Origin of the sequence: Massilia eurypsychrophila, assembly GCF_002760655.1 — a bacterium.
GTDB lineage: Bacteria > Pseudomonadota > Gammaproteobacteria > Burkholderiales > Burkholderiaceae_D > JAFCUW01.
The window spans coordinates 1-54574 of sequence record NZ_PDOC01000010.1; the positions used below are offsets into that span (position 1 = coordinate 1).

59 protein-coding genes, 2 tRNA genes and 1 pseudogene (1 of these 62 cut by a window edge) are annotated in these 54574 nt (G+C 61.6%); 19 read left to right on the forward strand and 43 right to left on the reverse strand.

Going from position 1 to position 54574, the window contains the following annotated elements; translation table 11 throughout:
• Positions 1–97: 97 nt before the first annotated feature.
• The 5 genes from CR105_RS16020 to CR105_RS29245 all read right to left on the reverse strand — a co-directional run bounded on the left by CR105_RS16020 (position 98) and on the right by CR105_RS29245 (position 1821).
• Positions 98–451, reverse strand: a complete 354-nt coding sequence (locus tag CR105_RS16020) for a hypothetical protein (protein WP_099789951.1) — start codon at positions 449–451, stop codon at positions 98–100.
• Between the two features lie 9 nt (positions 452–460).
• Entirely contained in the window at positions 461–649 is a 189-nt protein-coding gene (locus CR105_RS16025) for a hypothetical protein (RefSeq protein ID WP_099789953.1), read from the reverse strand.
• A gap of 402 nt (positions 650–1051) precedes the next feature.
• Positions 1052–1303: a hypothetical protein gene (locus CR105_RS16030; protein ID WP_099789955.1), complete on the reverse strand. Its 252-nt coding sequence runs from the start codon at positions 1301–1303 to the stop codon at positions 1052–1054.
• Positions 1304–1324: 21 nt separating this feature from the next.
• Positions 1325–1404, reverse strand: a tRNA-OTHER gene (locus tag CR105_RS16035).
• A gap of 285 nt (positions 1405–1689) precedes the next feature.
• On the reverse strand, positions 1690–1821 hold the full coding sequence (locus CR105_RS29245; RefSeq protein WP_267873898.1) for a hypothetical protein: 132 nt from the start codon (positions 1819–1821) through the stop codon (positions 1690–1692).
• Between the two features lie 150 nt (positions 1822–1971).
• Between CR105_RS29245 and CR105_RS27830 the strand changes: the two genes are divergently transcribed.
• Positions 1972–2301 (forward strand): hypothetical protein, encoded by a 330-nt coding sequence (locus CR105_RS27830; protein ID WP_131021742.1) that lies wholly within the window; start codon positions 1972–1974, stop codon positions 2299–2301.
• Positions 2302–2427: 126 nt separating this feature from the next.
• Here the strand turns inward: CR105_RS27830 and CR105_RS16040 are convergent, their stop codons facing one another.
• The 15 genes and pseudogenes from CR105_RS16040 to CR105_RS16105 form a co-directional block, all read right to left on the reverse strand.
• Positions 2428–2838, reverse strand: coding sequence for a sigma-70 RNA polymerase sigma factor region 4 domain-containing protein (locus CR105_RS16040; protein WP_099789957.1), 411 nt, complete (start codon positions 2836–2838; stop codon positions 2428–2430).
• A gap of 169 nt (positions 2839–3007) precedes the next feature.
• On the reverse strand, positions 3008–3316 hold the full coding sequence (locus tag CR105_RS16045; protein ID WP_099789959.1) for a hypothetical protein: 309 nt from the start codon (positions 3314–3316) through the stop codon (positions 3008–3010).
• Positions 3313–4263: a PriCT-2 domain-containing protein gene (locus tag CR105_RS16050; RefSeq protein WP_099789961.1), complete on the reverse strand. Its 951-nt coding sequence runs from the start codon at positions 4261–4263 to the stop codon at positions 3313–3315. Before CR105_RS16050 ends, CR105_RS16045 begins: the two co-directional genes overlap by 4 nt.
• The gene (locus CR105_RS16055; protein ID WP_099789963.1) at positions 4260–5792 is read right to left on the reverse strand and encodes a DEAD/DEAH box helicase; all 1533 of its coding nucleotides are present in this window, start codon (positions 5790–5792) and stop codon (positions 4260–4262) included. Before CR105_RS16055 ends, CR105_RS16050 begins: the two co-directional genes overlap by 4 nt.
• A complete protein-coding gene (locus CR105_RS16060; RefSeq protein ID WP_099789965.1) occupies positions 5789–6685 on the reverse strand; it encodes a ParB N-terminal domain-containing protein in 897 nt (298 codons plus the stop codon). The genes CR105_RS16055 and CR105_RS16060 overlap by 4 nt, the downstream gene beginning before the upstream one ends.
• Positions 6678–7106, reverse strand: a complete 429-nt coding sequence (locus tag CR105_RS16065) for a GIY-YIG nuclease family protein (protein WP_099789967.1) — start codon at positions 7104–7106, stop codon at positions 6678–6680. Before CR105_RS16065 ends, CR105_RS16060 begins: the two co-directional genes overlap by 8 nt.
• A gap of 279 nt (positions 7107–7385) precedes the next feature.
• Entirely contained in the window at positions 7386–7760 is a 375-nt protein-coding gene (locus tag CR105_RS16075) for a hypothetical protein (protein WP_099789971.1), read from the reverse strand.
• A gap of 9 nt (positions 7761–7769) precedes the next feature.
• Positions 7770–7964, reverse strand: coding sequence for a helix-turn-helix transcriptional regulator (locus CR105_RS16080; RefSeq protein ID WP_099789973.1), 195 nt, complete (start codon positions 7962–7964; stop codon positions 7770–7772).
• A gap of 517 nt (positions 7965–8481) precedes the next feature.
• Positions 8482–8664: pseudogene (locus tag CR105_RS16085) on the reverse strand (helix-turn-helix domain-containing protein); the annotation flags it as partial.
• Positions 8665–8834: 170 nt separating this feature from the next.
• Entirely contained in the window at positions 8835–9635 is an 801-nt protein-coding gene (locus CR105_RS16090; protein ID WP_099789975.1) for a hypothetical protein, read from the reverse strand.
• Between the two features lie 131 nt (positions 9636–9766).
• A complete protein-coding gene (locus CR105_RS28375) occupies positions 9767–9910 on the reverse strand; it encodes a hypothetical protein (protein WP_180288218.1) in 144 nt (47 codons plus the stop codon).
• A gap of 86 nt (positions 9911–9996) precedes the next feature.
• Positions 9997–10257 (reverse strand): hypothetical protein, encoded by a 261-nt coding sequence (locus CR105_RS27835; protein ID WP_131021741.1) that lies wholly within the window; start codon positions 10255–10257, stop codon positions 9997–9999.
• A complete protein-coding gene (locus CR105_RS16095) occupies positions 10254–10787 on the reverse strand; it encodes a hypothetical protein (RefSeq protein WP_099789977.1) in 534 nt (177 codons plus the stop codon). The genes CR105_RS27835 and CR105_RS16095 overlap by 4 nt, the downstream gene beginning before the upstream one ends.
• Positions 10784–11089, reverse strand: a complete 306-nt coding sequence (locus CR105_RS16100; protein ID WP_099789979.1) for a hypothetical protein — start codon at positions 11087–11089, stop codon at positions 10784–10786. Before CR105_RS16100 ends, CR105_RS16095 begins: the two co-directional genes overlap by 4 nt.
• Complete coding sequence (locus tag CR105_RS16105; RefSeq protein ID WP_131021740.1) at positions 11086–11544, reverse strand: hypothetical protein; 459 nt, start codon at positions 11542–11544, stop codon at positions 11086–11088. Before CR105_RS16105 ends, CR105_RS16100 begins: the two co-directional genes overlap by 4 nt.
• A gap of 478 nt (positions 11545–12022) precedes the next feature.
• On the opposite strand from CR105_RS16105, the gene CR105_RS29495 reads away from it, so the two are divergent.
• Complete coding sequence (locus CR105_RS29495; protein ID WP_099789985.1) at positions 12023–12307, forward strand: Arc family DNA-binding protein; 285 nt, start codon at positions 12023–12025, stop codon at positions 12305–12307.
• 502 nt (positions 12308–12809) lie between these two features.
• Entirely contained in the window at positions 12810–13244 is a 435-nt protein-coding gene (xisR, locus tag CR105_RS28675) for an excisionase family protein (RefSeq protein WP_218968708.1), read from the forward strand.
• A 103-nt stretch (positions 13245–13347) separates the two neighbouring features.
• Here the strand turns inward: xisR and CR105_RS27840 are convergent, their stop codons facing one another.
• The 11 genes from CR105_RS27840 to CR105_RS16180 all read right to left on the reverse strand — a co-directional run bounded on the left by CR105_RS27840 (position 13348) and on the right by CR105_RS16180 (position 23605).
• On the reverse strand, positions 13348–13686 hold the full coding sequence (locus tag CR105_RS27840) for a hypothetical protein (protein WP_131021739.1): 339 nt from the start codon (positions 13684–13686) through the stop codon (positions 13348–13350).
• A 1065-nt stretch (positions 13687–14751) separates the two neighbouring features.
• On the reverse strand, positions 14752–15072 hold the full coding sequence (locus CR105_RS28380; RefSeq protein WP_099789989.1) for a hypothetical protein: 321 nt from the start codon (positions 15070–15072) through the stop codon (positions 14752–14754).
• A 442-nt stretch (positions 15073–15514) separates the two neighbouring features.
• Positions 15515–15904 (reverse strand): HIRAN domain-containing protein, encoded by a 390-nt coding sequence (locus CR105_RS16140; protein WP_099789991.1) that lies wholly within the window; start codon positions 15902–15904, stop codon positions 15515–15517.
• A 37-nt stretch (positions 15905–15941) separates the two neighbouring features.
• Positions 15942–16337 (reverse strand): hypothetical protein, encoded by a 396-nt coding sequence (locus CR105_RS16145; RefSeq protein WP_131021738.1) that lies wholly within the window; start codon positions 16335–16337, stop codon positions 15942–15944.
• 214 nt (positions 16338–16551) lie between these two features.
• A tRNA-Ser gene (locus CR105_RS16150) sits at positions 16552–16641 on the reverse strand.
• Between the two features lie 123 nt (positions 16642–16764).
• Entirely contained in the window at positions 16765–18060 is a 1296-nt protein-coding gene (gene serS / locus CR105_RS16155; RefSeq protein WP_099789995.1) for a serine--tRNA ligase, read from the reverse strand.
• A gap of 140 nt (positions 18061–18200) precedes the next feature.
• A complete protein-coding gene (locus CR105_RS16160) occupies positions 18201–18407 on the reverse strand; it encodes a hypothetical protein (protein WP_099789997.1) in 207 nt (68 codons plus the stop codon).
• Between the two features lie 328 nt (positions 18408–18735).
• Positions 18736–20037 carry a replication-associated recombination protein A gene (locus CR105_RS16165; protein WP_099789999.1) on the reverse strand — a complete coding sequence of 434 codons (1302 nt, stop codon included), beginning with the start codon at positions 20035–20037 and terminating at the stop codon, positions 18736–18738.
• Positions 20038–20211: 174 nt separating this feature from the next.
• Positions 20212–20586: an energy transducer TonB gene (locus tag CR105_RS16170; protein WP_099790001.1), complete on the reverse strand. Its 375-nt coding sequence runs from the start codon at positions 20584–20586 to the stop codon at positions 20212–20214.
• Positions 20587–20595: 9 nt separating this feature from the next.
• The gene (gene lolA, locus CR105_RS16175; RefSeq protein WP_099790003.1) at positions 20596–21231 is read right to left on the reverse strand and encodes an outer membrane lipoprotein chaperone LolA; all 636 of its coding nucleotides are present in this window, start codon (positions 21229–21231) and stop codon (positions 20596–20598) included.
• Positions 21232–21247: 16 nt separating this feature from the next.
• Positions 21248–23605, reverse strand: coding sequence for a DNA translocase FtsK (locus CR105_RS16180; RefSeq protein WP_099790005.1), 2358 nt, complete (start codon positions 23603–23605; stop codon positions 21248–21250).
• 196 nt (positions 23606–23801) lie between these two features.
• Here CR105_RS16180 and trxB point away from each other — a divergent pair, with 196 nt between their 5' ends.
• The 3 genes from trxB to CR105_RS16195 all read left to right on the forward strand — a co-directional run bounded on the left by trxB (position 23802) and on the right by CR105_RS16195 (position 26183).
• On the forward strand, positions 23802–24758 hold the full coding sequence (gene trxB, locus CR105_RS16185) for a thioredoxin-disulfide reductase (RefSeq protein WP_099790007.1): 957 nt from the start codon (positions 23802–23804) through the stop codon (positions 24756–24758).
• Between the two features lie 8 nt (positions 24759–24766).
• Positions 24767–25429: a Smr/MutS family protein gene (locus CR105_RS16190; RefSeq protein WP_099790009.1), complete on the forward strand. Its 663-nt coding sequence runs from the start codon at positions 24767–24769 to the stop codon at positions 25427–25429.
• A gap of 148 nt (positions 25430–25577) precedes the next feature.
• Complete coding sequence (locus CR105_RS16195) at positions 25578–26183, forward strand: trimeric intracellular cation channel family protein (protein ID WP_099790011.1); 606 nt, start codon at positions 25578–25580, stop codon at positions 26181–26183.
• A 107-nt stretch (positions 26184–26290) separates the two neighbouring features.
• On the opposite strand, the gene CR105_RS16200 is transcribed toward CR105_RS16195, so the two are convergent.
• Positions 26291–26629: a P-II family nitrogen regulator gene (locus CR105_RS16200; protein WP_099790013.1), complete on the reverse strand. Its 339-nt coding sequence runs from the start codon at positions 26627–26629 to the stop codon at positions 26291–26293.
• 17 nt (positions 26630–26646) lie between these two features.
• Positions 26647–28260 carry an NAD+ synthase gene (locus tag CR105_RS16205; protein ID WP_099790015.1) on the reverse strand — a complete coding sequence of 538 codons (1614 nt, stop codon included), beginning with the start codon at positions 28258–28260 and terminating at the stop codon, positions 26647–26649.
• A 33-nt stretch (positions 28261–28293) separates the two neighbouring features.
• Here CR105_RS16205 and CR105_RS16210 point away from each other — a divergent pair, with 33 nt between their 5' ends.
• A complete protein-coding gene (locus tag CR105_RS16210; protein WP_099790017.1) occupies positions 28294–29427 on the forward strand; it encodes a GNAT family N-acetyltransferase in 1134 nt (377 codons plus the stop codon).
• 310 nt (positions 29428–29737) lie between these two features.
• A complete protein-coding gene (locus CR105_RS16215) occupies positions 29738–32074 on the forward strand; it encodes a TonB-dependent receptor (protein WP_099790019.1) in 2337 nt (778 codons plus the stop codon).
• Between the two features lie 98 nt (positions 32075–32172).
• On the opposite strand, the gene CR105_RS16220 is transcribed toward CR105_RS16215, so the two are convergent.
• Complete coding sequence (locus CR105_RS16220) at positions 32173–33114, reverse strand: LysR family transcriptional regulator (RefSeq protein ID WP_099790021.1); 942 nt, start codon at positions 33112–33114, stop codon at positions 32173–32175.
• Positions 33115–33323: 209 nt separating this feature from the next.
• On the opposite strand from CR105_RS16220, the gene CR105_RS16225 reads away from it, so the two are divergent.
• From CR105_RS16225 to CR105_RS16255, 7 genes are read left to right on the forward strand one after another with little or no spacing between them, the layout of a single operon-like run.
• Positions 33324–34196 carry an alpha/beta fold hydrolase gene (locus tag CR105_RS16225; RefSeq protein WP_099790023.1) on the forward strand — a complete coding sequence of 291 codons (873 nt, stop codon included), beginning with the start codon at positions 33324–33326 and terminating at the stop codon, positions 34194–34196.
• Positions 34193–34954: a 3-oxoacyl-ACP reductase FabG gene (gene fabG, locus CR105_RS16230; protein WP_307189635.1), complete on the forward strand. Its 762-nt coding sequence runs from the start codon at positions 34193–34195 to the stop codon at positions 34952–34954. Before CR105_RS16225 ends, fabG begins: the two co-directional genes overlap by 4 nt.
• Before the next feature lie 14 nt (positions 34955–34968).
• Positions 34969–36156 carry a substrate-binding domain-containing protein gene (locus CR105_RS16235; RefSeq protein ID WP_099790025.1) on the forward strand — a complete coding sequence of 396 codons (1188 nt, stop codon included), beginning with the start codon at positions 34969–34971 and terminating at the stop codon, positions 36154–36156.
• 1 nt (position 36157) lies between these two features.
• The gene (locus CR105_RS16240; protein WP_099790027.1) at positions 36158–36934 is read left to right on the forward strand and encodes an ABC transporter ATP-binding protein; all 777 of its coding nucleotides are present in this window, start codon (positions 36158–36160) and stop codon (positions 36932–36934) included.
• Entirely contained in the window at positions 36927–37652 is a 726-nt protein-coding gene (locus tag CR105_RS16245; protein ID WP_099790029.1) for an ABC transporter ATP-binding protein, read from the forward strand. The genes CR105_RS16240 and CR105_RS16245 overlap by 8 nt, the downstream gene beginning before the upstream one ends.
• A gap of 10 nt (positions 37653–37662) precedes the next feature.
• Entirely contained in the window at positions 37663–38709 is a 1047-nt protein-coding gene (locus CR105_RS16250; RefSeq protein WP_099790031.1) for a branched-chain amino acid ABC transporter permease, read from the forward strand.
• A gap of 8 nt (positions 38710–38717) precedes the next feature.
• Positions 38718–39791, forward strand: a complete 1074-nt coding sequence (locus tag CR105_RS16255; RefSeq protein ID WP_099790033.1) for a branched-chain amino acid ABC transporter permease — start codon at positions 38718–38720, stop codon at positions 39789–39791.
• Positions 39792–39812: 21 nt separating this feature from the next.
• Here CR105_RS16255 and CR105_RS16260 read toward each other — a convergent pair whose 3' ends face one another.
• The 4 genes from CR105_RS16260 to CR105_RS16275 are packed head-to-tail and all read right to left on the reverse strand — an operon-like array spanning position 39813 to position 46122.
• Positions 39813–41828, reverse strand: coding sequence for a T6SS phospholipase effector Tle1-like catalytic domain-containing protein (locus tag CR105_RS16260; protein WP_180288219.1), 2016 nt, complete (start codon positions 41826–41828; stop codon positions 39813–39815).
• Positions 41806–42396, reverse strand: coding sequence for a DUF3304 domain-containing protein (locus CR105_RS16265; protein WP_099790037.1), 591 nt, complete (start codon positions 42394–42396; stop codon positions 41806–41808). The genes CR105_RS16260 and CR105_RS16265 overlap by 23 nt, the downstream gene beginning before the upstream one ends.
• Positions 42393–43277, reverse strand: coding sequence for a DUF4123 domain-containing protein (locus CR105_RS16270; protein ID WP_099790039.1), 885 nt, complete (start codon positions 43275–43277; stop codon positions 42393–42395). Before CR105_RS16270 ends, CR105_RS16265 begins: the two co-directional genes overlap by 4 nt.
• 1 nt (position 43278) lies before the next feature.
• A complete protein-coding gene (locus CR105_RS16275; RefSeq protein ID WP_099790041.1) occupies positions 43279–46122 on the reverse strand; it encodes a type VI secretion system Vgr family protein in 2844 nt (947 codons plus the stop codon).
• A 258-nt stretch (positions 46123–46380) separates the two neighbouring features.
• Between CR105_RS16275 and CR105_RS16280 the strand changes: the two genes are divergently transcribed.
• Genes CR105_RS16280 through CR105_RS16290 form a run of 3 tightly spaced genes read left to right on the forward strand, consistent with a single transcriptional unit; the run spans position 46381 to position 48897 of the window.
• A complete protein-coding gene (locus CR105_RS16280; protein ID WP_099790043.1) occupies positions 46381–47043 on the forward strand; it encodes a choice-of-anchor J domain-containing protein in 663 nt (220 codons plus the stop codon).
• A 26-nt stretch (positions 47044–47069) separates the two neighbouring features.
• The gene (locus CR105_RS16285) at positions 47070–47465 is read left to right on the forward strand and encodes a post-PEP-CTERM-1 domain-containing protein (protein WP_131021736.1); all 396 of its coding nucleotides are present in this window, start codon (positions 47070–47072) and stop codon (positions 47463–47465) included.
• A complete protein-coding gene (locus tag CR105_RS16290) occupies positions 47452–48897 on the forward strand; it encodes a PA domain-containing protein (RefSeq protein WP_229413971.1) in 1446 nt (481 codons plus the stop codon). Before CR105_RS16285 ends, CR105_RS16290 begins: the two co-directional genes overlap by 14 nt.
• A 74-nt stretch (positions 48898–48971) precedes the next feature.
• Here the strand turns inward: CR105_RS16290 and ppa are convergent, their stop codons facing one another.
• The 5 genes from ppa to hemC form a co-directional block, all read right to left on the reverse strand.
• On the reverse strand, positions 48972–49511 hold the full coding sequence (gene ppa / locus CR105_RS16295; protein WP_099790049.1) for an inorganic diphosphatase: 540 nt from the start codon (positions 49509–49511) through the stop codon (positions 48972–48974).
• Positions 49512–49619: 108 nt separating this feature from the next.
• Complete coding sequence (locus CR105_RS16300) at positions 49620–50816, reverse strand: heme biosynthesis protein HemY (RefSeq protein WP_099790051.1); 1197 nt, start codon at positions 50814–50816, stop codon at positions 49620–49622.
• A gap of 1 nt (position 50817) precedes the next feature.
• Positions 50818–51918: a uroporphyrinogen-III C-methyltransferase gene (locus CR105_RS16305; protein WP_099790053.1), complete on the reverse strand. Its 1101-nt coding sequence runs from the start codon at positions 51916–51918 to the stop codon at positions 50818–50820.
• Positions 51915–52685, reverse strand: coding sequence for a uroporphyrinogen-III synthase (locus CR105_RS16310; protein WP_099790055.1), 771 nt, complete (start codon positions 52683–52685; stop codon positions 51915–51917). The genes CR105_RS16305 and CR105_RS16310 overlap by 4 nt, the downstream gene beginning before the upstream one ends.
• Positions 52678–53631 (reverse strand): hydroxymethylbilane synthase, encoded by a 954-nt coding sequence (gene hemC, locus CR105_RS16315; protein ID WP_267873899.1) that lies wholly within the window; start codon positions 53629–53631, stop codon positions 52678–52680. The genes CR105_RS16310 and hemC overlap by 8 nt, the downstream gene beginning before the upstream one ends.
• A gap of 157 nt (positions 53632–53788) precedes the next feature.
• Here hemC and ppc point away from each other — a divergent pair, with 157 nt between their 5' ends.
• Positions 53789–54574 carry the 5' portion of a phosphoenolpyruvate carboxylase gene (gene ppc / locus CR105_RS16320; protein ID WP_099790057.1) on the forward strand. 2028 nt of this gene lie beyond the right edge of the window, so the window shows 786 of its 2814 coding nt (coding positions 1–786); its start codon is at positions 53789–53791; its stop codon lies off the right edge, out of view.

Below are 54574 nucleotides of genomic sequence, written 5' to 3' on the forward strand. Positions count from 1 at the left end.
TTCGGATCGATGCGCGTGCGGATTGTGTACAGGTCGCTGCCTGCGCTATCGGCACCCATGTAGACGGAGCCGTTATGCTTGATTGCCACTACACAGGTCATCGGATGCCTTCGAGCGGCACGCTGAAGTAGCGTGCCAATTCAACTATCGAGTTCTGCGGGTATGCCTGCCCGCCCCTCTTGTGCCGCGCCATGTAAGCCGCATGCGCCGCATCGGTGCGCTCACGCATCCATGCATCGAAGTGTATGGCAGGCGGCGCAACCTTGACTTCGGGCCTTCGCACCAACTCATACTCGGCGAGCGCGGTCACGAATTCGCCTTCCGGGTAGTATTCGCACTCGACGGTGACGACGTTGCCAGCCTCTACGCGCAATACGAACGAGCGCGTTTGCTTCGGCAACTGGAGCGCGTCACACAGCGCCTTGCCGATCTGATGACTAATGATTGCCATGTTCTCCCCTTACTTACCTTCGAGGAGGTTCCGCACCATGGCGTCAACGCCGTCGCCAAGCTCGCCATACCCGCCGGAGCGCAGCATGGTCTTGGCCGACTCGCAGGCAGCTAGTTGCGCGGCCATGGCTGCCATCTTGTCGCCGTTAGGATCGGCTGCAGCGCGGATGATTTCGAGCTGCCATGCGTGTGCGTTCATGGCTTCAGCCTGGCAATCTGCAATGCAGCGCGCAGCGAGGCAGCAGGCCCAAGGCACGCGCGCCAGCCGCAATAGCTGCGCCACACGCGAACCAGGTACGGCCGGCGTTTCAGCAACATGGGAACCTCAGGTGTAAAAAAGCGCCGTCGCATTGCTGCGGTCGGCGCGAAGCTCAGGGGAAAGCCGAGCGGAGATTGGGTTGTGGTGGCCGGCGCTGAACCCCGGCTTGGCGAGACTTACGCAATCAGGGCTTTCGCCCGACAGCCCGCTCACCTTCGAATACATACGTGCGCCATCAGCACTGCGCATTCACCACAAGGATGCCGACTGCACTACTGACGCTCGCGCCGCTATCGCGCCAGTGCCCAGCAATCGGCATTCTTGTGCGGCCTTGCTAGGCCATTACAAACAGAACTTCGGGTTCGGCTTCTTCGCCAACTCGCGCGCCATCCGCTGCGCCATTGCCTCGACGTGCTCGGCGCGCTGCAATCGTTCGGCAATCGCCTGGTAGGCCGCATCGGTGATCGTTCGGCAACCTTTGACCTTGCACGTTTGCGCATCCTCGTCGCTGAGTGCGAGCGTGCCGGGGATGGCGTCTTGTGCAAGGGCTGGCGTGGCGATCAGCAGCGCGATTAGGGCGAGCTTGGCGAACATTGGGACTCCTTGGGGAATCTGGCACCCGAGCAGGGATCGAACCTGCAGCCTCTAGGGTCTCTTGCGAAACCAAAGCGCTCCGCCAATTGAGCTATCGAGTATTGATCATGCCGGTCACAGCGTCCGGCGACGTAGCAGCGCGGCTTTTGGCGGCGCTCGTCTGTTTAGTGCGTAAATTTGTGCAGCGTCAGAGGTCGGCCTATTCGATGACGGGTCGCATCTATCGGCCTCAGGTTCCCGTACTGCTGTCGCCAGGAAGGTCAAGGGCTAACCTTGGAACGCTCCCCGGAGGCCTCTCACGAGGACTTTCGCTGGCCCGCCGGAACGCCAGCAGGCACTTGCAGCCGAGATCGCCCGACCGCCGCTACATCCCCAACGGGGAATTCTTAGGCACAACCGAACGTGCGCCCGGTGAAATACGCCAGCTCGCACACCACCAGGGCGACGACGGCAAACGCAAGCCAGCGCGCAAGGCGGCATGGCTCAGGCTCGGTGCTGCTGCGGGGCTGGTAGCGCATATGGCGACCCAAATGGAAAAGCCCGCGATCCTTTCGGGGCGGGCTGGTGCAACTATTGGAGAGATTTCATGCAGACAACCTGCGTAAAATCAGCAAGCTCGTTTGATCTCTTAGACCGCGGGCTCACCATCAACCAATGAAAGAGAAAAAATGCCAACTGAAATTGAAGAGTACCAAGAGGCACTTGAACTTCACCAAGCCTCGATACAGAAATGCGCCAAGCATGCCGACTTTATTCATCACGCCAGCAAAATCCTAGACAACTGGAGAACAGCAATGGTATCGAATACTGATGCCGGCTTTCCAGCCGAACTGGCGTTATCTGGACGAACACCGACCATCGACGCTGCGCAATGGCCCACGGCACAGCAGATTGGTGCAGATATGGCCGCGTACCACGCTACAAAGTCAGCCGCTCAGCAGGCGCACAGTCGAATTCCAGATGCTCAACGGGCAGTTATCTTGCCACCCCCGGCCTAATTCATTCAACGTCGATGCTTTGGGCTACGCGAAATGAAAAAGCCCGCGACCGGAAGGTGGCAGGCTTTAAAGTTTTTCGCAACAATCAGGAAGCATAGCACAATATAACCCGAACCCTAAAGGTCGTCAAGCAACTATTTTTGGCCTATTGCGCTCCGCATCCGCGCGGTCCTGCGCGTCTATCTCAAGATCGTGCAATCCGTCCATAACTGCGAGGTGCAGCGCATGCAGGCGGTTGTAGACGGTGACCTCGCTACATGACAATTCTTGGGCGATGCGTTTCACCGTCATCGACCCGGCCAGGTAGAACCAGAACGCGACGTCGTATTGCGCGGGGCTGCGCTTCCGGATCGCGATGATGACGCCCTCGATTTCCAACGCCGCGGCAGCTTCGGTGACCGGGCCTGCCCCTCCAGCGCCATGGATCTGCACCAAGTTGCAGTAATTCGACTTCGACGGATAGCCCATGCCGCCGTCATCCCGGCGCTTGCACCAGATGGCCCACTCGTTCAGACGCTTGTTGATGTACTCGATCATGTTTTCCTTTTTTGGCTGGCTCTTGACCTGGCCCTTGTATTGGCCTTGGATCTTGTTCCTGAATTTGCTTTATGGAACTGGGGTGGATTTTCCTTATCTCTTCTCTTCTAAGCTGCAAGTAAGCTGCTAGCGTTATCTTCTGACGTGCAAGTAAGCTGCTAGCGCCTTGCTAGCGTGCTGCTAGCGCCAGGCCGGGACGTGGCGACTTGATCAGGAAGCCCGCCTCGACAAAAATTTGCAAGTCCAGTCCTTGACAGGAAAGCTTTCGCTCCAAGAACGGCGTGTCGTCGGGCACCTGCCCATCATTCTGGCTGGCGTACACCCACAACAGCATCAGGTGCGCCTTTGACGCATCTGCCAGAGAGCAGAACGCATAATCATCAAGCAAAGCTCGATGCAGCTTTATCCAAGGCGGATTTCGCTTTCCATAGTGTTGAAATTCCGCCCAGTTCTTTACGGCCAAAAAATGAGTCGTCATTGCGATCCCTTCCTGCGAACATCAATAGTCAGTTTGCACAGCGCCACCATGCCGGCGCGCTGATGGAGGTCGTTGGCGTCCTCGCCCACTACGTCGCTCATGCAGTAAGGCAGGCCGGTTTTCTTTGCCGCCTTCTCGCCGGCGAGGGACAGGTCGTTATCTGCGAAGACGAACGCGCGGCCCTTGACCATGGTGGCCACGTGAACGAGGTTCGAGTCACTGAAGCAGACCAAAACAGACGCGTTTAAACGCAGCCGGCGCAGCGCAAGCTCAATGGATAGGCCGGTGGCATACCCTTCGACCAAGAACGTCTCCTGCGCCCTCTGATTGCCCAGCCTGAGCACTGCGCCCTTGGCCCGCATGCCGGATGCCATCTTCTTTTCCCATCGCCGCTCGCCGGGAATCCAATCGATGGTTTGCATTCCCTGCACCTGGTTGGTTTCGAGGTTACGCATTGGGACGATAAGCGTCGACTCGTTGACCAACGCGACGACACTGGGCAAGCCCTTCGAGTTCAGGTAGAAGTGCGTTTTCAGTTCGCACTGCTCGATCACCTTTTGCGATGCGTCGGCGGCGGCCCGATAGGCGCGCTGCTTGCGTGCCTCCTCGGCAATCGTCGCGGCATCACGCGCAGCGCGCGCCCGGCGCTTCTCAGCCTGCTCCTGATCCGTCAGCGGCCCGCGGTGCTCACCGTTGTCGCGCCAGCCGTTTGCAGCGGCCTCGTGAAACAGCGTCCCTAGTCCGACCTTTCCCGCCGCGCTGATGCTGCGCCACACCGACTTCGCTGACCTTGCGTCATACGATTCAGCGCCCTGGCTCCATACGTCCCAAGCGTCGAATCCATCTTCCGCAAATTCCGATTTGATGGCCATGCCCATCCGTATCCATAAATCGCGGTCGTGCGGTGGAACGAAGGAGAGTGCCGACGTCGCTCTATCGAGACTCATGGCGCCGCCCTTCCCCGCGAGAACGCGATGTTCTTCGACCGGATCTTGTTCATGACATTTTTGGTGATCGGCGTGTTCGCGTTCGCATCGAATGTGTAATTTGCGGGCGGCTCGGTACCGGTCATGTCCTTGTAGAGGTGCCAGGCGCGGCCTCGCTGCTTGCCGGGCGAACTGTTGCCGACGGCGTACGTGCAAAGCTGGTCCCACAGATGGCGGGTGTCGTCGGCCAACTTCTTCTTGCCCAACATGACCTCGCGCATTTCGCCCGATTCGACCTGCACCATCGATGCAGATTTCGACTCGAGCCCACACGCGATGCAGCGTTTCGCGAACGGGAAGAAGCCGCACGACGGGCAACCGGTGGCTTCCTTTTCCTTGTCGTCGCGCCGGATCGCCTTATCCAACTTGTCGCCGGCATCGAGCGCCTCCAGACCGTTGTAGTAGATGTCGCTGTAGTCCTCCATGAACCGCAGGATGTTCCCGGAATGGTCCAGCAAAATACAGTCTGTCTTGCCGGTCTCCGGAGAGCTGCGCAAGCCTCTACCCCACATCTGAATTGCGGTAGACAGGGACTTGCGCAGCGGGCGGCAGTCGACTACGCAGCCAACCGTCGGCACGTCGAAGCCTTTGGCCAGAGCTTCCACGCTGATCAGGACCTTAAGTGCTGAATCGTCTTTTCGGTATTCCGCGAGTAGCTGCTCGCGCTCGATCGCGTCTGTCTTCGACGTGAACACTGCGGCCATGATCCCCGCTTCGTTGAACTGGCGGCAGATCTCTTCACAGTGCGCGATCGTCGAGCCGAATACGATGGTCTTGCGGTCTTCTGCATACTTGGCCCACTCGACGACGACGTCGCCGACGATGTCCATGCCGCGCTGCTCGGCTGCAATGTCGGTCCATTCGCCGCCGGCCGTTGCTGCGCCGTCCATGTTCGCCTTGGTGCAGCTGAAAACCTTCATCGGCACCAGCACGCCGGATTGCGTTAAATCGTGCATCGTGGTCGCGTTGATCAGGTTGCTGAACAGCTTGCCCAACCCATCCGAGAACGGCGTTGCAGATAGCCCCACCACTGCCGCGCGGCACGTCTTGATATGGTCAGTCCACACGCTCAGCTGAGTATGTGCCTCGTCGATGATGATGACGTCGGCATCTGGCCACCCGCGGTTCTTCAACGTCTGCGCGCTGGCAATCTGGAACGGCACCTCGGGATTGAAGCGCCAGTGACTCGCCTGGATGATGCCGTGCGCGGACAGCCCATACTTATCGGCGGCCTCACTGGTCTGGTTGATCAGCGTGGTCCGGTCGCACATGAAGATCACGCGACGACCTTTTAGCAGCGCCTCGTGCGCGATACGCAGCCCCAGGTACGACTTGCCCGCACCGGTTGGCGCCATGATCAATTGGTTCTTGTGTCCCGCCTTGAGGCCCTGACGCAGCGCGTCGTGTGCCGTCGACTGGAACGGGCGCGGCACCGGAAATGAAGTGCTGGCGTAGCAGGGAGCGTCTTGCTCGAATAGGGTCGCGCTCATACGGTACCCTCCAGCTTCGCCAGTCTCGAGCGCAGCGACTTGATCATGCGGATCTGGTCGTTGATCGTATTTTGGTGGCCGGCGTTTTGCGACCTCAGTGCCGATATCTCCAAGCCCTTCTGTTTCAAGTCGGCCAGCGCCAGCGCGAGTGGATCATCGTCGGACGCGAGCAGGTTCCTGATGTACTCAAGTTGTTCGGCCTCGGCGCGAACGGCGGCTGCGATTTCTTCCGGCGATGGACCGAAGTTTTCCGGGGCGGCATCGGGCACCACTGTGATCTCGTTGCTTGATGATGGAGCTGGCGTCTGTTCGGCAGCAGGCGCAGCAACTGCTCTCGGCGGCGTGACCGTCTTGGCTGCTGCATTGATTGAAATTTCGCCTGCCCGTACTTGTGCTATGACTTCGGGCGTGGCCTTGCCGATGATTTTTTCGACCTTGCGCACGGTGTCCCGGCCGACGCCGGCCAACTTCGCGATACTGTCGTCGGTTCGGATCAACGCTTCGTCCGAATTCAGACTAAGCGTTCGACCAGGTGCCGTTTGGCCGTGCGCTTGCCGTTCACGCGCGCGCAACTCCAGCAATGGCTTAAGTTTCAAAGCCAGCGCTGTGCGTGCGAAATCAGTAGTGTTCCGCTTGCCCATCTGGTTTTGGATCATCCAGATCTTGACGTCAACCTTCGTGACAAGCCCGACCTTTTCAAAAGTAGAAAACGAGAGGCCATGCTTCTGGCAGATCTCGTAACGATTGTGACCATCCAACAGATAGCCGCCCCAGACCACTAACGGATCTCGGCAGCCGTCCTGGAGAATGCTCGCTTCGAGCAATGCGTATTCCTCGGTCGATAGCGGGTCAATCCACGCTTGCAGCTCTTTGTCGATTTGAAGTTCAAGCATGAGCGCGCTCCAGTTCGGCGCGTTGATTCGCTCGCGCTGCCTCTAGCGCTACATTGATAGCCGCACGGCCTAAGCCGGGAGCGACTTCATTCGCAATGTTGCGTTTTAGTTTGGCAATCTGAAAGCACCCACTCTCTGGGTTGCCCCAGGAGTTCAACTGCGATTCCAACGTGCGTAAGGGGGCGCGGAAGAACTCCCGCCGACCGTTGACACGGCACCAGTCAAGCGACCGATGAATCGCTTGCTCAACACCCTGCGGATCTTCCGTGTCGAAAAATCCGAGCATTTCGAATGGAGTAGGGCACGAGGTTGACGCTGACAGTTCTGCCATTCGGTCACGAGGATGCTTGAGCGTATAGCCGATCTTGACGATGCCGGGCATCGAAGGATTGGAGAGGAAATAGACAAACCCGTAGCTCATACAGACCTCAAATTCAAAGTTTGGAAAATCCAGGTAGCGGCGCTGAGCGGAATCGCTTCCCGCATAACCAGCCACATGATCACGCGCTTGATTGCGGTCTTCATGCGGCCTCCATGATCTCGATAGTCGCTGCAGCCAGGGCAGCCGAAAACATGTGCATCCAGCACCAGGCCGCCGCCGACCCACGTGCGTATGGGCAGATGGCCAGGGCGCCGGATTCAGCTGCCGCGGTGGCGGATCTGACAATCTCTGTCAGAGGAACATTCCTTTCCAGGCCGCTCATTGCACCGACCCCGCTGCACGATCAGCATTCAAGTGCCTCGCCTTCCTGCAAGCCGTTTGCAGCCGCCTTCGGATGTTGTAGGCTTTGCGCTTCTCAGCCTGATGCTTTTCGTACTTGCCCTTCGTAGCGGCGATGATTGGGGCGTGATCCGGATTGCGTGGATCGAGCCTGCCTTCGACCGGACCGTGCTTCCCCTCGTAGGAGTTCAGCGCCTCGATGTACTTCCGATGCGCCTCGTTGACGGCGAGCTGTTGCCGATGGTCATGCAATGCAAGCGCGGCCACCTCAATCAGCAGTGCTATTTGCGAAGCAGAGACGTAAGGGGTCCCATCACCGGCCGGCTGCCCGGCGGCGTTTTTCGGTTTGGTCATGGGAGCCTCTTAGGACTTCGAGGCGCTGATGCAGGACTGCTGCCAGTCAGCGATAGCGTTCGCGTTCCAGGCCACCGATCGGCGGCCAATCGATATTGGTGCGGGGAATCGCTTTGCCCGCACATCTGCGTAGATCGAGCTGCGCGATCGGCCGGTCAGAGAGATGACTTCAGGGAGTCGTAGAAATTGCTGTGTGTTGTACATTTGCTACCCTTAATAAAAAGTAGCAAGAGCCAAAAATACTCACGATACGGCACACTAGGGATCAAATCTAGCCTCGATAAAATGAGGCTCACTAATATTCCGCTATACGTGGACGTATGACATGTGTGATAATCGCGACGTCTCTTCCAAGCGACATCGTTGCTGCTCTTGCTTTATTGCTACGATAAAGCGACCCCCTAGGTCGGCTCCTACACCTTCCTGGGGGTGTCGCGACTACACTTCAAATTGCCTTAATCTTATATTCCTCCTAGACGCTCACAACATTTCGTTAGTCGCTACAGGATGTGTCAATTGTATCGCAGTCGTAACGTGTAACGCAGATGTGATTTTTTGTTGGTCGTCTGCTCATTCCTCCAACACGGTCTATTGCAGACTATCTCAATTCTTTGCCTGGATTTTTGATATATAGAATTCCATATTCATAACAAAACGATCTGATATTTATTGTAAACTGTGCATCTATACAGTAATCTGTTGGTCGATATCATCGGAGGTCTCGCGTCAATTCCTTGGCCAGGTACATCGCAATCTGGCGCGGCCGCGCAATGTTCGCCGGCCGGCGCTTCGAGTACATGTTGGCGACCTTGATGTTGAAAACGGCCGCCACAGTCTTCTCGATGTTCTCCACCTCGATCTGGCGGTTCTGCACCAACAGCAGGTCCTTCAGCGCTTCCTTCAACCACATCGTCCCGGTGAAGCTGGATAAATACAGCCGCTGGCCATGTTGGTATATTTGGCTTGCTACTGGCTGGTATTGGACGATGGTTGTATCTTGCCGGACAACCGGTATGAAATCTACAACGCACGCGCCCACACGATTACTGTGCGGTAGCCCTCGATATGCGGGCGCTACCGAACGCTAGTCTCACCTTCGCGGCCAGCTGCACGAAGCCATTCGTAGATTGTTGTCTGCGCTCGCTGGGAACTCAGAACCGTCTGAAACTCAGGCGCTTTGGCAATGGCGAGTGGAGCTAGAACAAACGACGCCCGATATGGTGACGGCCACGAACCAGCCTGGAATGCGTCTACCACCCACTTCCTCAACTTTGATTTAGGGGCATTTGTTTTTGTAGCGCCTCGCTGACCATCCTCCCTACGCTTTTCATCGGAAATCCGCATTCCCTCCAGCCAGCCGGTAAAGAAAAATGCTGTTGAAAGTGCGCCCGAAACGATACAGAGCAGCTCCATAGCTCGATGGTATTCCTTCGCTTTTTGTGCCAGCAGAGCCTGATCGACATTCCACAGGGCGAACGCAGCCATAGCCTGAATGTTTGAAAGGGACGGGGAAATCTGAGTAAGGCGATGCCAGTCGGGACCATCTTTCTGAGCCAGCCAGTCGTCGAGGACAGTATCCGCACCATTATCATTTATGTAATCGGATTCGTTCTCGTACTTCTTTCTCGGAGGTGACCCCTCGAGGCGATCCGCCGCTATCAGCACATCGGTGCAATCGATCGCATGCCTCGCGCCTTTCGAAAGTTCATCGACCGAAAACTGCGCCAACTCTTTGATCTGGCCCCAAGTTAAAACGCACTCACCGGAATCGCACCGAAGCAAAGCCTGCCTCGCTAGGCGGCGAACATCAGCGCCAGCGTCCACGCTAAATTCCAACTCGCCGCTTTCGCCTGTCATACATTCGAATTTAAGCATATCGCATCCCCTTGATGCCCCTGATCTAAAAGGTGCCAGCCCAGCCCGCCAGGGAAGCGAGTCTTCGGGGATCAGTGCCTAGGGCTGGCGTAAAACTTCGCTACATGTTGCCGATAGTCTACGATAAATTGCTAGCCCTTGGCATGGCCGCTTTCCACCAGGCGCAGCAACGGCGCCACGCGATGCGGGCACCGGACAGCCTGGGCATCCGCCAACCGCACGATGAAGGCCTGGCTGCGACCGTTCATGGCGCGGAATGCTGCGAGCAATTCCATTTCTGACGGTGTCAAGACTGGCGGTGACGCATCCAAGACGACAGACTTCACGCGCGCTGGCCGCAGCGCTGGCTTCTTTGGGCGAATCATCGCGTCACCACCTTTCCGAACTCTGCGGCAAGGCGGATGTCATGCACCAGAAATGGAGTATCCGGCTTGCCGCTCATTGGGTGACACTGCGCATCTGCCTCTGCCAAGTCTAAATTTTCTTCACGGCGGCGATGGTCCATTTTTTGGTACGCCCTGACCCATCGAATTTCTGCCGGCGTCAATTCAGACAAGGCAATGCTCACCGCTGCGAGTGTGCTTGCTTGTGACGCGCCACCGCAGGGTTTCGTAGGGGTCATTCGCCACCTCCTACTTTCGGAAGCGGCACCTCGAACGTATAGCGCGGCCAATCTTCGGCCTGGCTTTGCGCGTCGCTCCGGATCGATTCGCGGCCCCTGCCGTCCGACAGTCGATACGCCTTCAGCAATTTCATTTCTTTCGTCGTCAACCCCAGCGGCTGAACCGAATCGAAGCCCAATTCCCAAGCGGTGACGAGACCAGCGAAGTCCGGGTGTTCCTTGTGCTCGTCGACCAGTTCGGCGAGACAATGCGCGCGCCATCCCTCAAATGCTGTCGCGGGGTCGACGCAGCCCTCCAAGTTGGCGAGGGAGTCTCTCCCGGCCTGTTCACCAACGGTGCGCATACTGCTGCGCGTGACGCGGGTATAAGTGTCGATGTCGTCGGCCGCATCGATATCCCGGCCTCGGCTGACGAGCGTTGCACCTGGAGCGGCAAGCGCACTAGTAATCTCCGAACGCCATGGGTGGTCCGTGCCAAATCCGGAAGCGGCCATGTAGCCGTCCAACCTGGTGAGTACGGCGGCGCTCATGATGCAGCCCTCAGCGCAGCGACGACCTCATGCGCCTGGTCGCGATAGAAGCTAAAAGTCTCCATCCGTTCGTCAGCGAAGTGCACCGCGAGTCGTGCGAATCGTTCGACTGTGCGAAGCCGCGCAAGCATCTCATCCCGACTGACGTCGCCCACTTGTGCCGAGGCTTCGATGGTCTTGAAGATCGTGTGCAGCTCGTCGAGAATGCTCATGCCAAGATCGGAGGCATTCATGGCATCAAGAGCGATGTCCAGCGCGGAGCCCTTCTCGTTTCCGGCCGGTGCCGTTGTGCGGGCGCTCATGCTTGCCCCCTATCGTTAAAGGTAGCTGCTGAGCTGTCGATTTCGTCGCTAATAAATTCACACATCGCGGCGGACATGTTCACTAGCCTGCTGATCGCCGTGTTGCTCAGTGGTGGCTCCGAAGACGAATCTTCCGGATCGAACGCGTCCTCCAATACCGGGTTGCCAGCTACAATTCGTAGTACCACCCCAAGTCCGGAGCACATGGTATAGATTCGATTCATCTGCTCAATGAGAGGGGCTGCCGAGCCGCTAGCGGCTATCGTAGCTTCGTGGAACTGGCCATACTTCTCTTCCAAACTGGAACGGCGGACACTCGCGATCTCAGCCTGAATGCGTTTCCCGGTGTCGGGCTTTTCCAAAGCTGGCGCCCTCTCGCTTGTTGCTGATTTGGTACCATCGTTAATGTCTGCTTGATTCTTTTTGATATCTTTGATAATCTCAATTTTGTTCATGTGTTTCTCCAAGATGCACTGATCCATGCGACCCCGGATACTCGTAATATCCCTGGTCACAGCTGCTCCGGTTCCGCCGGTCCGGCTGGTAAGACGAGAGGGGCAGCTGGCAGGCTGCCCCTCATCACGTCTGGTCTTTAGTTTGAAATTTCAGGTGCACGTCTCCCTGGCCAGTTTGTCGGCCAATCAGTTAAAAATCCAGTTTTTGATTACTTCGCGCTTGTCTCGTCAGTGGCTCGCTGCCGCTGCAGCATTGCAATCACCAGCCCGTTCAAGCTCAGCCCTTGAGCCCTCGCCTGCTGCTTAGCCCACTCCTTTAATTCGGTCGGCAGACGTAGCGGCGTTGTGCACTGCTGGCTCTTGCTTGGCATATGCCACTCCGCTCATCAATGTTCAAGATTCATTTTGACATCTACCTTGGGTAGATGTCAAATTGATTCTTTGCGCGATATCAGAAAGAATCAGATACTCCCGTGTTATGAGCGCCACAAAACAACAGAACAGCTTCCCTCTCCGGATGCCAGAGGAACTACGTGCCCGCATAGAGGGTCGTGCCGCCACGACTGGTAGAAGCGCAAACTCAGAAATTGTGTGGATGCTGACGGCGATGTTGGAACGAGGATCAGACCTGGCGACGGTCCCCGTGGAGACCCTGTTAGATGAACTCGTCAACCGCCTTGACGCAAAGCTGCAGATAGTGGTCCAGGACACTTCAACGCACGTCGGCGTCGAGCCGGCCAAGAGGGGAAAGAAAGGCGGGTAAGCAATGGGGAGCGATGTCGAGAACAACACCGGGGCAATCGCGCAGCACATCCAGACAGCCGTAACACTTATGGTCGAGAAAGCGGGAAGCAGCACAGCGCCATTAGTAGCAAACTCCGAAATACTTGCGCGGCTCGAACTAATCATCACAAAGCTCGCGAGCCTCGAAAGCGCGGTTACGGCGTTGGGTGACCTACGGACGCCGCGGCTCCCTGCTTTGCCGGCGTCAGTCGACCTATGGGATACAAGGCACGTTGCCGCCTACCTCAAGCGATCGATCGACAACGTCCGCAAGGAGATTGTGACCCTCCCCGGCTTCCCCGCGCCTATTCGGCTTCCGGTTCATGGCAAAGCCCAGGCCCTTTATAAGGCGCGCGAGGTCATACGGTGGGCGGAGAGCTACCAGGGGAAAACAGGGCAGTAGCCGGGCATGCCAAGGCAGCAAGCGGAGTAATCCATTCGGCCATGGTCGGAGGGACCGCTCCAGATGAGAACCGTCCCGCATGTTCACTTCCGACAGCGCCATCCATACCGAAAGCGACTCAATGAGCAACCGACCTGCACCTGATCCGGTGGCCACCGCTATCGCACAACACCTTAAAATCGTTGGCGAACTGATGGCAAACCAGCGGGGCGCTGGGCACGCGCAGACTGCAAACAATCCCGAAATCATCGCGCGCCTGGACAAAATTCTCGCCAGGCTCGGCGCACCGACCGAGTACCCAGTCTCCTGGGTCAAGCTAGAAAAATACGTGGAACTCTCCGGCGATTCCGCCGACTCAGTGCAGGCGCGGCGCAAGATTGGGAAATGGCTCGACGGTCAGCAATGCAAGATTGTGGATGGGCGGTTGTGGATTGATTTGCGAGCGGCGCAGCGCTGGGTGGAAGAATGGGATGGGGTTGCACCCTCGCGTGCATCTAAAGCGCAGAAGAAGTGAGCAAGTGCGTAGAATGACGCTGTCCATGGCTGCGCGCCGAAGCCGCCACAGGCGAAAGATAGCCCTTCGACGTGGCGGTGGTAGGTTCTAACATCAAGAAAAATTATTTCCTTGCTTTCAGGTCGGCCATTGCTGACTTCTCTTTCGCCTCAGCATCTTTTTTGCATGACGACTTCTCAGCGCCTTTCATTTTGCCGCAAGCGGCCTTGGCCATCTTCTCGTCGGCCTCGATTTGCTTCTTTGCAGCCTTCATCTCGGCAGACGTCATTTTCATCGGCGCAGCGGTTGTTGCCGCCGGCATGGTGGTTGCCGCGGGAGTAGCCATAGTATTGCTAGGGGTGGCTGTCGTCTTTGCAGGTGCCGTTGACGAACTTTGAGCAGCGAACGCCGCGCCAGATACCGCAAACAAAACAATACTTGCATATTGGAAAATCGATTTCATTCTAGTCTCCAGTGATTTTAAGTTTTTGAGCGAATGCTCTGCTGTGTAACGACATGCAGATCGACTTGGTTGACATGAATTTTCGCTTAGCGTTTGAGCTTCAACGATCAAATCGGATCGTTCAATTGCCGTCCTCTTAGCGTGCTCACTGCGCGAGCGAAATCGGATAGAGTGTCCAAGTTATTCACCGCGCCGAGCACTGTGGCAATGATACTGAAACGCGAGAAGCTGTATGGCGAAGTTTGGCTAACGCCCATTGGTCAACTCGCTTTGCGGCTTGGAATGAGTTCAGCGCGGCTAAGGAGTGCATGCAAGACGCTCGCGATTCCATTGCCGCCGTTGGGGTATTGGACCGCGCAAAGGGCCGGGAAGGCCACTCTCGTGACGCCGCTGCTCCCGCATGACGGCCCTCACGAAGTCCGTGTCGGTCCAGCGGAGCGCCCAAGCGCCGCGAGGCTACCCGAACCTAAGCCAACTTTAAATAAAACCACTCAGCCTCGCCTGGTGCCGATTGCTGTTTGGGCAGAACTGATGTTCGGTGAGCACGCGCCGCACTCCAACACACTGCTGCGGTGGGTCCAGGATGGGCAAATTCAGCCGCGTGCGCGCAAGATTGCCAGGATCTGGTGGGTCGCGCCGAACGCGGAATACGTGGGAGATTGAGTGAGTATTTCGACGGGGATGCCGACTGATGTGCCCGCATGCGGCCGCATAACATTTTGCCAGTAGGCCGTCCGCAATGAATGCCCGGCGCGGATTGCTGGCTGCGGCTAGGGAGTGTTTGGAGGGCTAGGCGCTGTCGGCCTGCCGTGGAATGCGCGAGGCCCATTTCGGGCGAAAAAGCCCCACTGGCCGGGGGGGGGGCTTCTCCAAAAGCAAAGGGCCTACCGAAGTAGGCCCCATTTGTCGTTGCACAGGATTGCAATCTCCGGGTGCAAAGGCCTCTTGCGAGGACTTCAGCCTGATGCTTTTGCAGCGCAGGGTAGATGTGGATAGTATGCGGAGAAAGGCGGCCGGTCAAGCGCGTAAAAAACCTGCTCGGGGCGGGCTGAAATTTCGACCAACTTAGACGCCGGTAACTTTTCTCCAGTTATTGACGACCTCCCTGAGGGATAAAACGAGCGTTGCAAGTCCCCCGACTATCAATGCCGGCTTATCGTCAGCCAACGCCCCTAGTTGATCTAGGGGCAGGAACATGGTTAGCATCGTTATCTTGAAGCCGGACGCGACACCTGCGGACGTTAGCAATAACATCACAACGGGACCAACATCTAGCCAGCGCCGTTTGTATAAACAAAACGGGGTCGTTGACAAAAAAATGGCGACCGCGAAATAAGTGGCCGCCGTTCCAAACTCTTTTTGTAGGCTAGTAGCAAACTCAAGCATGCTTGTCGCGCATCATTGCTCCTATTCCCCCTCCAATTGCGGCTCCAACAAGCAATCCCGGCACGCCAAATACACTTCCAATAGTGCCCCCGCCGACAGCCGACGCGAATACTGACGAGAAGGTCGGCGTGGATCGTTTAACAAGTTTATTTTTGTGCAAGGTAGGCTTCGCTCCGAGCTTTTTCTTTGCGGCACTCATACGCCCCCCCATTCCAAGTTAATTCTAATCTGTCTAGCATACACCTCTGTAAGCACTAGTCTACCTCAAATTTGACTAATTTGCATGTTGCTGAACGTGGATGGACTCCACTGTGCCACGCCTCATGACCCGCCTACACTACCATTGCGGCAGGCCGGCACCATGACGGACCGCAAGCCGTAGTCGGCATCCAGGCGTGCCGCTGCGCCTAAGTGGAGGTCAGCGCCGCATCGCAACGGACCTTCACTCGTCGTCCTCGTCGTCAGGTAGATCCAACCAGATTCCAAAGTACCCCGCATTCCCGTCGCCCTTATCCCATCCGCCGCGCACATGGCCTGCGCACTCGAACATGGTAAAAGCTGAAAGTCCGCCGGCCTTGACTGCGCGGCGAAACTCCCGCGCAAGGTCCTTGGGTAGGTGCCCAACCTTGCCGCCGCCGAGGAGCACCGCAACCGCCTGCCTGTCGAACTTGTTGTCGCTTTCCAGTTGCAGGTGTGCGCGCACTTCCAGATCGAAGCCGGCTACCGTCTTCGGGCCGCAGACCTTTAGGAATTGATCTTGGTAGAAGGCCTCGCCGACAACCTCGATATCGAAGTTGCCTGGGCCGGTGATTTGGGGGATTTCATTTGACATTGCATCTCCTTCCGGGCTCCGGGCGTGCCGTTGCGCCTTACTTTTTGAGTTGCGACTCGCAGCGCGCACAGACTGTGGCGTTGCCATCGCCCATATGCCGGCATTTCGGGCAAATCGATACATGGGTTGGAATGGCCGGCACTCGGCGTCCAAGTGTCGGCAGTGGCGTATCTGCCTGCAGTACCGGCGGCGAGACCTTTGGCGCCATCGCCCCGAACCCCAGCAGGATCGCGCCGACGACCGACAGAATGCCGGAGAAGATCATCGCGTTCTGGCGCTGCGTTATTCGGTCGATATTGGCGACCTGCATGGCTGGCGTTTTGACGCCGTAGCCGAAGTCTTGCGCTGGCACGTCGACAGCCACGCTCATCGTCATGGAGTAGGCACCTAACGCCAAGCCGATCGCCAGAATAATTGATCCAAATGCTTTCATGTCCCGCCCCTAGTGTCGGCAAAGTGCCGCATGCGTAGCGATGATACGTTGGATCAGATGGCAAAAGACTATCGAATTGTAACGTCCAGCGTTCTTCGCGTGCCGATGCGCTGGAGGGCGCGGTGCCGGCCGGAACGTGAGAAATAGCGGCGTGGGTAGAAATGTGGGTACGAAAATGGAAAAAGCCCCGTCTATAGGGGCTTTTTCGTCTTACTGGCGGAAAGGGTGAGATTCGAACTCACGGTACGCCTAAACGTACGCCAGATTTCGAGTCTGGTGCATTCGGCCACTCTGCCACCTTTCCTGATCCGGGCCCTGCTGTTCTCGCTTGCTGCTGCGAGGACAGAATTATAGCAAACCTGTCGAAAAACGGAAGAGCTTTTTTTGGGCAACTTTACACGCCCCTGGCCCAGCCGTTCTTCCGTGTTCAGCCAGCCGGCGTCAGCCGTTCCAGCCCGCCCATGTACGGCTGCAGCACTGCCGGGATCAGCACGCTGCCATCGGCCTGCTGGTAGTTCTCCAGCACCGCCACCAGCGTGCGCCCCACCGCCAAGCCGGAGCCGTTGAGCGTATGCAGCAGTTCCGGCTTGCCCAGCACGTTGCGGAAGCGCGCCTGCATGCGACGTGACTGGAAAGCTTCGCAGTTCGACAGCGACGAAATTTCGCGGTAGGTGTTCTGCGCCGGCAGCCACACTTCCAGGTCGTACGTCTTGGCGGCGCCAAAGCCCATGTCGCCAGTGCACAGCGACATCACGCGGTACGGCAGGCCGAGACCCTTGAGGATCGTTTCGGCGTGACCGACCATTTCTTCCAGCACGTCGTACGAGGTGTCGGGATGCACGACCTGCACCATTTCCACTTTGTCGAACTGGTGCTGGCGGATCATGCCGCGGGTGTCGCGGCCGTAGCTGCCCGCTTCCGAACGGAAGCACGGCGTGTGCGCGGTCAGCTTGATCGGCAAGGCGCCCTGCGCGATGATTTCGTCGCGCACCATGTTCGTCAGCGTTACCTCCGACGTCGGGATCAAGTAGAACGTTTCGCCCTCGCCCTCGGCGCCGCCTTTTTTCACCGAGAACAGGTCGGCTTCAAATTTTGGCAGCTGGCCGGTGCCGCGCAGCGAATCGGCGTTGACCATGTAGGGCGTATAGCATTCGGTGTAGCCGTGCTCGCCGGTGTGGGTGTTGAGCATGTACTGGGCCAGAGCACGGTGCATGCGGGCGATGCCGCCCTTCATCACCGAGAAGCGCGAACCGGTCAGCTTGGTGGCAACTTCAAAATCGAGTCCCAGTCGGGCGCCGACGTCGACGTGGTCCTTGACCTCGAAATCGAATACCGGCGGCGTGCCGACCTTGCGTACCTCGACGTTACCGGTCTCATCGACTCCGGCCGGCACTGATTCGTGCGGCAGGTTCGGCACCGATTCCATGAAGGCGGCCAGCCTGGCCTGCACTTCCGACAGCGACGCTTCATTTGCCTTGAGCTCGTCGCCGAGTCCGGCGACGTCGGCCATCACGCCGGCGGTGTCTTCGCCTTTGCCCTTGAGCATGCCGATCTGCTTGGACAGCGCATTGCGCTTGGCCTGCAAGTCTTCGGTGCGGGTCTGGATCGCCTTGCGTTCGGCTTCGAGGGCGTTGAATGCTGCCACGTCGAGGACGAATTTGCGGCTTGCCAGGCGAGCGGCGACATTGTCAATGTCTTTGCGGAGAAGTTGAATGTCTATCATTATGGATTGCCGGTTTGTCGAGACCGCAATTGTACCAAGTTGACAGCCATTCCCAGCGAACTTTGGCGGGGAGCTCCCCAGCCGCGATCGCGGTGTTGCGCTTGCGCGAATCTTTGCGCGACTACTCGATCAATCTTTCGTTATGCGCCGAGCTGGGCTTTCTGTGCTGCTGTCAGGCGCTTGCCTTTGATGACAACCACTTGCATCGGCGCGTCGGCGGCGACGGTGTAGGCGGCAACTGGCGCGCTGGCGATGCGGGCCGATTCGTTGGCGGTGGCGTAGCTGGCGAACGTGGCGAGAACTGCTGCTGCGACGAAGGCTGCTTCGAAATTTTTCATGATCTTCATGGTGTGCTCCTGGTGGTGAAGTGGTTTGGTATGGTTGAACTTTAACCACTCGCCCTCCTCTTCTCCAGCGACTTGCGACGAAGCGTACAAAACGCGGGACAGTCCGCTGAAAATGCGGCATGGAAGCGTTTTGGGGGATGTTCGCGGGGCGTTACGCGCAGAAGCCCCGGGGCAGAGCCCACCGTCAGCGCTAGATGCCGCCCGCGCAGGCAGGTTTGCTGCCATCTCGGCTTAGAAGTTATAGGGGCTCCTGCGCCGGGAAGTCGGGCTCGCCAATGGCGAGCCCGACGTTCATACGTTACATCTTAGGCTTAAGGTCGAGGCGGAATCAACCGGCGGCGGAGCGGTCAAGGCTGCGCAGCCATGCCAGCTTTTCGGCAATCTTCGCTTCGATCCCGCGCGGCACCGGCTCGTACCAGCTCGGTTCGGCCATGCCCTCGGGCAGGTAAGTCTCGCCGGCCGCGTATGCATTCGGCTCGTCGTGCGCGTAGCGGTACTCGTGGCCGTAGCCGAGTTCCTTCATCAACTTGGTCGGCGCATTGCGCAGGTGCACCGGCACTTCGCGGGACTTGTCCTTCTTGACGAATGCCACGGCGCGGTTGTAGGCGTTGTAACCGGCGTTGCTCTTGGCCGCGATCGCCAGGTAGATCACCGCCTGCCCCAGCGCCAGCTCGCCTTCGGGCGAACCGAGCCGCTCGTACGTGGCGGCGGCATCGTTGGCAATCTGGATCGCGCGTGGATCGGCGATGCCGATGTCTTCCCACGCCATGCGCACGATGCGGCGCAGCAGGTATTGCGGGTCGGCGCCGCCATCCAACATGCGGCACAGCCAGTACAGCGCCGCGTCCGGGTGCGAGCCGCGCACCGACTTGTGCAGCGCCGATATCTGGTCGTAGAAATTGTCGCCGCCCTTGTCGAACCGGCGCGAATTGAGCGTCAGCGCGTTGTCGACGAATTCGCCGGTGATGTGGGTGATGCCGGACGTCTCGGCCGACGTCTTGGTCTGCTCGAGCAGATTGAGGAAGCGGCGCGCGTCGCCGTCGGCATAACCGATCAGGGTGGCGATGGCGACGTCGTCGAACGTCAGGTGCTGGAGCACGCGTTCCTGCGCCCGCGCCAGCAGTTGCAGCAGCTCGGCATCGGTGAGCGCCTTCAGCACGTACACCTGCGAGCGCGACAGCAGCGCCGAGTTCACCTCGAACGATGGATTCTCGGTGGTCGCGCCAATCAGCGTCACCAGGCCCGATTCGACGAACGGCAGCAGCGCGTCCTGCTGCGACTTGTTGAAGCGGTGGATCTCGTCGATGAACAGGATGGTGTGCTTGCCGCCGGCCAGGTAGTGCTCGGCCTGCTCGATCGAGGCGCGGATGTCCTTGACGCCCGACAGCACCGCCGACAGCGCGATGAACTCGCAGTCGAACGCATACGCGGTCAGGCGCGCCAGCGTCGTCTTGCCCACGCCTGGCGGGCCCCACAGAATCATCGAATGGGGCCGGCCCGACTTGAACACCAGGTTCAGCGGCTTGCCGGGGCCGAGCAGGTGGCTCTGGCCGATGACTTCCTCGATGGTGCGCGGGCGCAGCGCTTCGGCCAGCGGCGGCGACGGCTCGTTCTTGAACAGATCATCCATGCGAGCTTCTCCGCGGCGAACAGGGGCGCACTGGCGCAGGGCTGGACAAACGTAGTGGCATCATTGGAGGTGGCGGTTAAACAAGTGCTGATAGTTTAACGGATGAGCGCCGGCCCCGTGGAGGTAAGACCGGCAATCGGGCGCGGCGTTCCCCGGACAGATGGGTACGAGCGATTATGCCGGCGGCAATGTGGCGCCGACCTGCACCTGCGGTCCGAACTTGAACTCCATCGTGCCCGGTTGCGGCGTGGCGCCGGCTGCGGGAACCGGCAGCTTGCAGCGCGACAGTGCCATGATTGCGGCCTTGTCGAGCGCGCTCGCGCCGCTGCTCTTGAGGACGCGGATGTCGGCGAAGCGCCCGTTGGCGTTGCCGACATATTGCAGCGTGACGTCGCCGGACAGGTTACCCTTCACCGCCGCGATCGGCAGCACCGGCGCCGGGCAATCGTAGGGCTTGGCCGCGTGGCTGGCGTCGGCCGCATGCAAGGCGCCGGCCGACAGCACCATCATCACCAGATTCATCGCTAAAAACACGCTCTTGGTGTTCATATCGTCCGATCAGTTGTTGAATATGTCGGCGCCTTTCGGCGTCACGAACTTGAACTGCTGCGCCGTCAGCGGCGGATTCTTTTCGAATTTTTTAAACAACAATACCGACGTCTGGCCGAATGCGTCGTGCAATTCCATCGCTTCCGGCGTGCCGTTGCGCAGGCCAATGCTGATTTTCTCGAACGTGCTGTCCTTCGCCTTCGGTACGGCATTAAGCCACTCCAGGCCATTGCGCGTGCCAGCTTCCGACAAGGTGAAGTTCTTTTCCAGGTCGTTGCTGCCGAACAGGATGGCGGCCGGCGACGAACCGAGCGCGTTGCCCAGCTTCTTCACCGTGACCTGGTTCAGGTCCTTGTCATAGATGTACAGGTTGTCGCCATCGGCCTGCAGCAGCTGCTCGTAGGGCTTCGTGTAAGTCCAGATGAACTTGCCGGGACGGGCGAATACGAAGGTGCCCGACGACAGCGGCGACGTCTTGCTGTTCTCGGCCTTCTTCATTTGCTGCTGGGTAAATTCGCCGCGCGCGGCCTTGGTGCCGGCCACAAACGTCTTGAACTGGTCGAGCGCGCTCGCCTGCGCGGCGCCACTGACGGCCAGCACGCCGGCAAACAGCGCCGCGACCAGATTGATTTTCTTGAAGCTCATTGATTTCCTTGTATCGTTACTCGGCGCTGGCGGCCGGCACCAGGATTTCCCGGTTGCCGTTCGACTGCATGGACGACACCACGCCGCTGTTTTCCATTTGCTCAAGCAGGCGTGCGGCGCGGTTGTAGCCAATCCGCAAGTGTCGCTGCACCAGCGAGATCGAGGCGCGCCGGTTCTTCAGCACCACCTGGACCGCCTGGTCGTACAGCGCATCGGCCTCGCCGCCGCCCTCGCCTGCCGGCGCGCCATCGGCGCCGCCTTCACCCTCGAGCGTACCGCCTTCGAGAATGCCATCAATGTAGTTCGGTTCGCCCGTTTGCAGTAAATGTTTTACAACTCGATGCACTTCTTCGTCGGAAACGAAGGCGCCGTGCACCCGCACCGGCAATCCTGTGCCCGGCGGCATGTACAGCATGTCGCCCATGCCGAGCAGCGCTTCGGCGCCCATCTGGTCGAGAATGGTGCGCGAGTCGATCTTCGAGGACACCTGGAACGCGATGCGGGTCGGAATGTTCGCCTTGATCAGGCCGGTGATGACGTCGACCGACGGCCGCTGCGTCGCCAGGATCAGGTGCAGGCCGGCGGCGCGCGCCTTTTGCGCGATGCGGGCGATCAGCTCCTCGACCTTTTTGCCGACGACCATCATCAGGTCGGCCAGCTCGTCGATGATGATGACGATGGTCGGCAGCTTCTCGAGCGGCTCCGGCGAATCCGGCGTCAAGGAGAACGGATTCGGGATGTGCTCCTCGCGCTTGGCGGCGTCGGCGATCTTGGCGTTGTAGCCGGCCAGGTTACGCACGCCGAGCTTGCTCATCAGCTTGTAGCGGCGCTCCATCTCGTTGACCGCCCAGTTCAGCGCGTGGCCGGCCTGGCGCATGTCGGTCACCACCGGCGCCAGCAGGTGCGGAATGCCTTCGTAGACCGACATTTCCAGCATCTTCGGGTCGATCAGGATCAGCCGCACATCGGCCGGGTCCGACTTGTACAGCAGCGACAAGATGGTCGCGTTGATGCCGACCGACTTGCCCGAACCGGTCGTGCCGGCCACCAGCAGGTGCGGCATCTTGGCCAGGTCGGCGATGACCGGCTTGCCGGCGATGTCCTTGCCGAGCGCGATTGTCAGGCTCGACGGGCTGTCGTTGTAGATCTTCGAGCCGACGATTTCGGTCAGGCGCACGATCTGGCGCTTCGGGTTCGGCAGCTCGAGCGCCATGTAATTCTTGCCGGGGATGGTCTCGACTACCCGCAAGGACGTGAGTGACAGCGAACGGGCCAGGTCGCGCGCGAGGCCGACGATCTGGCTGCCCTTGACGCCGGTGGCCGGCTCGATCTCGTAGCGGGTCACGACCGGACCCGGGAAGGCGGCCACGACCTTGGCATCGACGCCGAAGTCCGACAGCTTCTTCTCGATCAGGCGGCTGGTAAATTCGAGCGTCTCGACCGACACCGTTTCCTGGTATTCGGCGGCCTCATCGAGTAACGACAGCGGCGGCAGCGGCGAGTCGCCCGGCAGGTCGCGGAACAGCGGCGCCTGCTTTTCTTTCTCGACGCGTTCGGACTTGACGATGACGGGCGCCGCGTGCGGCTCGATCTTCACCGGCGGCGAATCGATATGCTTCTCGACATGCTTGGCGCGTTCGATGACGACTACCTCGTCGCGCTTGACGGCGGCCACTTCACCCTGCTTGCGGTCTTCGCGGTCCTGGTAGCGCAGCCGGAACCAGTCGATCGTCATCTCGATATATTCGCCGATGCGCTCGGCCACGGCCAGCCACGAAATATGGAAGAACAGCGACAGGCCGATGCCGAACAGCAGCAACAGCAGCAAGGTGGCGCCGGTGAAGCCGAACGATAGCGCCCCCTGGCCGATCAGCTGGCCGAGCACGCCGCCCGGCGCGCGCGGCAATTGCACCTGCAGCGAGTACATGCGCAGGTATTCCAGGCCCAGGCTGCCGATGACCAGCAGCACAAAGCCGGTCCAGCGGATCACCGCCTCGTGCTGGTGCTCGGGATCGAACTGCGCTTCCATGACGAACTTCTGGGTCAGCGCGCGGTAATCCTTCCACACCAGGCGCAGGACGCACACCACCCACCACCAGGCCGAGAAGCCGAAAATGAACAGCATCAGGTCGGCCAGCCAGGCGCCGGCCCGCCCGCCCAGGTTCGACACCTTATTGACGACGACGTCGTGCGACCAGCCTGGATCGCCCTTGTTATAGGACAGCAAGATGATGACCAGGTACAGGCACAGCACCGCCAGCGCGATCCAGCGCGCCTCGGACAACAGGCGCACGAGGCGGTTCGGCAGCGGCTGCCGAACCGTGGGATTGCGGGTGTAGCTGGAATTTGTCGGTTGTTGGCTGGTCTTTGTCATACTTGATACGGGCGTTTTCGCTGCTGAAAATACGATGCGCTCATTCTAAGCCATATATTGTTCGGCAGGCCCATCATTCATGCCTGCCCGCATCATCGTTGCCGGCTTCGTCTATAATCGCGGAGTCGGCGCCGGCCTTGATGTTCCAGAGAACGGCCCCAATTTCCCTACATACACACACGACCAGAAGCTCTCCATGACCACTACCAAACACGCCAAAGTCCTGATTCTCGGTTCCGGGCCTGCCGGCTACAGCGCCGCCGTCTACGCCGCGCGCGCCAACCTGAACCCGATGATGGTGACCGGCGTCGAGCAAGGCGGCCAGCTGATGACCACCACCGACGTCGAAAACTGGCCAGGCGACCCGATGGGCGTGCAGGGTCCGGACCTGATGCAGCGCTTGCTGCAGCATGCCGAGCGCTTCAAGACCGACATCGTGTTCGACCACATCCACACCGCGTTCCTGAACGAAACGCCGATTCGCCTGCTGGGCGACATGCACGAGTTCACCTGCGATTCGCTGATCATCTCGACCGGCGCCTCGGCCCAGTACCTCGGCCTGCCGTCGGAAGAAGCGTTCATGGGCAAGGGCGTGTCCGCCTGCGCCACCTGCGACGGCTTTTTCTATCGCGGCCAGGAAGTGGCGGTCATCGGCGGCGGTAACACCGCTGTCGAGGAAGCGCTGTATCTGTCGAACATCGCCACCAAGGTCACGATCATCCACCGCCGCGACAAGTTCCGCGCCGAGGCAATCCTGATCGACCGCCTCAACGCCAAGGCAGCCGAAGGCAAGATCGTCATCAAGTACAACCACACGCTGGACGAAGTGACCGGCGACGCCAGCGGCGTTACCGGCATCAACATCAAGTCGACCGAGACCGGCGAAGTCACGCCAATGGCGGTGCACGGCGTGTTCGTGGCGATCGGCCACAAGCCCAACACCGGCATTTTCGAAGGCCAGCTCGACATGCACAACGGCTACATCAAGACCCGCACCGGTCTCGAAGGCATGGCCACGGCGACCAACATCCCGGGCGTGTTTGCCGCCGGCGACGTGCAAGATCACATCTATCGCCAGGCGATCACCAGCGCCGGCACCGGCTGCATGGCCGCGCTCGACGCCCAGCGCTACCTGGAAGCACTGGAAGACTGATCGTTGCCATGGCTGGACTGAAAGACTTCGCCGACCTGAAAGCCTTGCGCGAGACGCTCAAGGAGCAGGAACACGCGCGCGCGCTTGAAAAGGCCGAGCGCGCGAAACGCGAACGCCAGGCCAAGGAAGAGGCTAACGTGTTCCATGGCGCCATCAAGGACGTCAAGCCGATTCCCAAGTCGGACCGTTATGTGGCGCCGATGGCGGCCATTCCGGTGCGCGGCGCCGCCGGCAAGCCGCGCACGGCGGAAGAAGACAACGCCGCCGTGATGCGCGAATCGCTGTCGGACCAGTTCGATGTCGACGGCTTGCTCGACGACGATCCGACCTTGAGCTATTCGGCGCCTGGCGTGGGGGCCGACGTGGTGCGCAAGTTGCGCAAGCGGCATTGGCCGGTGCAGGACGAACTCGATTTGCACGGCATGAACCGCGAGATTGCGCGCGACCAGGTGGGCGACTTCCTGGGGCGCGCGATGAAGCGTGGGCTGCGCTGCGTGCGCGTCATCCACGGCAAGGGCTACGGCTCGGCCGGCGGCGAGCCGGTGCTGCGTTCAATGGTGCACAGCTGGCTGGTGCAAAAGGACGTCGTCGTCGCCTTCTGCGTGGCCAACAAAAAGGACGGCGGCCACGGCGCCCTGATCGTGCTGCTCAAGCCCGCGCTGGACCGCTGAGCGCCGCGTCAGCCAGGTCTGAGGCCTGACCTCACGGGGTCGGGCCCCGGTATAGCCGCCACGACTCTCACGGTGACCACCTCATCCGTTTTGCATGTTTACGTGCCTGCATGATAGGCTGTCAACATTCTCCACAAGCACGCACCGCATGACCCTCATTAAGTTCATCGAAATCATGGCGATCCTGGTCGGCGCGTTCTCCGGCTTCATCGAAGCGCGGCGCAAGCGGATGGACCTGGTGGGCGTGTTCACGGTTGCCTTCATCACCGCGTTCGGCGGCGGTACGCTGCGCGACATCCTGCTCGATCGCCGGCCGCTGTTCTGGGTCATCCACCAGGAATACGCGATCCTGATCTTCGTGCTGGCCCTGGTCGCCTCGCCGCTGATCCGCACCTTGCGCCAGATCGTCTCCGAGCGCCTGATCGTCATCGCCGACGCCATCGGCCTTGGCCTGTTCTCGATCGCCGGCGTGGCCGCCGCGCTGGACGCGCAGATGCCGATCTTCATCGCCTCGATGATGGGAGTAATCACGGGAATTTTTGGGGGCGTGCTGCGCGACATCGTCTGCAACGAAGTGCCGATGGTGTTCCGGGACGGCAAACCCTACGCGATCTGCGCCTTCCTCGGCAGCTGGATGTTCCTGCTGATGCGCATGTCCGAACTGCCGCACGACTTCGCGCTCTGGTCGAGCGCGACGTTCATCGTCGTGCTGCGCCTGGTCAGCTGGAAATTCGACATGCGCCTGGGCCGCTGAAGTACCGGTGTCAGGTCTGACATTCGGACACGGCCCCAGCGCTACCGATATTGAGACAGTCGAGCCCGTGTTCGAATGTCAGACCTGACACCAGCGTTTGACGTGACTTACACCGCTTCCGGGCCGGTCTCGCCGGTGCGGATCCGGATCACCTGCTGCACGTCCTGCACGAAAATCTTGCCGTCACCGATCTTGCCGGTGCGCGCTGCCTTGATGATGGCGTCCACCACCTGGTCGGTCATACTGTCGTCGACCACCACTTCGATCTTCACCTTCGGCAGGAAATCGACGACGTACTCGGCGCCGCGGTACAGCTCGGTGTGGCCCTTCTGGCGGCCAAACCCTTTCACTTCCGTCACCGTCAGGCCCGTCACGTTGACGTCGGCCAGCGCCTCGCGCACCTCGTCCAGCTTGAACGGCTTGATCACACAGGTAATCTGTTTCATCGCTAACTCCCCTTTAATTACTCATAAAACTTGGACGTGATCGGGTAGCGCCAGTCGCGCCCAAAGCCGCGGTGCGTGACGCGGATGCCGACCGGCGACTGGCGCCGCTTGTATTCGTTGATCTTGATGAGCCGCGTCACGCGCGCCACGTCGGCCGCCGGATAGCCGGCCGCGACGATCTCGGCGATCGAATGGTTCTCTTCCATGTACATCCGCATGATGCCGTCGAGGATCTCGTACGGCGGCAGCGAATCCTGGTCGAGCTGGTTCTCGCGCAGCTCGGCCGACGGCCCGCGCGTGAGGATGCGCTGCGGAATGACGTCCGACTGCGCATTGCGCCAGTCGCACAGCCGGTACACCAGCGTCTTGGCGATATCCTTGATGACGGCGAAGCCGCCGGCCATGTCGCCATACAGCGTGCAGTAGCCGACCGCCATCTCGCTCTTGTTGCCGGTCGTGAGGACGATGCTGCCGTGCTTGTTCGACAGCGCCATCAGCAAGGTGCCGCGGATGCGCGCCTGGATGTTTTCTTCCGTCGCGTCTTCCTTCAGGCCGGCAAATTCGCTCGCCAGCGTGGCGCGGAAAGCGTCGAACGTGGCCTGGATCGGGATCTCGTCGTAGCGCACGCCGAGGCGCCCGACCATCTCGCGCGAATCGATCCACGAGATGTCGGCGGTGTATTGCGACGGCATCATGATGGCGCGCACCTTGTCGGCGCCCAGCGCGTCGACGGCGATCGCCAGCGTCAGCGCCGAATCGACGCCGCCCGACATGCCGATCAGCACGCCCGGAAAGCCGTTCTTGCCGATGTAGTCGTGCACGCCCAGCACCAGCGCCTTGTAGACCTGCCCTTCGAGCGGCAACACCGCCGGCAGCGGCTGCGGCACCGGCCGCGCGCCGTCGAATTCGACGATGCACAGGTCTTCCTCGAAATGCTTGAGCTGCACGCGCAGCTCGCCTTCCTGGTCCATCACGAACGAGTGGCCGTCGAAGATCAGCTCGTCCTGGCCGCCGACCAGGTTGGCGTACACCAGCGACATGCCCAGCACGCTGACGTTCTGGCGCATCGTCTCGTAGCGCAGGTCCTGCTTGTTCATGTGGTACGGCGAGCCGTTCGGCACCAGCAGCACTTCGGCGCCGGCCGCCTTGGCGCGCTGCGGCGCGTGCGGGAACCAGGTGTCTTCGCAGATGTTCAGGCCAAAGCGCACGCCCTTGACGGCAAACACCAGCGGCTCGTCGCGCGAGGTGAAGTAGCGTTTCTCGTCGAACACGGTGGTATTCGGCAGGTCGTGCTTGCGGTAGGTGGCGAACACGGCGCCGTTGAGCAGTACCGACGCGGCGTTGTAGCGCGCCTTGCCGTCGGTAGTCGGATGGCCGACGATGACGTGCAGTCCGGGGAAGGCGGCCAGGTCGGCGGCCAGCCCCACCAACGTTTCCTGGGTTTTTGCGTAGAATGCATTGCGCAGCAGCAGATCTTCAGGCGGGTAACCGACCAGCGACATCTCGGGCGTGAGCACGATGTCGGCGCCGCCGGCGGCCGCGCGGCGTGCATGGTCGAGGATGCGCTCGCGGTTGCCGGCGAGGTCGCCGACGGTGCTGTTCATCTGAACGATAGCTACTTTGACTGTCATAACGGTAAAACCTGATCACACCGAATTTGGATAATGAATTATCGCACGCATATCGTTTCTTCCCTATCCGACATCGGCCAGGGCGCATGGGATCAGCTGGCCATGGCGCAGCCGCGCGGCAACCCTTTCCTGTCGTACGCCTTCCTGCACGCGCTGCACGAGTCCGGCAGCGCCAGCGCCGAGTCGGGCTGGCAGCCGCAGTTCATCGCGCTGTACGACGGCGACACGCTGGCCGCCGCCATGCCGCTGTACGTCAAGGCGCACTCGTACGGCGAGTACGTGTTCGACTGGGCCTGGGCCGACGCCTATCACCGCAACGGCCTCGACTACTACCCGAAGCTGCTGTCGGCCATCCCCTTCACCCCGGTGACCGGCCCGCGCCTGATGGCGGTCGACGCCACCGCGCGCGCCGCCTTGCTGAAGGTGCTGCGCGCCACCCAGAAAGCATCCGGCGTGTCGTCCACCCACATCCTGTATCCGCCCGAGGACCAGACCCAGCAGCTGGCCGACGCCGGCTTCATGCTGCGCAGCGGCGTGCAGTTCCACTGGCTTAACGCCGGCTACGCCGATTTCGACGCCTTCCTCGCCACGCTGGAACAGAAAAAGCGCAAGAACATCCGCGCCGAACGACGCAAGGTGCGCGAGGCCGGCGTCACCCTGCGGCGGGTGCGCGGGCGCGACGCCCTCGATGCCGACTGGCGATTGTTCAATCGCTGCTACCAGCACACCTACGCGGCGCACCGCTCGACGCCCTACCTGAACCTGGATTTTTTCCGCCGCATCGGCCGCGACATGCCCGACAACATCCTGCTGGTGATCGCCGAGCGCGCGGGCGAGCCGATCGCCGCCTCGCTGGTGATCCACTCGGCCGACACATTGTTTGGCCGCTACTGGGGCGAGCTCGAACGCGTGCCCTGCCTGCATTTCGAGACGGCCTATTATCAGCCGCTGGAATTTTGCATCGAGCAAGGCATCGCCGTCTTCGAAGGTGGCGCCCAGGGCGAACACAAGATGGCGCGCGGCTTCCTGCCGACCAAGACCTGGTCGGCGCACTGGCTGGCCCATCCCGCCTTTGCCGACGCCATCGAGCGCTTCCTCGAGCAGGAAGCCGGCGGCATCGACGACTACATCGACGAACTGACCGACCGCAACCCCTTCCGTGGTTGAATTAAACCGTCGTGCCGACATCCGTCGGAAGTCGGTTTCGCCAATGGCCACGCGACGACGGTTTTAGCGAGCAATCGAGCAAACCGTTGCGGCTTCGCTACGCTCGCGCCCACCCTGTCAGAACTACGAACACCCTCCGCTTCCCCACTGCTTCCCTGCGAAAAAGCCCTTTCCGGCCCCATGTTGTGCAATTTTGCACACAGGCCTTGCAAGCCGCTGGCTATTAATGAACTGCCAAACCGGGCACACTCTGTTGCATTGTGAATAAGCCGCAATAACAAAACATAAAATAACCCTGAAGGAGACTGTAATGCGTATGACGAATAAACAGAAGACGGTGCTGCGTCGCTCGGTCGCGCTGATCATGGCGATCCCGGCCGTGTCATGGAGCACGGCATACGCGCAGACTACCGGCGGCCAGAGCGCCAGCGGCGAGATCGAAAAAGTCGTCGTCACCGCGCGCCGCCGCGCCGAGCTGATTCAGGACGTGCCTGGCGCGGTCACCGCCATCTCCGGCGCCCAGCTCGAAAAGCAGGCCATCCCCGACATCGCCGCGCTGGCCGACATGGTTCCCGGCACCACGCTGAAAAGCTCGCGCGGCACCAACACCACGCTGACGGCGTTTATCCGCGGCGTCGGCCAGCAGGACCCGGTCGCCGGCTACGAGCAAGGCGTCGGCATCTACCTCGACGACATCTACCTGGTCCGCCCGCAAGGCGCGCTGACCGACATCTACGACCTCGAACGCATCGAAGTGCTGCGCGGCCCGCAAGGCACGCTGTACGGCCGCAACACCATCGGCGGCGCCATCAAGTACGTCACCCGCAAACTGGCGCCGAAGACCACGCTCGACGCCAAGGCTACCATCGGCAGCTACGGCCAGAAGGACCTGGTCCTGAAGGCGAGCACCCCGGTCAGCGAGATGCTGCGCGTCGGCGGCACCATCGCCACCTTCAACCGCGACGGCTTCGGCAAGAACGTCATCACCGGCGCCGAGAACTACAACAAGGAAGTCGTCGCCGGCCGCCTGAGCGTGGAACTGACGCCCAACAGCGACCTGTTCATCCGCCTGGCGACCGACCGCACGGTCGACGACTCGAATCCAAAACAAGGCTACCGCCTCACCGCCGGCCCCGCACCGACCAACCTGCCGCCGCTCGCCGGCGACTATGACACCCGTTCGAACCTGAACGCTGTCAACGGCCACGCGCAGCAAGTCATCGTCCAGGGCACGTCGCTGATGGGCGAGTACCAGATCAACCCGACCTTGTCGTTCAAGTCCGTCACCGCCTACCGCAAGTCGAAGACCTACGCGCCGATCGATTTCGATTCGCTGCCAACGCCGCTGTTTGAAGCGCCGACCATCTACTCGGACGACCAGACCAGCCAGGAATTCCAGTTCACCTACACCGGCTCGAAGTTCCAGGGCGTGGCCGGCGTGTTCTGGATGAAGTCGAACGCCTTTAACGAATTCGACGTGCTGTACAACGCCGCCGGCGGCCTGTCGCTGTACACCCTCGACGACATCGACTCGAAGACCTGGGCCGCATTCGCCGACGTCAGCTACAACGTCACCGACACCTTCAACGTCAACATCGGCGGCCGCTACACCGACGACGAGCGCAACGCGCGCATCTTCAAGAAGAACTACGTCGGCCTGACCGGCTCGCCAACGCTGGGCAACCCGGCAGCCGTCGGCGGCGTCGCCAACACCGACATGGGCAAGAGTGATCTGCACCGCACCGACACCAAGTTCACGCCAAAGCTGGGCTTCGGCTGGAAATTCGCGCCGGAGCACAACCTCTACGGCACCGCCTCGCAAGGCTTCAAGGGCGGCATGTTCGACCCGCGCATGGACCTGGCCGGCAACCCGAACACGCCCGGCTCGCTGGCCAAGCGCAAAGGCGTCAATCCGGAAGAAGTCACCGCGTTCGAGCTGGGCATCAAGTCGAGCATGAATGGTGGCCGCCTGCAGACCAACGCCGCGGTGTTCTACACGGACTACAAGAACGTGCAGATCCCGGGCTCGGTGCCGACGTACGACGCGGCCGGCAACGTCAACGGCTTCGCCGGTTCGCTGAGCAATGCCGGCAAGGCCAAGATCAAGGGCTTCGAGCTCGAGGCAGTGTCGCATGTGACCAGCCAGCTCAATATCAGCGGCATGTACAGCTACATCGATGCCAAGTACAGCGAGTGGATCGTCCCGAACGCCGCCGGCACCGCGCTGATCAACGTCGCCGCGCAGGCCGAGTTCCAGAACACGCCGAAGCACGCCGCCAACATCACCGCCACGTACGACTGGGGCATGCCTCTGATGGGCCGCTCCGGCACCCTGTCGTTGATCAACAGCGTCTCGTACAAGAGCATGGTCTACCAGACCGAGTTCGCGCGCACCGGCTCCACCCCGGCGCTCGACGCCACCGTGCCGTCGAACCTGATGCTGGCGCAGGCCGGCTACTCGCTGTGGGATGCGGGCCTGGTGTGGACCAGCAGCGACCGCAAGCTGCAAGTGGGCCTGCATGGCCGCAACCTGCTCGACAAGCGCTACAAGGTCGCCGGCTACAACTTCTCCGGCTTCTTCAACACCGTCACCACGTTCTACGGCGACCCGCGCACCGTGCGCCTGACGCTCGGCTACAAGTTCTAAGCTAGCCGCATCAAACCAAAGGGCGCCGCATGTGAATGCGGCGCCCTTTTTCGATTACTGGTCTGACCTATGGTCAGACCGCAGATATCGGCCGAAGTTCAGGCTTTGCGCAGTCGCGGCGACGTCAGCGCCGTGCCGCCGGCATGGACGAACAGCTCCGGCTGCGCGTCGGCATATTCGCGCAGCAGGTTCCACACGGCGCGCACGCGCGGCAGGCGATACAGGTCGACCGGCGCCACCATCCAGTAGGCGCGCTCGGCGAACACCACGTCCTGCAGGATCGGCACCAGCCGGCCGTCATCCGGAACCACGTACGGCGGCGCCATCATCAGCCCGAGCCCGGCGGCGGCGGCTTCGGCCTGCGCCATCATGCCGGTGCAGCACAGGCGGCGGCGCGGCGTGAAGCCGAGCGCGTCGAGGAAATTGAGTTCGTTGCTGGCCAGCCGGTCCTGCACGTAGTCGACGAAATCGTGTTCGGCCAGGTCCGACTGCCGCTCGATCGGCCGATGGCGCGCCAGGTAATCGGGCGAGCCGTATAAATACAGCCGGAACGACGCCAGGCGCGTGACCATGTAGCGGCCCGTGTTGGGCGCATCGAGCGTGACGCCGAGGTCGGCCTCGCGGTTGGCCAGGTTGGCGAAGCGCGGCTGCACCAGCAGGTCGATCGACAGGTCCGGATGCTCGGTCAGGAAGCGCGCCAGCAGCGGCGTGATGACGCGTACGCCAAGCACCTCCGGCACGCCGAGGCGCACCACGCCGCGCACTTCGACCTGGTTGCCGCTTAGCTGGTCTTGCGCGGCCAGCGCCGCGCTCTCCATCACTTCGGCGTGCGGCAGCAGCGCCTGGCCCATTTCGGTCAGCTCGTAGCCTTCGCGCGAGCGATCGAACAGCGTCGTGCCGAGCTGCGTCTCGAGGCGGTCGATGCGGCGCGCCACGGTGGTGTGCTCGACCTCGAGCCCGCGCGAGGCGCCGGACAAGGTGCCGGCGCGCGCCAGCTCGAGAAAGAAACGCAGATCTGTCCACTCAGGCAAGGTTTTCATGCGAGACATTGTGCATCAGTGCGCATTGAAATGGCAATTCATTCATCAAACCGCGCGCAAATGCACCGCAAGACGGGCCGCTTTGGCGCTGCCAGGCCGGCGTTGTGCATAAATGCACAAAGGGTGTTCACCGTCTTATCTTACGAACAAGAGGCTTTTGGCGCACACTGCACGGCAATCAGGATTCCAAAAAAATATACGGGACGGACGTGGCCACTTTCAGCGAAACCAGCTTTACCAGCGACGACGGCCTGCGCCTGTACGCACGCGACTACGCGCCGGCCAGCGGGCCGGCACGCCTGCCGGTCATCTGCATCCACGGGCTGACGCGTAATTCGGCCGACTTCGACGAGCTGGCGCCATGGATCGCCGCGCAGGGTCGGCGCGTGCTGGCCGTCGACGTGCGCGGCCGCGGCAACTCGGCCTACGATCCGAATCCGGCCAACTACAACCTGGCGGTCTACGCCGGCGACATCATCAAGCTGGCGCACGACCTGGGCATCGAGCGCGCGGTCTTCATCGGCACCTCGATGGGCGGCCTGATCACGATGACGCTGGCGCTGCGCCGTCTGCGCCTGATCGCCGCCGCGGTGCTCAACGACGTCGGTCCCGCGCTGTCGGGCCGTGGCCTGCAGCGCATCGCCGGCTACGCCGGCAATGCCGAACCGGTCGCCAGCTGGGACGACGCCGCCGCCTACATGCGCGGCATAAACGAAGTGGCCTTCCCCGCCAACACGGAGCACGACTGGGACAAGTGGGCGCGCCGCGCGTTCGCCGAGACCGCGTCCGGCCAGCTCGGCATGCGCTACGACCCGGGCATCGCCATCGGCATCCGCACCGGCAAACTCAAACCGTCGTCGATGACGGCGCGCTTCGCCTTTCGCCGGCTGGCGCACAAGCGCCCTACCCTGCTCATTCGCGGCGCCCTGTCCGACCTGGTCGAGCAGGAACAGGTGTCGATGATGCGGGCGGCGGCGCCGATGATGGCGTACGCCGAAGTGGCCGACGTCGGCCACGCGCCGATGCTCAACGAGCCGCAGGCGCTGGCGGCGCTGCGCGAGTTTCTCGGGAGCGTAGATTGAACAACGCCGGCGCCATGAACCTGTGCGGCAAGGTGATCATCGTCACCGGCGCCGCGCAAGGCATTGGCCTGGCGATCGCCGAGCGCTGCGCCGACGCCGGCGCCGCCGTGGCGGTGTGGGACAACCAGGCCGACGCGATTGCCGGCGCGCTCGAACGGATTGGCGACCGTAATCCGCGCGCGCAGATCGCCGGCTTCATCGTCGACGTCGCCGACCTGGCGGCGGTGCACGACGCGGTGAAGGCGACGCTGGCGCGCTTTGGCCGCATCGATGGGCTGGTCAACAACGCCGGCGTCGTCGCCGATGCGCAGATATCGAAGATGAGCGAAGCGCAGTGGGACCGCGTCATCGACATCAACCTCAAAGGTGTGTTTAACTGCACCCGCGCCAGCGTCGAGGCGCTGCTCGCCAGTGCCGGCTCGATCGTCAACATCTCGTCGATCGTCGGCATGTCGGGCAACTATGGCCAGACCAATTACGCCGCCGCCAAGGCCGGCGTGCTGGGCATGAGCAAGACGTGGGCGCGCGAGCTCGGTCGCAAGGGCGTGCGCAGCAATGCGATCTGCCCCGGCTTCATCGAAACGCCGATACTGGCGAAGATGCCGGCGCGGGTCATCGAGGAGATGGTGGCGCAGATCCCGCAAAAGCGGATGGGACAACCGCGCGAGATCGCGGCGGCAGCCGTTTTCCTGCTGTCGGCCGAAGCAAGCTACATTAATGGTGCCACGCTCGAAGTTACGGGCGGGCTGACACTTTGACGGAGACAAACGCTATGAAAAAACTGATTCCCCTGCTGCTTCCCGTGCTCGTTGCCGCCGCCTTCGCGCCGGCCGCCGCATCCGCCCAGGACCTGAAGGTCGCCCTCATCGCCGGCAAGACCGGCGTGCTGGAAGCTTACGCCAAGGAGACCGAGACCGGCTTCATGATGGGCCTTGAGTACCTGACCGGCGGGAAGATGGAGATCAATGGCCGCAAGCTGAAGGTCATCGTCAAGGACGACCAGAGCAAGCCTGACCTGGGCCGCACCCTGCTGGCCGAAGCGTACGGCGACGACAAGGTCGACATCGCGGTCGGCACCAGCTCGTCCGGCTCGGCCATCGCGATGCTGCCGGTGGCGCTCGAATACAAGAAGGTGCTGATCGTCGAGCCGGCGGTGGCCGATGCCATCACCGGCGACAAATGGAACCGCTACATTTTCCGCACCGCGCGCAATTCGACGCAGGATGCAGCCGCCGCAGCCGCTGTCTCGCCGGCCGGCAGCTACGCATTCCTGGCGCAGGACTACGCATTTGGCCGCGACGGCGTGAAGGCGGCGAAGGTAGCGCTGGCGGCGGCCGGCCGCAAGACCAACGTGGTCCATGAAGAATACGCGCCGCAGACCGCGACCGACTTCACCGCGTCGGCGCAGCGATTGTTCGACGCGCTCAAGGACAAGCCGCAGCCGCGCGTGCTGTCGATCGTCTGGGCCGGCCCGCACCCGATGAACAAGATCGCCGACATGAAGCCCGAGCGCTACGGCATCACGCTGGCGCCGAACGGGAACATCCTGCCGGTGCTGAAGACGTGGAAAAACTTCGGCGGCACCGAAGGGACGATCTATTACTACTACGCCTTCCCGAAGAACAAGATGAACGACTGGCTGGTGGCCGAGCACACCAAGCGCTACAAGGCGCCGCCAGACATGTTCACCGCCGGCGGCTTCGCCGCGGCCAGCGCGGTCGTCACCGCGTTGACCCGTGCCGGTTCCGGCGACAGCGAAAAGCTGGTGGCGGCAATGGAAGGCATGGAGTTCGAGACGCCAAAAGGCAAGATGAGCTTCCGCAAGGAAGACCACCAGGCGATCCAGTCGATGTACCACTTCCGCATCAAGAAGCAGCAAAAGAGCGAGTGGGACCTGCTCGAACTGGTGCGCGAGATCCCGGCCAGCGAAATGCCGGTGCCGGTGCGGAACAAGCGCTGACATGGGCGCCAGCAGCACGCTCGTGCCATCCTTGTCGACGCGCGACCTGACCATCCGCTTCGGCGGCCACGTCGCGGTCAACCAGGTTACGGCCGATTTCTACCCCGGCACGCTGACGGTGATCGTCGGCCCGAACGGCGCCGGCAAGACCACCTACTTCAACCTGATGTCGGGGCAACTGCCGGCGACGTCGGGCAGCGTGCACCTGCACGGCAAGGACATCACCGGCTCGGGCGCGGCGCATCGCACCCGGCTCGGCATCGGCCGCGCCTTCCAGCTGACCAACCTGTTCCCCAACCTGTCGGTACTGGAAAACGTGCGGCTGGCCGTGCAGAGCCATGCCGGCATCGGCATGAACATGTTCTCGATGTGGTTCGGCCACAAGGAACTGATCGAGCGCGCCGGCCATTACCTCGAGCGCGTGGCGCTCGGCGCTCGGCGCGACACCAAGGTGGCGGCGCTGTCGCATGGCGACAAGCGCAAGCTGGAGGTGGCGATTTTGCTGGCGCTCGAACCGGACGTGATGATGTTCGACGAGCCGACCGCCGGCATGAGCGTCGACGAGGTGCCGGTGGTGCTCGACCTGATCCACCAGGTCAAGGCCGAGCGCAACAAGACCATCCTGCTCGTCGAGCACAAGATGGACGTCGTGCGCAAGCTGGCCGACCGCATCATCGTGCTGCACAACGGCACCCTGGTCGCCGACGGCAATCCGGTCGAAGTCATGGCCTCGCAGATCGTACAGGAAGCCTATCTTGGAACACCCGAACATGCATGAACCTCTCCTGACGCTGTCCGGCGTGCACACGCACATCGGCCAGTACCACATCCTGCAAGGCGTCGACCTGGTGGTGCCGCGCGGCGGCCTGTCGGTGCTGCTGGGCCGTAACGGCGCCGGCAAGACGACGACGCTGCGCACCATCATGGGGCTGTGGCAGGCCAGCGCCGGCAGCGTGCGTTTTGACGGCCGCGAGATCGGCAAGATGGCCACGCCCGACATCGCGCAACTGGGCATCGCCTACGTGCCCGAATCGATGGCGGTGTTTTCCGAATTGACGGTGCGCGAGAACATGCTGCTGGCCGCGCGCAATGGCCCGCTCGACGACGCCCGGGTCGAATGGATCTTCGGCTTTTTTCCGGCGCTGAAGAAATTCTGGAATTACCCGGCCGGTAACCTGTCGGGCGGCCAGAAGCAGATGGTGGCGATCGCGCGCGCCATCGTCGAGCCGCGCAAGCTGCTGCTGGTCGACGAGCCGACCAAGGGCCTGGCGCCGGCCATCATCCAGAGCCTGATCGCCGCCTTCCGCGAACTGAAGGACACCGACACCACCATCCTGCTGGTCGAACAGAACTTCAGCTTCGTCAAGTCGCTGGGCGATTCGGTCGCCGTGATGGACGACGGCCGTGTCGTGCACGCCGGCGCCATGCGCGACCTGGTCGACGACCTGGACCTGCAACAGCGCCTGCTCGGGCTCTCGCTCGACTCCCACCAATAGGACCGTCAACATGACCACCCTCGTTCCTCCCGCCGTGACCGAAGTGCGGCTGCCCGCCGCACCTGACGCCGTGCTGCCGGCGGCCAAGCGCGACATCGCGCCGCTGCTGCTGGTGCCGGCGCTGATGCTGGCCATGCTGCCGCTGGTCGGCAGCTTCCCGACCTGGATCACGCTCACCGTCGCCGGTCTCGCGATGGGCATGATGATCTTTATCATGGCCAGCGGCTTGACCCTGGTGTTCGGCCTGATGGACGTGCTCAATTTCGGCCACGGCGCTTTCGTCGCCGTCGGCGCCTACGCCGCCACGATGGTGCTGCTGCCGATGCGGGGCATGCTCGAAGTCGATTCGCTGCCGCTCAACCTTGGCGTGCTTGGACTGGCGATCCTGGTGGCGATGCTGGTCACCGGCGTGCTGGGTTGGGCGTTCGAGCGCATCATCATCAAGCCGGTGTACGGCCAGCACCTCAAGCAGATCCTGATCACGATGGGCGGCATGATCGTCGCCGAACAGCTGATCAACGTGATCTGGGGCGCCGAGCAGATTCCGCTGCCGCTGCCGGAAAGCCTGCGCGGCGCGATCGTGCTGGGCGACGCCGCGGTCGAAAAATACCGGCTGGTGGCGGTGGTGGTCGGCCTGATCGTATTTGCCGCCATGTTCCTGGTACTGAACCGCACCAAGATCGGCCTGCTGATTCGCGCCGGCGTCGAGAACCGCGAGATGGTCGAGGCGCTCGGCTACCGCGTGCGGCGCCTGTTCGTGATGGTGTTCGCCGCCGGCTCCGCGCTGGCGGGCCTCGGCGGCGTGATGTGGGGGCTGTACAAGGAGACGCTGACGGCGTCGATGGGCAGCGAGATCATGGTGTCCGTTTTCATCGTCATCATCATCGGCGGGCTCGGATCGGTGGGCGGCTGCTTCATCGGCGCGCTCTTGATGGCGCTGGCCGCCAACTACGCCGGCTTCCTGGCGCCGAAGGTGGCGCTGGTATCGAACATCGTGCTGATGATCGCCGTGCTGATGTGGCGCCCGGCCGGCCTGTTTTCCAACGCAAGGCGCTAGGATCCACAATGACTTTACTGACTCGTATTTTCTCCGGCGACCTGCCGCGCAGCCGCGTGCTCGGCGCGCTGCTGCTGGCCGTGTTCCTCGGCCTGGCGCTGGCCCCGTTCCTGACCTCCGGCGCCCGTCCGCTCAACACTGCCGCCACGATCTGCATCTACATCGTGCTGGTCGCTTCGTACGATCTGCTGCTCGGGTACACTGGCATCGTCTCGTTCGCGCACACGATGTTCTTCGGGATCGGCGCCTACGGCGTCGGCATTGGGCTGGCCAGCGCCGGCCCGACGTGGACCGGCGCGTTGGTGGGCCTTGTGCTGGCGCTGCTGCTGACGATCGCGCTCGCGCTGGTGGTGGGCCTGTTTGCGCTGCGCGTGCGGGCTATCTTCTACGCCATGATCACCTTGGCCGTGGCGTCGTCGTTTGCCGTGCTGGCGTCGCAACTGTCGGACTTTACCGGCGGCGAAGACGGCAAGACCTTCAGCGCGCCGGAGCTGCTCTCGCCCGGCTTCAAGCTGATCGAAAACGAGATCTTCGGTCGCGCGATCGACGGCAAAGTGATCACCTATTACATCGTCTTCATCGGTTGCCTGCTGCTGTTCCTGTTCATGCTGCGGCTGGTGAATTCGCCGTTTGGCCGCGTGCTGCAGGCGATTCGCGAAAACGAATTCCGCGCCGAGGCGCTGGGCTATCGCACGGTGCTGTACCGGATCTGGGCCAACGTGCTGGCGGCGCTGGTGGCGGCAATGGCCGGCGCGTTGATGGCGCTGTGGCTGCGCTATGTCGGCCCCAAGACCATGCTCGGGTTCGAGGTGATGACCGACATTTTGCTGATCGTCGTCATCGGCGGCATGGGCACGATGTACGGCGCGGTGGTTGGCGCCACGCTGTTCATCATCGCGCAGAACTACCTGAAGACGCTGATGGCCGACGGCGCCTCATCGCTGGCTGGCATCCCGCTGCTGGCCGAGGCGCTGCATCCGGACCGCTGGATGCTGTGGCTGGGTGTGCTGTTTGTGCTGTCGATTTATTTCTTCCCGGCCGGGATCGTGGGTAAGCTGCGCGGGCAGACGGCGCAGCATTGACGCGGGTGCACTATGTGCCGGTCACGCGGTCGCGGAATCCCTTTCAGGTTGGGTAAGCGACGCATATTGCAACTTTGAGTCACCGCCAACATATACGACGCGTGGATCGGAAGGAAGTGTCGCGTCCTTGGCGAATCCCGACAGCGAGTCGTGCACGTAGTTATCGAAAAAAGCGATCAGCTTCGGGTCGGTCAATCCCTTTTTGTGAACGTATTCATTTTCATACGCAGCGACAAGGGCACGATAGTGCGGTCTTAACGTTGCGCGCGTTCTTTCTGGACCAAATATCGGGCTTGAGTTCTCAGATATGGATTTCAGAATTGCCGCCACGTCTGACAGTAACTGCTTGTCGTACATCGTTAGCATGGCATTGAAATTGCTCATGCCGGGTATGGTATCGAGCTTCGCCTTAGCCTTCAAGTATGCATCCTGAGCTTGCGTTTGCAAGAGTTCTGCATCGACCAGCGAATAATCTAGCTCCTTGATCGCTTCCGCATTCGTCACGCTTCGATTAGCCATGGTAACGAGCCTGCTCCTCCGGGCGCGCAGTTCGTTACATTTTTTCGTAGCTTCGGCACTTTTCGTCTCCAATTTTGCCACTTCCAATGTCTGGAGCCGTTTATCATTATCGAACGTAATATGACTTCGATAAACACGAATAGTTTCTGAATTGTCGCCTTCCGCCTTACGACGGATAGCGCGGAAGCGCCATGCAAAGTACAGTCCCATGCTTGCAATAAGCACCGCGCCCAGCGACGACTTTGTGCCAATCACTTTTATGTAATGGTTGTAGGATTCTCGGACCGACGATTGGATTTCAAAATCTTTCGTCTGACCACCGGGCCACGCACATCTCGGCAAAAGAGGAACCCCTTTCTCCAGCGCATGCTGGAACATGTGCGCTAACGGAATCAATCCGAGCTTTTCCGAAGGAGCGAATGCGCGCCCGCCTTCTCCTGGCCGATAACTCCCGCCAACATCGGAATGAGCACCTGGGTATACCGTTTCGATGAAATGTTTCGGACAGATAATCTTCCCCCGTTCGAGGACGGCGATGCTATCAACCGGAAATGAATTTCGCATTTCATGAGCCGCGATGAAGTGCCTTACTTCTTCGACAGCTGGCGAAATGCGCATCCGGCCGCCCCAACTATTATGACCGTCGGCGCTACCAATCGCAGGGTCTGCACCCGGACGAGCATCTTTCGCAAACGCGAGTCGGTCGGGAGTGACATCAGCAAGACCTATATCATTTAACCGATGATTGATGCACAAGGCGACACTGCCCACAGCAGCTCCTGCGACACTCGTATTATTCATGCTCATTGGAGTTCCAACGGACGCTACTGTGTCAAATAGACCCATGAATCTTATTCGAACCGGATAACTGCCGGTTTTTAGGCGCAAGACACTTTTCCCGTGCGGATCAGAACAACGTTGCTCGAGAAACATGGCGATGAAGGCTCGCGCAAGCGCAGCGCCACGACTAAATCCAAACGCTGAAATGTTCACCTCTACGATATCATTGGTCGGGTTCGCTGCTCGGCGAACGTGAGGAGTTAGCAATTTATCGAATCGTTTGAGCGCCCACTCCAGTCTTTCTTCGCCAAACGCCCCCGTCCCTAGCCCCAGATCCGTCCCCCCGGGATCGCCGACTTCCTTGAAGTACGTGCCGACTCCCGGGATATATAGACGATATATGCCCCTCGTCTTATCGTTCTCGACGTGAGCGCGGTAAAGTTTCGCAACGTTGCTGTGTTTGTGGGTTTCTTCATCCGCATCGAGATTGTTCCCCGTGCCGTCGAAAAAAAAGCTAAACCACAATGTTTGCTTGCAGGTCAGGGCTTGGGCGGTATCGGGTTGTTCCAGTTTGCACGCAATTGCAAGGTCAGCTAGATGAACACTCTTCGACGAACTGGGCGCCGACGTTGCACGTAAGACAGTGTCCACGTCGTCCGCGCCCAACGCTTTCGCGTGCGGCTTTAATGCAGGCGACAGCCTGTCGCCAACTTGATCATTTTTTTGGTTCTTTTTCATTTGGGCACCTTGGAAATTCGGACCTGTCTTCGCGGCCTTTGCTGTAGACCAGACGCGGCGATGAGGATCCGTCTGTGATAGCCGCTTCAACGTGGCCGTCCGGGTAGAAGTGGACTTCAAATTCTTGCGGGTCATCAGGTAAGCGCGGATCTACTTTCACACGAATTTCGCGAAAGAAGCTGTGTGCTAGGTGCGTGCGTCCATCGGCCATAGGTCCAGGCGCACGAAACGTGCATCCTCCCGACTGCCAACGGATGGTTACCTCGCCCATCGGCCTGCCCTGCACGTAGCTTACGCAGCAGACGGCTCCGCCCCCGCCACTAGTCGGGCTGCTCACATACAGATTGCCACCGCCTTGGCCATTAACGCTAAACGTGTCAATGTAACGAGACGTGTAGTTGTATCCGACAAGTGCAAGGCTTAATCGTGTTCCTGCTGGAACTGTGCGTTTCGCCTCAAGCGCTGTAGAAGCCAATGGAATCGACGAACCCAAGACGATGACCAGCGCTATCACGAGTTGCGAGAATGGTCGCCGTAAACGGATGGATGGATGTTGATGAGGTTTCATTGATTTCCTTTATAAATTGACGACTCGTTTAGTGAGGCAACCACATCACTTAATTCATTTTTGCCCTCGCGAATCAGGTCGAGCTTTGGCGCCCACTCCGGGCGAGTCGAAAAATCCGGGCCGTACACTAACGCTAGAGCACAATACAAAATCAACTCGCGGGTTGATGTGATGCGAAATTCGCGTGCAGCGTCAATGTGACGAACCAAAAAGCGATGACGTTCCGCTCCTACCAGCCGTGCAAACTCGTCCGGCACCGATCGGCGTAATTGTTCCTCAATCTGGTCAATTTCACTGGCCTCGACAAGTTCGTGCTCCTGCCGCGCACTAAGCATGAGAGGCGAACCGAAAGCGTCTATCTCGGAAAATTGCGCTTCAACAGCTTGTAGTTCGCCGATCCTGTTCACGTACCACCAGGCACTTGCAACACTAAAGAAACTGGCAAGCTGTTCAACCGAGAGAACACGCACCATCTGTTCAAAGACGCGGGGATCGAAATAGCGCAGAAGGACGTCCATATCTTCGGAGATTTTTGCATCTAGACGCGCGGTAAGTCGTTCAGCAAGTACGCGCATCGACAGCCGGGAGGCGATCAACATCAAGCTCGAGCTATAGGCGCCGGTCTCGCAGATCCAACGCAATAACCAGTCGTCCCGTAGCGTTGGCGACCTGGTCTGAATGCATACCAATAACGGGGCAACGGATAGCGCATTCACTTGCGTCGTGCCTTCAAACAAGCTCACCCATTCGATCTTGCTCCTCTGGAGCTCGCGATGTAATCCAGGCATTCCTGCGTGATCGACTAATAGATAAAAAAAGTCGTTGGGATGCTTATTTGCATGCGTGGCATGGACATCGCGAAGAGATTGGCTCGTCAGCATATTATTTGATAGCGAAAGGTGAACCGGAGGAACGTGCCTTAAGCAGACACTCCACACAAACAGACTTAGGCATCAACGGCCTGGGGTAATCCAGATCGGCTGGTTCATTGAATTTCTTCACCCCAGCCCGAACCGTGATTCTCCCGGGACATTGAACGGTAATGTTGCCACCATCGATCGTGATGTTGGCGCCGCCGACGGTGGATAGGCTGATGCTTTTTGCGGCTGCCCAGTCGATGTGCGCATTGGCGCTGATGACGTTGATCTCGTCGCGAGCTTGCACCTTGAGTTCGTCCGCCTGCGCCTGGTAGTCAATCGCGCCTTTGCCGGCGATGAGTTGCAGACCGACGTTGCCTTCGCCAGCTTCTACCGCTCCGGCAAGCACGCCGATGGCTTGGCCGCTGTGGACGCGCATCTGGCCGCCGGCGGTGAACTGAGTGTCGGCGCCGCTCCCAACCGTCACGGTTTCGCCGGTGGATAGCTGGACATCCTGGCCGGCCACCACGCCGAGACCCGCCTGAGCGGCAATGCCGATCATCGGCGCACCGGCGTGCGGCAACTTGCCCGCACCGGCGTCGACACTTCTCGATGCTGCGTCGGAGCGCGCCTCGTCAATGCTATTTTTGCTGAGCATGCCGGAGGATGCTGTCCACAACGCCTTCAGCGGCGCTGCTTCGTCGTCGATCGCGCTGGTTGCGGCCTTGGTCGCGCCGAGGTGGCCTGCGAGGCCGACCGTCTCGTGGGTTTTGGCGGCGTCGCTAAAACATTCGGCAAGTTTCATCGCCTGCTTCAGCAGCGCGTTGCCCGCTGCATTCTCGCCGGCAGCTTCGCGAACCGCGGAAGAATGACTGATCTTGTAGCTCGATATCAGCAAGCCGGCGCCAGCACGTACGGCGCCATATGCATCCGTCCGCAGTTCCGCGCCGCTGCCGCGGAAGCTGCCGCGATAATTGTCGGCTGTGTGGATCAGGTGGCCTAAATTAAGCTCGGTCGCGGCATGCGTGGTCTTGAGCTGGACGCGGCCTTGGCCGTCAGTATCATCAAACAGCAACTGGTTGTAGCCACGACCGCCAAACTCCTTGCTGCGCACGCCCCACTGCGCCGAGTTATTGCGATGCCCTGCGCTGCTCGCCGATGCGCCATGCCACACCGGACTATTGCCGCCAGCGAGGTTGACCTGTCCCGAGGGCATGCGATCGTGTGCACGCTCGAAGGCGGCGCTGCTGCTTTCACGGTCCGATACGCCGCCGGGGGTCGGCATCACGCCACCCTCGCCTCGCCCGTTGTACAGTGCGCCGACGATCACTGGACGGTCGATGTCGCCTTCGATGAACTTGACTAGCACTTCCTGGCCGATCCGAGGCAGAAATTGGCTGCCCATGCCGGCGCCGGCGGAACGTTGGCCGACGCGCACCCAGCAGGCCGCATCGCTTTCCTGCCAGTGGAAACGGATCCGCACGCGGCCGAGCCAGTCGCAGTAGATTTCATCGGCGCCATTCGGCTCGTCCGACCCATCCGGGCCAATGACGATCGCGGTCTGGCTGCCGTTTGCAGTCGGAGCTATCTTCAGCTCCATTTTCGGGCGCCATGGCCTTTCGAGGGGAATCGCCTCGAAGCAGTTGGCATAACCGCTCTTCTGCGCCTGCTCTACTTCCCGGTCAAATTCCGCGAGGGGAATTCCCTTGGTAGACTCTTCAAGCAGCTCCGGCAGCGCCCCAAACAATTCGGTCAATCCATTTTTGGCAGTGACCGGCAGATTGTTCACACCAACGCTTGCTACCCGCGTCAGCACAAACTCAGGCGCGTCATAGCGATATTTTTTCATCGGGATGTCCGTGATGCATATGCGCGTGCCTGGCCGCAAGGTACGCACGGTCGACCTTCCCTGCCAAATGAAGCCACGCGCCTCATACGCTTCCATTTTCAGCCCGGCATAGCGGCGCGCCTGGCGCGCGTCGGCGTAGGCGTACTGTCCGGGCGAATCAAAACTTTCGACCGCTTGAGCATTTTTCCCGCCGATCGGATACTTGGTCGGCACGCTGACCGACACAGTCTGTTTGGTCTTGTAGTCGTAGCTGAGCACCGTCACCATAGCAACGCCGAGTTTGCGAAACGCCTGCAGGTACTGAATGCTGTCGCTTTTTTCGACCGCGCTGGCGGCGTGGTAGCGGATGCCGCCGCCCGCTTCACTGCTGGCGTCGTCCGGCGCCGCACTCAGCTGGCTGCTGTCGGCAAACAGCACCATCCGGCTGCCGATCTCGTGCTCTTCGAAGCGCCAGCCGAGTCCCTCCTCAGTCAGCAGACGTGTGACGAAGTCGAGGTCGGATTCGCGATACTGGCAGCAATAGCTGCGGGCGACAGCGTCGCTCACGAAGAGGCTTACATCGCCGCTCCACACCCACTGTGCATATGGCTGGTACTGTTCGAACACCGAATCGATGATCTCGATGACGGTCTTGTCTTGCCAGGCGCGGCTGTTGCGCGCCTGGCTCAGCAACCAGATCCACGGCGACAGGCGCAGCCGGTAGCGCGCCAGACCGCCGTCGCTGCCGAGCGAAGCAATCTTGCTAACGAAGCCGCTAAAGCTGGCGCGCGTGCCGTTGGCCAAGCTGATCTCGAGGCACGCTTCCTGCCCCAGCAGCGAAGCGTGCGCCATCTTTGATCGGGTCGACAGCGCGATGACGTCGATGCCGCCGACGCCCAGCAGCTGTTCGTCGGCGGCAAACGCTTCAACCAACAGACGCGCCTTGACCGGCTCGTCCTTGAACGACAGTTCATACAGCCGCGACTGACTGGAAAACTCCGCCAGCGCGGACAAAACCTGGGCTGCGAGCGTGGAACTCATGAGCGATCGGCGCTTTCGTAAAGAGGATGGCTAAGAAATGCCCGTCGGAAAATACTAAGCCGCGATCAATCGCGCTGCTTGTTCCACATCAAACTAACCCTCTAGCGAGCCCAGCAAAAGCACCTCAGCTTTTCGCTTTTTCATTAAACGAATATCAATGTTCGTTATCTTTCAAATCATATTATGAAATGGAAGCCGCCTCGACGCGACAGCGCGAGACGCTCCCTATTTCTCCGGCAACCGCACGAAAGCACAACCATGAAAACATCCAAGACCTGTATCGCCGCGGCCGCGCTTGCGCTTGCCGTCTTCGCCGCGCCGCTCGGCCACGCGGCCGGCACCATCGTGCTCGACGAGAACTTCAACAATGTCGCCAACCTGCCGAATTGGCTGATGAGCAACAACAGCTCGCCGCAAGGGCTGAGCTGGTTTCAGGGCAACGACGGCGTCTTCCCCGCGCAAGCCGGCATGCCCGGTTCGTACATCGCCGCCAACTACCTCAGCGCCGCGCAGGAGCCGGGCAGCATCGACAACTGGCTGATCACGCCGGAACTGACGCTCGGCGGCGCCACCTACCTGTCGTTCTACACCCGCAGCGACGCCGTGCCAGGCCTGAACGACATGCTCGAGGTGCGCTTTAGCAGCGGCGCCGGCACCGACACCGCCGGCTTCACGACGCTGCTGACCACCATCGGCGGGCCGTCCGCCTATCCCGACACGTGGCAGCTGATCACCGCGAGCCTGACTTCGCCGGGCGACAGCGGCCGCTTCGCCTTCCGCTACGTCGGCGATGCGGCGATGGCGAACTATATCGGCATCGATAGCGTCACAGTCACGGCGGTGCCCGAACCGGCAGCCTGGATCATGCTCGGCCTGGGGCTGGCCGTTCTGGTGCCGCTGCGCCGCACCACCCGCTCCTGAACCCAACCACTGAAAGGGATCGAACCATGACGACGAAAACAGCGATGGCGCTCGCGGCGCTGATGGCCACGGCGCTCGGCGCGCCGGCCGCCGCCAGCGAACAGGAAGGGGTGGTCGTCGTGCGCGACCCGCAAACCGGCAAGTTCCGCAACGCGACGCCGGCCGAAACGAAGCAGCTGCACGCGCAGCCGACGGCGCCCGGCATCGCCCCGCGCGATCCGGCCAAGCCGGACGTCACCATGCGCAAGGACGGCACGCTGCAAAAACACCTGGGCGAACGCGGCCTGGTGTATTCGGTCGTCAAGCGCGACGCCGACGGCAAGCTGGCCGCCGAATGCGTGCACGGCGAAGAGGCCGCCAACGCCGCGCTGCAGCGCCAGGCCCCCGCCACGGCAAAGGAGCACGACCATGACTCCCACTAAGCGTTCCGCGCGTTGCAGCCTGGCCCGCATGGCGGCCATCCTGACACTCGCCTGCGGCATGCTGGCCGACGCGCAGGCCGCCGCCACCATCGTCATCGTCAACCTCAACGCGCCGGGAGAAGGCTTCAACGATCCGACGCCGGCGCAACCGGTGGGCGGCAACAACGGCGCCACCTTGGGCCAGCAGCGCCTGATCGCGTTCCAGCACGCAGCCAATATCTGGGGCGCCACGCTCACCAGTACAGTCACGATCCGCGTCGGCGCCAGTTTCATGCCGCTGTCGTGCACCGCCGACAGCGCGGTGCTCGGCTCGGCCGGCGCCAATGATATCTTCTCCGACTTCCCCAACGCGCCACGCACCGGCACCTGGTATCCAAGCGCACTGGCGAGCAAGTTGGCCGGCACCGACCAGTCGGCGCCCACCGACCCGCACATCGTGGCGCGCTTTAACTCGCGCATCGGCCTGTTCCCCGACTGCCTGCCCGGCGCCGGCTTCTACCTGGGCCTGGACAACCAGGCCGGCCCGCAGATCGACCTGATCGCGGTGCTGCTGCACGAACTGGCGCACGGCCTGGGCTTCCAGACGTTCACCGACAGCGAGAGCGGCGAGCAGACGCTCGACATCCCGTCGATCTGGGACTACTTCCTGGTCGACAACCAGAACAACCGCAGCTGGGTGCAGATGACCAACGCTGAGCGCGCGGCGTCGTCCGTCAGCGGCAACGCGCTGTCGTGGAACGGCCCGAACGTCATGGCGGCGGTACCGACCGTGCTGGCGCCTGTGTCGGTGCTGAGGATCAGCGGCCCGGCCGCGCGCAACGCCGCCGGCAATTACGACGTCGGCGACGCCTCCTTCGGCCCGCCGCTCGGCAGCACGCCGGTGGTCGGGCAGCTGATGCAGGTCATCGATCCGGGTAACACGACGGGCCAGGCGTGCACCCCGCTCAGCGCCAACAACGCGCTGGCCGTCAAGAACAACATCGCGCTGGTCGACCGCGGCACCTGCACCTTCTCGATCAAGGCGAAAAACGTGCAGGACGCCGGCGCGATCGGGATGGTGGTGGCCGACAATGCGCCGGGCGACGTGACCGGCATGGGCGGCGACGACCCGACCGTGGTGATCCCGTCGGTGCGCATCACGCAGCAGGCCGGCATCACGTTGAAGCAGGTGCTGACGCGCCGCTCGCGCACCAAGTCGGGCGTGATCGCCAGCCTTGGCATCAATACGGCGCGGCTGGCCGGCACCGACCAGCAGGGCCGCATCCGCATGTATACGCCGACCGAATATTCGCCGGGATCGACCGTGTCGCATTACACCACCGACGCCAAGCCGAATCAGTTGATGGAGCCGTCGATCAACGGCGACCTGTCGCATGAGGTGACGCCGCCGCGCGACCTGACGTATCCGCTGTTGCGGGATATTGGCTGGTAAGCGACGCACGTATACGGAAAAGGGCCGGAAGCGTCAGCGTCCGGCCCTTTTTTCCTGGCGTCAGCGCGCGGCTGTTACTGCGCCGGCAGCGCCTTGTACGCGGCGATACCGTTCATGATTTCGGCTTTCGCATCTTCCGGACCGAACCAGCCTTCGACCTTGACCCACTTGCCCGGCTCGAGATCCTTGTAATGCTCGAAAAAGTGCTGGATCTGCTGCAGGCGCAGGTCCTGCAGGTCTTCCGGCTTTTGCCAGTGGCTGTAGATCGGCAGGATCTTGTCGACCGGGACGGCGAGGATCTTGGCGTCGCCGCCGGCTTCGTCGGTCATCTTCAGCACGCCAATGGCGCGGCAGCGCACCACCACGCCAGGGATCAGCGCGAACGGCGTGATCACCAGCACGTCGCACGGGTCGCCGTCGTCGGCGATCGTGTTCGGCACGTAGCCGTAGTTGCACGGATAGTGCATCGCGGTGCCCATGAAGCGGTCGACGAAGATCGCGCCCGATTCCTTGTCCACTTCGTACTTGATCGGATCGGCATTCATCGGGATCTCGATGATGACGTTGAAATCGTTCGGCACGTCGCGGCCGGAAGAGACTTTATTCAAACTCATGGGTTTTCCTCGTTGTGCTGGTTATCTGATGACGGAATTATAGCGGAAGATAGTTGTTTCTTGTGCAGCGCAGCAGGCCGGCGCGCGGCCCGCCTGCTGCGTGAAACATCAGAGGATGCTGGCCAGCGCACACTGGCGGAAGTGCGCCGCCGCCTGCTCGGTCTGGCCCAGCGCTTCGTGCATCTGCGCCAGCTTCAGGTGCGACTCGCGCACCATGCGCGACTCGGTGGCGTCCGACAGCGCCTGCTCCAGGTAGCGCTGGGCCTTGCCCCACAGCTTCTGTTTCAGGCACAGCGAGCCGAGCGTGAGCGCCAGCTCGGCGTCGTTCGGGCGCTGCTTGATCCACTGCTCGCAGTGTTCGATCTGCGCCAGCAACGCCGGCGTGCCCGATGACGCCGCGGCGTCGCGGTAGGCGCGCACGACGCGGTCGTCCCACTCGGCCGCCAGCGCTTCTTCGGCGGTGGCGCGCGCTTCCTCGTGCAGTCCGCGCGAATTGAGCGCGGTGGCGGCGTGGGCGGCGATATACGGCTTGATACGGTCGGCCTGCGGCACCGTCGCCCACACCCGCTGGATCGATTCGGCGTCATGCGAGCTATCCGACAGCAGCGCGTCGTACGCCAGCTCGCGCAGGCGCGCCGACAAGGCCGGATGCAGCGCCTTGTGCTTGTCGAGCGAGCGCACCAGGCGCAGCACCTCGGGCCAGTTCTTGGCCTGCTGGTGCGCCTTCATCGACCATTGCAGCGCGTGGATGTGGCGCGTGCCGCTGGCGTTCAGTTCGGCCACCGCTTCGAGCGCCGCTTCCGGCTGGTGGTCGTCGACCAGCAGCTCGGTCACGGTCATCAGGCGCGCCGTCTTCAGGCTGCTGTCGTGCACCGTGCCAGCCAGCCAGGTATCGCGCCGCGCCGGCTCGCGCATGCGGTGCGCCGCGCGCGCGCCGATCAGCGCGGCAAGACCGGCATTCTCGGGCAGGTCGGCCGCTTTGGCGGCAGCTTTTTCGGCGTGGCCGAAGCGGCCCTCGAACAGGGCCTTGAGCGCGTCGCGCAAGCCCTTGTTGCCGTCGCGTTCGCGCTTGCGGCGACGGTAGGCGGCCACCCGCGCCGGCATGCTGGTGGTGGCAAAAAACGCGCGCACCAGCGCATACAGCAGGATGAACAGCAGCACTTCGAGGACGACGAAGAAATTGAGCGACATGTCGATCCGGTGCGGCGGATAAAAGATCACCACGTTGCCCGGGTTGAAACGCGCCGTGACGGCGATGCCGATGGCCGCCGCCATCAGCGCAACTAGCCAGAGAAGGAGGCGCATGTTATGGCTTCGCCTTGTAGGTGCGCACCGCGTTCAGGCTGTCGGCCAGCGTCGGCATGTCGATCGCCAAGTTGTTCGCCTGCACCTGGCGCAACGTGGCCTGGGCGGACTGGGTGGTGCGCGCGCGCGTGTCGAAATACTTGACCAGCATGTCCTGCGCCGTGATCAGGTCGCTGCGGAAGGCGGCCTCGTTGCGCGACAGCAGCGCCAGGCGCGCGTTGAGCAGGCGCAGCTTCAGGTTCTCGCGCAGGAAATACGCTTCGCTCGGCGACAGCATCAGCGCCTCGGGCGTGTCGACGCTGCGCACGCGGATCAGCTGGCGGATCTCGTTCCACATTTCGCCGGTCCAGCCGGTCCACACCTGCTGCACGCGCGCGGTAAACGCATTCGGCTCCGGCGCCGGCTTGCCGGCGACGACGCGGGTTTTCCTGGCCAGCTCGGACGGCGCCACCGGCGTGTGGTCCGACAGCATCGGCAGCTTGTCGACTTCGGCGATGACGTTGTCGATGCGCAGCGCCACGCCCGCCAGGTCGATGCCCGGCAAGGCCTTCAGCTTTTCGATGTCCTTGGCGATGGCGCGGCGGATGGTGATGAACTGCGGCTTGTCGGCGCGCGACAGCGATTTGTCGGCATTGGCCAGCGCGATCAGGGCGCCCTGCACGTTGCCGGCCAGCTGCAGCTGCTGGCTGGCGGTCGACAGCACCTGCTCGATTTCGGCCAGCGCCCATTCGTCGCGGTTCTTCGACAGGTCCTGGTACAGCTGCTCGAGCGCCAGTTGCTGGCTCTGCGCCTCGCTCTGGCGGCTTTCCAGCACGCCTACCTTGGCCTGCAACTCCTTGGTCTGCTCCTGCACCTGGCGCGCCAGCGCGAACGTCTCGTTGCTGGTGGCGTTGCTCTTTTGCAGGCTGCGCGCCACGTCCTGGCGCAGGTTGTTCAGCCGGCTATGGGTCGACCAGGCCAGCGCGGCGAGCAGCAGCAGGAACACGATCACCACTTTCGAGAGCGGCCGCTGCAGCAAATCGGCGAAACTTTCTTCCGACTGGACGGGCGCGGCAGGCGCCGGCGCCATGGTGTGTTCTGGTTGGGTAGGCAATTCGTTCATGCGTGTGATTGTAACGCGGCAAGCAACGAGGCGTCGCCTGATCCCGCGAGGGTGAGCCGGGTAAGGCCAAGGGTGCTTGCCGTTTCGGCGATGCGCGCGTGCGGCACGATCAGATGCTGCTGTTGCATTTTAACTACAGCGGCGCCGTCGCCCAGCTGGCCGATCAGGCCGAGCAGGCCGCGCAATGCTTCCGAACTGGTGATGATCCAGTCGTTCTGCCGTGCCAGCAAGTGGTTCAACGTGGCCGCCAGCTGCGGCGTCAGCGCCGGCACGCGGCGCCGGTAGGCCGCCACCGTGGTGACGTCGGCGCCGGCGGCGCGCAGGCCGTCGCCGATCAGCTCTCGGCCGGTTTCGCCGCGCACCAGCAGCACGCGGCGCCCGGCCAGCGCCGCCAGCTCGAGCGAGGCCAGCAGATGCTCCGAATCGCTGCGCGTCACATCATGCGGGCTGAAGATGGTGGCGTTGCCGTCATGCAGGCCGTGGCTGGCCAGGCAGGCGCGGCTCGCCTCGCCCAGCACCGCCAGCGCCACGCCGTCCGGCCAGCGGTCGATATGGGCAAAGGCGGCGTCGATCGCGTTGGGCGAAACGAACGCGACCAGCGCGTAGCCGCTCAGGTCGGCCAGCGCGGCGCGCAGCGCCGACACGTCCGCCAGCGGCAAGATCTCGAGCAGCGGCAACACCACCGCTTCGCGTCCGAGCGCAGCCACGCTGTCCGCCAGCGCCTGGCACTGGGCCAACGGGCGGGTGATCACCACCGGATCAGGCATCGGCAGCGTCCGCCTGCGCCTTGCATTCGGCCAGGATATCGTGCGCATCCTGTCCCTGCAGCAAGTCGGCCACCTGCTGGCCGAGCCGCTCGGGGGCGTCGGCCGGGCCGCTCGCTGCCGCGGTGGCGAAGCGCTTGCCGTCCGGCGTGCCGACCATCGCGCGCAAGGTCATCTGATCGCCCGTCAACGTGGCGAACGCGGCCAGCGGGATCTGGCAACTGCCGCCAAACACCTTCGACACCTTGCGTTCGGCCGTAACGGCGCGCGCGGTCGCTTCGTGGTTCAGCGGCGCCAGCACGGCGCGCATGTCGACGTCACTGCGCCCGGACAGGATCTCGATCGCCATCGCGCCCTGCCCCGCGGCCGGCAGGCTGTCGGCCGGATCGAGCACGGCGCGGATGCGCTCGGGCAGGCCGAGGCGCTTCAGGCCGGCGGCGGCGAGAATGATGGCGGCGTAGTCGCCCCGATCGAGCTTGCCCAGGCGCGTGTCGAGGTTGCCGCGCAGCGGCTTGATGACCAGCTGCGGATAGCGCGCCGCGATCAGCGCCTGGCGACGCAGGCTGCTGGTGCCGACCACCGCGCCGGCCGGCAAATCGGCCAGGCTGGCGTAGTCGTTCGAGACGAACGCGTCGCGCGGATCTTCGCGCTCGAGCACGGCGGCCAGCTCGAACCCTTCCGGCAAATCCATCGGCACGTCCTTGAGCGAATGGACCGCCAGGTCGGCGCGCCCTTCGGCCATCGCCACTTCCAGTTCCTTGACGAACAGGCCCTTGCCGCCTACCTTGGACAAGGCGCGGTCGAGGATCTGGTCGCCGCGGGTGGTCATGCCGAGAATCCGAATGTCGCAGGTTGGATATAATAAAGACAATTGGGCGCGGACATGCTCGGCTTGCCACATCGCCAGCCGGCTCTCGCGCGAGGCGATAATCAAGGTCGCTGGCGTCAATTCAGTTGCTATCAAAACGGATTCTTTCACTGTCGTTAAGCCTTAAAACGGCGCATGCCAGTTACCGGCCCATGCATAGAATCACAAATTTTATCATGCGGCCCCCTTGCAGACCCCGGCTATCAGCCTTTGCATCAACATTCTCTTTGTGGTGAATATGGACAAATTAGTGGAAAACCCGGCTGCTGCAAACCAGGCCTCCGACAAGGACGCTCCCCTGAAAGAAGACATCCGCCTGCTCGGGCGCCTGCTCGGCGACGTGCTGCGCGACCAGGAAGGCGAAGCCGTGTTCGACGTCGTCGAAACGATCCGCCAGACGGCGGTGCGCTTTCGCCGCGAAGACGACGCCGAAGCGGGCAAGGAACTGACCGACCTGCTGGCCAAGCTGACGCAGGAACAGACCATCTCGGTGGTGCGCGCGTTCTCGTACTTTTCGCACCTGGCCAACATCGCCGAAGACCAGCACCACATCCGCCGCCGCCGCGCCCACCTGCTGGCCGGCTCGAAACCCCAGCAAGGCAGCGTCGGCTTCGCGCTCGGCAAGCTCAAAGCCGCCGGCGTCGCCCGCGACACGGTGCAGACGTTTTTCCGCGACGCCCTGATCGTGCCGGTGCTGACCGCCCACCCGACCGAAGTGCAGCGCAAGAGCATCCTCGACGCCGAACACGACATCGCCCGCCTGCTCGCCGAGCGCGACCTGCAGCTGACGCCCAAGGAACGGCGCGCCAACCTGCAGCTGCTGCAGTCGCGCATCGCCACCTTGTGGCAAACGCGCATGCTGCGCTACTCGAAGCTGACGGTGGCCGACGAAATCGACAACGCCCTGTCCTACTACCGCATCACCTTCCTGCGCGAACTGCCCGGCCTGTACGACGACATCGAGGAAGAGCTGGCGGCGCATTACCAGACCGAACCGGCCGCGCTGCAAGGCGCGCCATTCGTG

What these genes read in the sequence shown, in the direction of transcription:
- CR105_RS16240 (WP_099790027.1), top strand. Translation starts at nt 36,158, where the DNA reads ATGGGCGCCAGCAGCACGCTCGTGCCATCCTTGTCGACGCGCGACCTG.
- CR105_RS28380 (WP_099789989.1), bottom strand. Translation starts at nt 15,072, where the DNA reads ATGCTTGAGTTTGCTACTAGCCTACAAAAAGAGTTTGGAACGGCGGCC.
- CR105_RS16210 (WP_099790017.1), top strand. Translation starts at nt 28,294, where the DNA reads ATGAATTATCGCACGCATATCGTTTCTTCCCTATCCGACATCGGCCAG.
- CR105_RS16165 (WP_099789999.1), bottom strand. Translation starts at nt 20,037, where the DNA reads ATGGATGATCTGTTCAAGAACGAGCCGTCGCCGCCGCTGGCCGAAGCG.
- serS (WP_099789995.1), bottom strand. Translation starts at nt 18,060, where the DNA reads ATGATAGACATTCAACTTCTCCGCAAAGACATTGACAATGTCGCCGCT.
- CR105_RS29245 (WP_267873898.1), bottom strand. Translation starts at nt 1,821, where the DNA reads ATGCGCTACCAGCCCCGCAGCAGCACCGAGCCTGAGCCATGCCGCCTT.
- CR105_RS16250 (WP_099790031.1), top strand. Translation starts at nt 37,663, where the DNA reads ATGACCACCCTCGTTCCTCCCGCCGTGACCGAAGTGCGGCTGCCCGCC.
- CR105_RS16265 (WP_099790037.1), bottom strand. Translation starts at nt 42,396, where the DNA reads ATGAAACCTCATCAACATCCATCCATCCGTTTACGGCGACCATTCTCG.
- CR105_RS16235 (WP_099790025.1), top strand. Translation starts at nt 34,969, where the DNA reads ATGAAAAAACTGATTCCCCTGCTGCTTCCCGTGCTCGTTGCCGCCGCC.
- CR105_RS27835 (WP_131021741.1), bottom strand. Translation starts at nt 10,257, where the DNA reads ATGACCCCTACGAAACCCTGCGGTGGCGCGTCACAAGCAAGCACACTC.
- CR105_RS16160 (WP_099789997.1), bottom strand. Translation starts at nt 18,407, where the DNA reads ATGAAGATCATGAAAAATTTCGAAGCAGCCTTCGTCGCAGCAGCAGTT.
- CR105_RS16195 (WP_099790011.1), top strand. Translation starts at nt 25,578, where the DNA reads ATGACCCTCATTAAGTTCATCGAAATCATGGCGATCCTGGTCGGCGCG.
- CR105_RS16310 (WP_099790055.1), bottom strand. Translation starts at nt 52,685, where the DNA reads ATGCCTGATCCGGTGGTGATCACCCGCCCGTTGGCCCAGTGCCAGGCG.
- CR105_RS16050 (WP_099789961.1), bottom strand. Translation starts at nt 4,263, where the DNA reads ATGAGTCTCGATAGAGCGACGTCGGCACTCTCCTTCGTTCCACCGCAC.
- trxB (WP_099790007.1), top strand. Translation starts at nt 23,802, where the DNA reads ATGACCACTACCAAACACGCCAAAGTCCTGATTCTCGGTTCCGGGCCT.
- CR105_RS16105 (WP_131021740.1), bottom strand. Translation starts at nt 11,544, where the DNA reads ATGAACAAAATTGAGATTATCAAAGATATCAAAAAGAATCAAGCAGAC.
- CR105_RS16065 (WP_099789967.1), bottom strand. Translation starts at nt 7,106, where the DNA reads ATGAGCTACGGGTTTGTCTATTTCCTCTCCAATCCTTCGATGCCCGGC.
- CR105_RS16270 (WP_099790039.1), bottom strand. Translation starts at nt 43,277, where the DNA reads ATGCTGACGAGCCAATCTCTTCGCGATGTCCATGCCACGCATGCAAAT.
- CR105_RS16075 (WP_099789971.1), bottom strand. Translation starts at nt 7,760, where the DNA reads ATGACCAAACCGAAAAACGCCGCCGGGCAGCCGGCCGGTGATGGGACC.
- CR105_RS29495 (WP_099789985.1), top strand. Translation starts at nt 12,023, where the DNA reads ATGAGCGCCACAAAACAACAGAACAGCTTCCCTCTCCGGATGCCAGAG.
- CR105_RS16285 (WP_131021736.1), top strand. Translation starts at nt 47,070, where the DNA reads ATGACGACGAAAACAGCGATGGCGCTCGCGGCGCTGATGGCCACGGCG.
- CR105_RS16305 (WP_099790053.1), bottom strand. Translation starts at nt 51,918, where the DNA reads ATGAACGAATTGCCTACCCAACCAGAACACACCATGGCGCCGGCGCCT.
- CR105_RS16260 (WP_180288219.1), bottom strand. Translation starts at nt 41,828, where the DNA reads ATGAAAAAGAACCAAAAAAATGATCAAGTTGGCGACAGGCTGTCGCCT.
- CR105_RS27840 (WP_131021739.1), bottom strand. Translation starts at nt 13,686, where the DNA reads ATGAAATCGATTTTCCAATATGCAAGTATTGTTTTGTTTGCGGTATCT.
- CR105_RS16095 (WP_099789977.1), bottom strand. Translation starts at nt 10,787, where the DNA reads ATGAGCGCCGCCGTACTCACCAGGTTGGACGGCTACATGGCCGCTTCC.
- CR105_RS16170 (WP_099790001.1), bottom strand. Translation starts at nt 20,586, where the DNA reads ATGAACACCAAGAGCGTGTTTTTAGCGATGAATCTGGTGATGATGGTG.
- CR105_RS16280 (WP_099790043.1), top strand. Translation starts at nt 46,381, where the DNA reads ATGAAAACATCCAAGACCTGTATCGCCGCGGCCGCGCTTGCGCTTGCC.
- xisR (WP_218968708.1), top strand. Translation starts at nt 12,810, where the DNA reads ATGTTCACTTCCGACAGCGCCATCCATACCGAAAGCGACTCAATGAGC.
- CR105_RS16200 (WP_099790013.1), bottom strand. Translation starts at nt 26,629, where the DNA reads ATGAAACAGATTACCTGTGTGATCAAGCCGTTCAAGCTGGACGAGGTG.
- CR105_RS16100 (WP_099789979.1), bottom strand. Translation starts at nt 11,089, where the DNA reads ATGAGCGCCCGCACAACGGCACCGGCCGGAAACGAGAAGGGCTCCGCG.
- CR105_RS16080 (WP_099789973.1), bottom strand. Translation starts at nt 7,964, where the DNA reads ATGTACAACACACAGCAATTTCTACGACTCCCTGAAGTCATCTCTCTG.
- ppa (WP_099790049.1), bottom strand. Translation starts at nt 49,511, where the DNA reads ATGAGTTTGAATAAAGTCTCTTCCGGCCGCGACGTGCCGAACGATTTC.
- CR105_RS16025 (WP_099789953.1), bottom strand. Translation starts at nt 649, where the DNA reads ATGAACGCACACGCATGGCAGCTCGAAATCATCCGCGCTGCAGCCGAT.
- CR105_RS16245 (WP_099790029.1), top strand. Translation starts at nt 36,927, where the DNA reads ATGCATGAACCTCTCCTGACGCTGTCCGGCGTGCACACGCACATCGGC.
- CR105_RS16045 (WP_099789959.1), bottom strand. Translation starts at nt 3,316, where the DNA reads ATGACGACTCATTTTTTGGCCGTAAAGAACTGGGCGGAATTTCAACAC.
- CR105_RS16190 (WP_099790009.1), top strand. Translation starts at nt 24,767, where the DNA reads ATGGCTGGACTGAAAGACTTCGCCGACCTGAAAGCCTTGCGCGAGACG.
- CR105_RS28375 (WP_180288218.1), bottom strand. Translation starts at nt 9,910, where the DNA reads ATGGAATTGCTCGCAGCATTCCGCGCCATGAACGGTCGCAGCCAGGCC.
- CR105_RS16275 (WP_099790041.1), bottom strand. Translation starts at nt 46,122, where the DNA reads ATGAGTTCCACGCTCGCAGCCCAGGTTTTGTCCGCGCTGGCGGAGTTT.
- CR105_RS16040 (WP_099789957.1), bottom strand. Translation starts at nt 2,838, where the DNA reads ATGATCGAGTACATCAACAAGCGTCTGAACGAGTGGGCCATCTGGTGC.
- CR105_RS27830 (WP_131021742.1), top strand. Translation starts at nt 1,972, where the DNA reads ATGCCAACTGAAATTGAAGAGTACCAAGAGGCACTTGAACTTCACCAA.
- CR105_RS16220 (WP_099790021.1), bottom strand. Translation starts at nt 33,114, where the DNA reads ATGAAAACCTTGCCTGAGTGGACAGATCTGCGTTTCTTTCTCGAGCTG.
- CR105_RS16145 (WP_131021738.1), bottom strand. Translation starts at nt 16,337, where the DNA reads ATGAAAGCATTTGGATCAATTATTCTGGCGATCGGCTTGGCGTTAGGT.
- CR105_RS16300 (WP_099790051.1), bottom strand. Translation starts at nt 50,816, where the DNA reads ATGCGCCTCCTTCTCTGGCTAGTTGCGCTGATGGCGGCGGCCATCGGC.
- CR105_RS16180 (WP_099790005.1), bottom strand. Translation starts at nt 23,605, where the DNA reads ATGACAAAGACCAGCCAACAACCGACAAATTCCAGCTACACCCGCAAT.
- CR105_RS16020 (WP_099789951.1), bottom strand. Translation starts at nt 451, where the DNA reads ATGGCAATCATTAGTCATCAGATCGGCAAGGCGCTGTGTGACGCGCTC.
- CR105_RS16205 (WP_099790015.1), bottom strand. Translation starts at nt 28,260, where the DNA reads ATGACAGTCAAAGTAGCTATCGTTCAGATGAACAGCACCGTCGGCGAC.
- CR105_RS16290 (WP_229413971.1), top strand. Translation starts at nt 47,452, where the DNA reads ATGACTCCCACTAAGCGTTCCGCGCGTTGCAGCCTGGCCCGCATGGCG.
- CR105_RS16140 (WP_099789991.1), bottom strand. Translation starts at nt 15,904, where the DNA reads ATGTCAAATGAAATCCCCCAAATCACCGGCCCAGGCAACTTCGATATC.
- lolA (WP_099790003.1), bottom strand. Translation starts at nt 21,231, where the DNA reads ATGAGCTTCAAGAAAATCAATCTGGTCGCGGCGCTGTTTGCCGGCGTG.
- CR105_RS16255 (WP_099790033.1), top strand. Translation starts at nt 38,718, where the DNA reads ATGACTTTACTGACTCGTATTTTCTCCGGCGACCTGCCGCGCAGCCGC.
- CR105_RS16055 (WP_099789963.1), bottom strand. Translation starts at nt 5,792, where the DNA reads ATGAGCGCGACCCTATTCGAGCAAGACGCTCCCTGCTACGCCAGCACT.
- CR105_RS16030 (WP_099789955.1), bottom strand. Translation starts at nt 1,303, where the DNA reads ATGTTCGCCAAGCTCGCCCTAATCGCGCTGCTGATCGCCACGCCAGCC.
- CR105_RS16090 (WP_099789975.1), bottom strand. Translation starts at nt 9,635, where the DNA reads ATGCTTAAATTCGAATGTATGACAGGCGAAAGCGGCGAGTTGGAATTT.
- CR105_RS16215 (WP_099790019.1), top strand. Translation starts at nt 29,738, where the DNA reads ATGCGTATGACGAATAAACAGAAGACGGTGCTGCGTCGCTCGGTCGCG.
- CR105_RS16060 (WP_099789965.1), bottom strand. Translation starts at nt 6,685, where the DNA reads ATGCTTGAACTTCAAATCGACAAAGAGCTGCAAGCGTGGATTGACCCG.